This is a genomic window from Cellulosimicrobium sp. TH-20, from assembly GCF_002105775.1.
Taxonomy (GTDB): domain Bacteria; phylum Actinomycetota; class Actinomycetes; order Actinomycetales; family Cellulomonadaceae; genus Cellulosimicrobium; species Cellulosimicrobium funkei.
Genome location: NZ_CP020857.1, coordinates 852,375 through 910,045, shown reverse-complemented (window position 1 = coordinate 910,045; position 57,671 = coordinate 852,375). Strand labels below are relative to the sequence as shown.

Genomic DNA, 57,671 nt, shown 5'->3' with positions numbered 1-57,671 from the left:
GGACCTCGTCCAGGTCGGCGAGGTCGGCGTCGGTGAACGCCCGCACGACGGCCCACGTGTGCGGGCGCAGCGCGACGAGCCCCTCCCCCTCCAGGACCTTGAGAGCGTCGCGCACGGGGATGCGGCTCACGCCGAACCCGGCGGCGAGGTCGCGCTCGACGAGGCGTGAGCCGGGCTCGCGCACGCCGTCGAGGATCTCGTCCCGCAGCCGGGACGCGACCCGCGCGGACTCCAGCACTCGCTCCTCGGCTCCGGCCACGCGTCGATTCTCGCACCGGCCCGGGTGCCGTTGAGAGCCCGCGCGGACCGTGCGAGGGTGGACGGGACCGCGTCGAACGAGGGAGTTCCGATGACGAGCACCACCCGTACCCCCGCCCGCGCGACCCAGGGCAGGGTGCGCCGCGCCCGGCTCGCCGGGGCGACGGCCCTGGCCGCGGGGATCGCGCTCGCGGCGCCCGCCGCGGCGGTCGTGCCGACCGCAGTACCCGCCGACGACGGCTACGAGGTGATCCTCGACGGCACCCCGGAGTCGTTCGACGCGTGGGAGTACGCGGGCGACGGCGGGTTCGACCGTCTCGACGACGGCACGGTGCGCAGCCGCGCCGGCGCGGGCGGCGGGTTCGGGACCCTCTGGTACCCGGTGCGCCAGTACGGCGACTTCTCGATGGTGGTGGAGTACCGCGACGACGCACCCGGCGACGCGCGCGCGAACAGCGGGATCCAGGTGCGGTTCCCCGACCTGTCCGGTCCGGTCGAGGGCTGCCCGACGACGTTCAACGGCAACGAGACGGGCAACCTGTCGTGGATCGCGGTCAACTGCGGCCACGAGATCCAGGTCAACGACTCCCCCGAGGGCGGCTCGAACGACCCCCGCAAGACGGGCTCGGTCTACGGGTTCGCCGACCTCGGCCTCGACGAGGCCCGGCCCACCGCGAAGGGCACGTGGAACGAGCTGGAGGTGCGCGTCGTCGGGCAGCACTACACGGTGATCCGCGACGGCGTGGTCATCAACGAGTACGAGAACCTGCCGGGCGTGCCGTTCCCCGACCGTCCGCTCGACCCGGACTCGAGCTCGCGCGGGCTCGTCGGGTACGTCGGCCTCCAGGCGCACGGCTCCGCGCCGGACGTCGTGTCGTTCCGCGAGGTGCGGGTCCGCGAGCTGCCGCCCGTCCACGTCGAGGCCGACGCGCGGTGCCTCGGCGGGACGGCGCACGTCGCCGTCCGCGCCGAGAACGTCGGGAGCGACCCGCTCGACGTCACGCTCGGCACGCCGGCCGGCGAGCGCACGTTCGACGCCGTGGCGCCGGGGCGCAACGCGTACCGCGCCTTCAGCGCCCGTGCGGCGTCGGTCGACGCGGGGACCGCGACGCTCACGGTCCCCGGCGTCGACGGCCCCGTGGTCGTCGAGACGCCCTACGCGGGCGTCGACTGCACCTGACCGGCGGCCGGGCCTACGACCCGGCGGGCACCGTGACCTCGACGTACGCGGCGTCCCCGAGGTCGCGCGTCGCGACGACGACGCCACGCTGCCGGTAGTCGCCGGTGCGCGCGGTCGTCGGGACGGGCGCGAGCGCGTCCGGGCCGCTCCCGGCGCGCACCTGCACGCCGTCCCCGGTCGCCGTGACGCGGTAGGCCACGCGACGCGTGCGGCCGCCGAGGTCCAGGTCGACGGCGAGGCCGTCCGCCGCCGCGGGCAGCACCGGGTCGACGACGATCTCCCCGCCGCGCTCGGTCAGCCCGAGGACGCCCTGGACGAGCTGGCGCAGGTAGATGCCGGGGCCGCTGGAGTACACGCGCCACCCGCCGCGCACCCCGACGCTGCCGTCGCGGAGCCCGTCGAAGTCGCGCGCGAAGCTCTCGCGGTCGGGGAAGTCCGCGTCGCTCGACGAGAAGTAGGCGTTGCGCTGGCGCGGGGCGGCGTGCGCGAGGCGCCGGCCGAGGTCGACCGGGCTGATGCGCAGCAGCTCGTCGAGCGCGCGGCCGCGGCCCAGGGCCGCGAGCGCCTCGACGTAGCGGATGTGCGCGTGCACGTACATGAGCCCGATCTCGCGGCCGACGTTCGCGGCCTGCTCGGCGCGCAGGAACGTGTGCGGCACGCCCTCGTCGAACGCGGCCGGGTGGTCCATGAGGCGCACGCCGTCGGGGAAGTGCAGGTGCTCCAGCACGAGGCGCTCGTGGTCCGCGGCCTCCTCGGGCGTGAGGATGCCCGCGATGATCGACTGCGTCATGGGGATGAGGCGGTACCGCATCCCGGAGACGGTGTCCGACGGGTGGATGACGAGCTCGTCGCCGTCGGCGCCGTGGCGCACGTACCCGGCGAGGACGCCGTCCACGAGGGCGCGCTCGCGCAGGTCCGCGCGGACCTCCGCCGCGAGCGTGCTCGCGCGCCCGGAGAGCGCGGCGAGGTCGTCGCGGCCGGCGGTCGTGCGGGCGAGCAGCTCCGCGGCCTGCACGAGCAGCGCGGAGGTCCACGTCGACGCCAGGTCGGTGCGCATCCGCGGGTCGGCGGGCTGCAGCGTGTCGTCCCAGTCGCCCTCACCGTAGGCGGGCAGCGCCGTGCCGGGCAGGCGGTCGCGGTCGAGGTGGTCGAGCAGGCGGGCCACGTGGTCGCGGACCGTCGCCGCGGCGTCGGGCCCCGAGGCGGCCGGGCGGCGCTGCTCGTGGTCCCAGAACGGGACGTGCTCGTCGAGCACGGCGAGGTCGCCGCTCGCCTCGAGGTACTGGGCGAGCGCGAACAGCGGCCACACCACGACGTCGCCGTGCGAGGAGTCGTTGTACCGCTCCGCGTAGGCGTCGAACATGAACCACTGCGGGAACTCGCCCCACGTGTGCTGGTGGGCCAGGACGCGCAGCACGATCTCGCGCGCGACGTCGTGGCGCCCGCCCGCGAGCGCGAGCTCGAACGGGCCCTGGCACACGTCGCGCGTGCCCCAGGCCGCGCCCGAGTACTGCTCCAGGCCGTGCGGCACGAGGAAGTGGATCAGCGCGTCGTGCGCGTACCAGGGCACGAGGAGGTCGAGCTCCTGCGTCTCGACCGTCGCGTGCGGCGCGAACCGCAGCCCGCGCACGACGCCGCGGACGGTCTCGACGTGGCGCGCGAGGGTCGCGTCGACGTCCGCCAGCGGATCGAGAGCGCCCGCGAGGAGCCCGAGCGCGGCGTCGGTCCCGCGCAGCGAGCCGGTGAGGGCGAGCGTGAGCGACCCGCTGCCGGTCGTGCTCGTGAGGCGGCGGGTCGTGCCGGACGCGGCGGCCTCGGCGCCGGTCTCCGCCACAGCCTCCTCCTCGACGACCAGCCGCGCGGACGACGCCAGGGCGTACCGCAGGTCCGGGTAGTGCGCGTCGACGTCGCCGCCCGGCACGGGCCGCACCACGACGGCGTCGCCCGGGGCCGCGGGGACGTGCTCGGCGAGCCAACCGCCGGCCTCGTCCTCGAGCTCGAGGGTCGCGGTGACGTGCAGCGGGCGCTCGCAGCGCACGGCGACGTCGATGCGGTTCTCGCGGTCGTGCGCGACGGTCCGCACGTCGACCCGCCCGAGCGGCGTCTCGTAGAGCCAGCGGACGCCGCCGACGTCGAGCACGAGCGCGGACGGCAGGCCGAGGAGCCGGGGCCCGCGGCCGTCGTCGACGAGCACGCGCAGGCCGCTGCTGCGCACGAGGTTGAGGTGGTGGCGGTGCACGGTCGCGAGGCGGTTCGCCGTGGTGTTGCCGAGCACGACGTGCGACGCGAAGACGCCGGGCGCGAACGCCGTCGTGGAGAGGACGTCGTCCGTGGGCAGCACGTCGTCGCCCGCCTTGAGCACGTGCCCGTGCGAGCGCTCGGTCACGGTGTCCTTGCGCGCGTCGACGACGTGCGTCCCCGTCGCGGTGAAGAACGACAGGAGCGTGCCGTCGGCGTCGCGCTCGGGCAGGAGCACGTCGTCGGCGGAGAGGCCGACGGCGGCGAGCAGCCCGGCCTCGTCGAGCTCGTCGCCCGCGAGGAGCGGTGCGTCGCGCAGCGCGGAGGCGGAGGGCGTGAAGCGCGCGGTCGGGCGCTCGGCGGCCGCGGCGGCGACCGCGGCGGCGGCCCAGCCGGACACCTCGACGAGGTGGGCCGCGAGCGGCCCGGGCGCGTCGGCGTCGACCACGGTCACGGCGTGCACGACCGCGGTCCCGGTCGAGAGGTCGAGCGGGCGCGAGACGAGCGTCGGCATCGCGTACTCGTACTGGAGCACGCCCGGCTGCACGGGGCCGAGCAGGCCGTGCGGCAGCCCGTCGCGCCGCGAGCGCGCGGTGAAGACCTGGAGCGAGTCGGTGAGGTGCGCGACGGCGCCCTCGACGAGGAACGCGACCGCGAGCGGGAGGCGCGGCTGCGCGGACATGGTCTGCCGGCTGACGAGCACGGTCCCGGCGTCGGGGTGCTCGAGCGCGCGGTGCAGCAGGTACTGGCACACGTACGGCTCGCTCGACAGCGCCGCGGCGGGCGGCGCGAGCGCCAGGTCCTGCGCGTGCACGACGTCGTAGCGCGTCCCGGCGTCCGTCGCGGGGCCGGCCGTGAGGTCGACGCGCCAGACGAGCGTGCGCCCGTCGAGCGTGAGCGCGACGCGCGTGGCGAGCCCGAGCGCGGCGCCCGACCACACGACGCGGTCGGCGCCGACCTCGACCGCCGTCACGGCGGGTGCGGAGCCGGTGAGGCGCGCGACCTCGACCGTGCCGTCCGGGCGCGCGGCGCGCAGCAGGATCCCGCCGGGCATGCGGTCGTGCTCGCCCGGCAGGTACTGGTTCACGAGCAGGCCGTCCGTGCTGACGGCGCGCACGTCGCCGCCGCCGGTGAGCTCGACGGTCAGGCCGCCCGAGGTGAGCGTGGCGCGGGCGGGGGTCTCGGTCGCGGTGAGGGTCACGCGGTCTCCTGCTCGGTGGTGCGGGGCTCGGGTGCTGCGGGCGACGTGCCGTCGGGGCGCAGCAGCGCGAGGAACTGGTCGAAGAGGGCGACCATGTCGACGTTGTCGGGGTCGAGCAGCCACTGGAGCTGCAGGCCGTCCATGACGGCGGAGAAGAGCTGGCCGATCGCGGCCGGGTCGACCTCGGGGCGCAGCTCGCCCCGGGCGACGGCGTCCTGGAAGCGGGTGTCGTCCTGGTGGCGCAGCGCGCGGTAGCGGTCGCGGACGACGTCGTGCGCGGGGTGGGTCGCGTCGGTCGCCTCGGCGGCGACCACCACGTGGAGGGACACGAGGCCGGGCGTCTCGGCGTTGCGGCGCACCTGGTCGCGGATGGTCGTCAGCAGGTCGGCGCCCGCGGCCTCGTCCTCGCCGCGGCGCACCCGGTCGCGCCGGTCGCGCTCCTCCAGGGTCGCCGTGAGGAGGCCGGCCTTGCTGCCGAAGTGGTGCAGCAGCCCGGCCTCGGAGATGCCCACGCGGGCCGCGATCTCGCGCAGCGAGCTCCCGCGGAAGCCCTGCTCGCCGAACACCTCGACCGCCGTGCGGAGGATCTCGCGGCGGCGCTGCTCGCCGCGGACGATGCGACGGTCGGGGAGGCCGGCCGCCGTCGTGCCGCGAGCGCCCGTCGCGGTCGTCGTCCTCGGGCCCCCGGCCGTCCCCGTCGTGGCGCCGCCACCTGCGGGGTCGCTCTCGTTCATCACCGTCTCCTTCGGCAGGTCTGTCGGCGCCAACGGTACGGCCTGGACGCCCCGGTTGAAAATACTAACCGAGCGCACGCTAAGGTAGTTTCCACAGCGGCTCACACGGACGAGCCGACTGCTCGATGAGGAGGATTGCTCATGAAGCTCGGACGCAAGGCGGTCGCCATCGGCGTCGTCGGACTCCTGGCCCTGACCGCGTGCGGTCGCGCGGACGACGACTCCACGGGTGGTGAGACCAGCGCCGGCTCCACCACGACGGTGGACGACGCGCCCGCAGAGGGTGACATCACGATCTGGGCGATGGGTGAGGAGGGCGAGAAGCTGCCCGACTTCGTCCAGGGCTTCACGGAGGAGAACCCCGACGCGAACGTCGAGGTCACCACGATCCCGTGGGCCGACGTCATGACGAAGTTCCAGACCGCCGTCGCCGCGGGCACCGTGCCCGACGCGATCATGATCGGCTCGTCCTTCATGCCGACGATGGTCGCGACCGGCGGCCTCGCCCCCGTCCCCGAGGGCCTCGTCGACAACGACGACTTCGTCGAGGGCGCCGCCGCCTCGACCGTCGCCGACGGCGTCGCGTACGGCGTGCCGTGGTACGTCGAGACGCGCGTCCTGTACTACCGCTCCGACCTCGCCCAGGCCGCGGGCGTCGAGGCTCCCACCAGCTGGGAGGAGCTCACCGCGTTCGCGGAGGCCATGAAGGCCAACGGCTCGACCTACGGCCTCCAGCTCCCGATGGGCGACGCCGAGGACTCGACGCAGGTCATCCTGCCGTTCTACTCGCAGGCCGGCGGCTCCGTCCTCAACGAGGCCGGCGACGGGTTCGACCTCGACAACCAGGCGATGGTCGACGCGCTCGACTACTACGCGTCCTTCTTCACCGAGGGCCTGTCGCCGCTGTCCGGCTACGGCGACTCGCAGAACAGCGCGTTCGTCGACGGCTCCGACCCGGCGTTCATCTCCGGCCCGTGGATGGTCAACGTGCTCGCCGACCTCCAGGGCGAGGACTGGGTCGAGCAGAACGTGGCCACCGTGCCCGTGCCCGCCGGCTCCGCCAACAACGACTCCTACATCGGCGGCGCGCACCTCGGCGTCTTCGCCGAGGCCAAGAACGCCGACGGCGCCTGGAAGCTGATCCGCTGGCTCTCCGAGCCCGAGACGCAGCAGGCGTGGTTCGACGCGACGAGCGACCTGCCCGCGCTGAACAGCGCGTGGGACTACGAGGCGCTCACCTCGAACCCCCGCACCCAGGTGCTCCAGGAGCAGCTCGAGAACACGATCGCCCCGCCGACCGTCCCGAGCTGGGACGAGCTCTCGGCCACCATCGAGACCGAGGCCGAGAAGGTCGCGAACGGTCAGGTGTCCTCCGAGGACGCGGCGAAGGCCATCCAGGCCAAGGCCGACACGCTCGGGCTCGGCTGGTAACAGGGCCCGTCAGTCATGACCACCACCACCGAGGGACGGCGCCGGCGTACGGCCGGCGCCGTCCACCGGCGACGGCAAGCGCTCGTCGCCTGGCTGTTCGCGCTCCCGTTCGTCGCGGTCTTCACGGTCTTCATGCTGGGGCCGCTGCTCGCGTCGTTCGGGATGTCGTTCTCGGACCTCACGATCCGTGACATCAAGACCCCGTTCGCGGTGAACTTCGTCGGGATCGAGAACTTCACCGGCGTCTTCCAGGACGAGCTGTTCCGCAAGGCGCTGGTCAACACCTTCTACTTCGTCCTCGTCGGCATCCCGCTGACGATGGTGCTCGGCCTCGCCCTGGCCGTCGCGCTCAACTCGGGCATCGAGAAGTTCCGCAGCGTCTTCCGCGTCGGCTTCTACACGCCTGTCGTGACGTCGATCGTCGCCGTGGCGGTCGTCTGGCGGTTCATCCTCCAGGACTCGGGCCTCGTCAACACCGTGCTCGGCTGGGTCGGGATCGACGGTCCCGACTGGCTCAACGACAGCACGTGGGCGATGCCGTCGATCATCCTCATGGCCGCGTGGCGCAACATGGGCACGCTCATGATCATCTTCCTGGCCGGCCTGCAGGCGATCCCGCGCGACGTCTACGAGGCGGCCGAGGTCGACGGCGCCGGCTCGTGGCGGCGCTTCCGCTCCATCACGGTCCCGCTGATGCGCCCGACGCTGCTGCTCGGCGCGGTGCTGCTGTCGGTCGGCTTCCTCCAGGTGTTCGAGGAGCCCTTCGTCATGACCAAGGGCGGCCCGGTCAACTCGACGCTGACCATCAGCTACTACGTCTACAACCAGTTCGGGTACGGCAACTACGCGTTCGCCTCCGCAGCCGCGTACGTGCTCTTCGCGCTGATCGCCGCCCTCGCCGCCGTCCAGTTCCGCCTGCTGCGGTCGAAGGAGGATTGATTGACATGACCGTCACGTCCTCGCGGACCCCCTCCGCGACGTCGGCCCCCCAGGACGCGCCGCGCCGTCGGCCGCGACGCCCGGTCCGCTGGTCGCGCGGCGCCACGTACACCGCGCTCGTCGTCGGGCTGCTCCTGACGCTCATGCCGTTCATCTGGATGGCGCTCGGCAGCTTCAAGACGCAGGGCGAGCTCCTGCAGCGGCCCATCACCTGGTGGCCCGAGAACCCGACGCTCGACAACTACGAGCGGTGGCTGTCCCAGCTCAACTACGGGCAGTACTTCACCAACTCGATCGTCGTCGCCGTCGTCGTGGTGCTCGGCAACATCATCTTCTGCTCGATGGTCGGCTACGCCCTCGCGAAGATGCAGTTCCCCGGCAAGAAGGTGCTGTTCGCGCTCGTCATGCTCACGCTCATGGTCCCGGGCGTCGTCACGCTCGTGCCGATGTTCGTGCTCGTGTCCAACATGGGGCTCGTCAACACCTACCCGGCGCTCATCCTGCCGTTCCTCGCCGGCCCGCTCGGCGTGTTCCTCATGCGGCAGTTCGTGCTCGGCATCCCGGACGCGCTCATCGAGGCCGCCCGGATCGACGGCGCGGGCGAGTTCCGGGTCTTCTTCCGGATCGTGCTCCCCCAGTGCGGGCCGCCGCTCGCGACGCTGAGCATCCTCACGTTCCTCGGGTCGTGGAACAACTTCCTGTGGCCCCTGGTCGTCGCGCAGACGGAGAACATGTACACCCTCCCCGTCGCGCTCTCGCTGTACTCGGTCGGCTCGAACGGCACCTACTACGGCCTGCTCATGGCCGGGTCCGTGCTCGTCGTGACGCCGATCCTCATCCTGTTCCTGTTCCTGCAGCGCTACTTCGTGCAGGGCATCGCCATGACCGGCATCAAGTGACCGGCGACCGACGAGGAGAGCCTGTGTCGATCACCTTCCCCGAGTCCTTCGTCTGGGGCGCCGCCACGGCGGCCCACCAGATCGAGGGCAACAACGTCAACAGCGACTGGTGGGCGCGCGAGGTCGACCCGGCCTCGACCCTCGCCGAGCCGTCGGGCGACGCCGCCGACTCCTACCACCGGTACGCCGACGACATCCGGCTGCTGGCCGAGTCCGGGCTCACCTCGTACCGGTTCTCGATCGAGTGGGCGCGCATCGAGCCGGCCGAGGGCCGCTTCTCGCGGGCCGAGGTCGACCACTACCGCCGCATGATCGACTGCTGCCTCGAGCACGGGGTCACGCCGCTCGTCACGCTGCACCACTTCACGTCGCCGCGCTGGTTCGCGGAGGACGGCGGCTGGACCGACCCGCGGTCCGTCGAGCGGTTCGCGCGGTACGTCGAGCACGTGCTGCCGCTGCTCGACCGCGCGTCGCACGTGTTCACCATCAACGAGCCGAACATCCTCGCGATGATGATCACGGCCGCCAAGGGCACCGAGCAGCTCCAGGCCGGCACGATGCACGCGCCCGACCCGGTCGCGACCGAGCACCTCATCGCCGCGCACCGCCGGGCCGTGGAGCTCGTGCGGACCGTCGGGGTGCCCGTCGGGTGGCCCGTCGCGCCGCAGCAGTTCTTCGCCGACCCCGGCGCCGAGGAGGTCCTGCGCGAGTACGCCTACCCGCGCGAGACCGTCTTCCTCGAGGCCTCGCGCGGCGACGACTTCGTCGCCGTCCAGGCCTACACGCGCACGCGCATCACCGTGGACGGGCCGCTGCCCGCCCCGGAGGACTCCGAGAAGACGCTCACCGGGTGGGAGTACTACCCGGCCGCCATCGCGGAGGCCGCGCGCCTCGGGCACGAGATCACCGGCCTGCCGGTCCTCGTCTCGGAGAACGGCATCGCGACGGCGGACGACGCGCGCCGCATCGACTACACGCGCGACGCCCTGCGCGCGCTGCACGCCGAGATGGAGGCGGGCCTCCCGCTGCTCGGCTACCTGCACTGGTCGCTGCTCGACAACTACGAGTGGGGCTCGTACGCCCCGACGTTCGGGCTCGTCGCGTGGGACCCGGAGACCTTCGAGCGCACGCCCAAGCCCAGCCTCGGCTGGCTCGGCGGCGTCGCCCGCGGGACCGTCTCGCTCGACGACTGACCGCACGCACGGCGGCCCGGTCCGGACCTCGCGGTCCCGGCCGGGCCGTCGTCGTCCGTGCCAGGCCCGGTCGCGACCCGGGGCCTCGCTACGATCCGGAGTCGGGGCACGCTCCCCCGGCCGGACCGGCCGCGGGTCGCACGACGGACGGAGGGCTCGGATGGCAGCGTCGCAGCCGGGTCGGCAGGGCGTCCCCCTCGCCCGGGTCGCGGCCGACGCCGGGGTGTCCGTCCCCACGGTGTCGAAGGTGCTCAACGCGCGCCCGGACGTCTCGGCGGCGACGCGCGAACGGGTCGCGGAGGTCCTGCGGCGGCACGGCTACGAGATCCGGCCCCCCACGTCCCGGCGGACGGGGCTCGTCGACGTCCGGATCGTCGACTTCGAGGGCCCGTGGTCCGAGGCGGTCGTGCGCGGGGCGGTGGCCGAGGCGCGGCGCCTCGGGCTCGACGTCGTCCTGTCCGTCGAGCTGGACCCCGACGACTGCGGGGCGTGGGTCCTGCACGCGCTCGCCCGGGGCACGGACGGTCTCGTGAGCGTCGTCGCCGTGCCCCACGCCGAGGCGCGCGCCGCGCTCGCCACGGCCGGGGTGCCGCTCGTCGTCGTCGACCCGCGCCGCCGTCCGCCCGAGGACGTGCTCAGCGTCGGCGCGGCCAACTTCCAGGGCGCGCTCGAGGCGACGGCGCACCTGCTCGCCCTGGGGCACCGACGGATCGCGACGATCACGGGCGTCCCCGAGCAGGACAACGCGCTCGCCCGCCTCGCGGGCTACCGCGCCGCGCTCATCCAGGCGGACGTGCCCGTCGACGACGACCTCGTGCGCCTGAGCACCTACGGGGTCGCCGCGGGCTACGAGGAGACGCAGCGGCTGCTCGCCCTCGACGACGCCCCGACGGCGATCTTCGCGTGCAGCGACGACACCGCGCTCGGCGCGCTGCGGGCGCTGCGCGAGGCGGGTCGCTCCGTGCCGGACGACGTCTCGCTCGTCGGGTTCGACGACCTGCCGGTCGCGCCCTGGACCGACCCCCCGCTCACCACGGTGCGCCAGCCGCTCGTCGAGATGGGCGCCTCGGCCGTCGCGCTCGTGCACCGGGCGCGCAGCGCGAGCGGCCGCACCCTGCGCACGGAGCTCGCGACGAGCCTCGTCGTGCGCGCGTCGACCGCCGCGCCGCGCGCCTGACGCGCGCGGCACGGCGGTCGGCCGCGGTGCGTGGGGTCAGCCGCAGGAGACGCCCGCGTAGCGGTACGGCAGCTCCTGGACGGTCGCGCCGTCGTCGGACGTCACCGTCACGGTCGCGGTGCCCGACGGGATCTCCGCCGTGCGCGCCGAGAACGCCCGGTAGGTGCTGCGGTGCGGGGCGACGTCGTCGTACGACCGCGTCCCGTACGGGGTGGCGAGCTCGACGGTCGTGCGGCCGTCGGACGTGCTGGTGGCGCGCACCGCGACGGCCGCCCGGTTGCCGAGGCAGCGCGCCTCGACCTCGACGTCGGCGCCCACGCCGGGCGTGAGGTCGGCGACGGCCGAGAACGTCTCCGCCTCCATGAGCGGGCGCAGCGCCTGCTCGAGCCGGTCGTCGACGAAGTAGTCCTTGAGGCGCGAGTCGTCGAGGACGTTGCCGATCGCGGCGACGATCATCGCCTGGTCGAGCGACAGGTAGCGCTCGGCGACCGTGCCCGAGCGGACCGCGACCGAGTCGTAGAACCCGCCCGGCCCGTACGCGTCGAGGTCGTCCGCGAGGTGGGCCAGGTTGTCGAGCACGCCCTCGGTGTCGTACGCGAGCCCGAGGAACGACGCGTGCGGCGTCACGACGCCGTCACCGAACTCCGGCGCCGGGTTCGTGGCCTCGCGGCAGCCCTCGAAGCCGAGGTCGACGTCGGTCTCGCCGTCGGACAGGTAGCCGTCGGAGCGCAGGCCGATCGCGTCGACGCCGTACTCCGCGTACCCGCCGAAGGGTTTGCTCGCGGGCGAGAAGCCCCAGGCCCCGTACCCGGCCTCGTCGAGGCCGTGCTCCTTGTGCGCGCGCACCACGAGCGGGTGGTTGACGCCCCACGACGTCGGGCCCCACTCCGCCTCGGGGACGAGCATGTCCGGCATGAGCGCCTCGAACATCGAGCCGCCCCAGCCCGGCACGACCGCGAGGTCGCGGTAGCGGTACGCCCCCTCGAACACCGGGACGCCGAGGTGCTCGCGCGTCTCGCCGATCGGCTTCTGCTCCTGCCACGACCAGTCGCACGTGTCCGGGAACGTCCGGTAGCTCGCGTAGTAGGCCTCCGGCGGCACCTCGCCCTCGGCGATGCCGAGGTAGGTCGCGATGCGCGTCTCCGAGACCGTCGTGTCGTAGTTGTGGCACGTGTAGTAGACGTCGGTCCCCGTGCCGAGGTAGTCCCCGGCGACCGAGCACCCGGGCGGCTCCTCGTCCCAGAACCCGCCGCGCAGCAGCCCGACGCCGAGGTCCGGCCGCGCCTCCGCGTTGTAGAACGCACCGAAGTGCATGCCGTCGTAGACGGCCAGCGCCTCCTCCGCGAGGCTCGGCTCCGCCTCCGCGACGACGCGCAGGCCCGCGGCGAGCCAGCCGTTGTCCACCGAGCTGAGGAACTGGTGCACCGGGTTGCCGTCGTCCGGCCACGTCTCGACCCGGTCGCCCGTCGCCGGGTCGTACCAGTTGTAGAACATGCCGCTCGCGTCGTGCCGGTCGAGGGACGCGACCGTGTCGATCGTCGTCGCGAGGCGCTCGCGCGCCTCGGCCTCGTCGACCAGGCCCAGGTCGCGCGCCACGACGGTGGACCACAGCCAGCCGCCGATGTTCGTCGGCGACGTGTACGCGCTGCTCGACGCCGGGTCCAGGTCGCCCTCGATGTTGTCCGCGGGCAGGCCGGTCTCCTCGTCGGTCATGGCCTCCAGCGAGGTGTACGTGTCCTCCAGGTACGTCTCCAGCGTCGCGCGCTGCGCACCCGTCAGGGCGGGCTGCCCGACGGCGGGCGTCACCGTCGCCGGGACGCTCGCCGTGCGCGGGGCGCTCTCGGCCGCGGCCGGGACGGCGAGTCCCGCTGCGAGCGCCAGCCCGCCGACGAGCCCACCGGCGACGAGGCCCGTCGCCCTGCGTCGGCGCCGCGTCGTCTCGCACGCGCGGTCGGTCGATCCATTCATCAGGCACTCCTTCGTGTCGCGGCCCCGAAATTTCGGCCGAACTTTCCGAATGGGGGCGGAGAGAGTAGCCCTCGGTCGAGCAGGGGTCAACGGCTCGCCCGGAGCCGGCGCACGACGGCGGAGGCGTGGCGGGCGGCGGCCCGCGCGGAGCGGGTACACGAACGTATAACGCGGGGTATACACACCGGAAACGCGGGCGCGACAGGATCGCCGCCATGCACCTGACGCCCGCCGACACCGAGAAGCTGCTGCTCGCCGTCGCGGGCATGGTCGCCCGCGACCGGCGCGAGCGCGGCGTCCTGCTCAACTACCCGGAGACGGTCGCCCTCCTGACGACGTGGGTGATCGAGCGGGCCCGCGAGGGGGCCGCCGTGGAGGAGCTCATGGTCTCCGGGCGCGCCGTGCTGGGCCGCGACGAGGTGATGGAGGGCGTCGCGGAGATGCTGCCCGACGTCCAGGTCGAGGCGACGTTCCCCGACGGGCGCAAGCTCGTCACCATCCACCAGCCCATCGCCTGAGCCGGTCCCGGCGACGCGACGCACGACGAGAGGACGGCGAGGCATGGCAGGCATCAGCACCTCGGGACCGGGCGCGATCCGGCTCCGGGAGGGCGCGGAGGACGTGCCGCTCGTCCTCAACGCCGACCGCTCGGACGACGAGCGCGTGACCCTCGTCGTGACGAACACGGGCGACCGGCCCGTGCAGATCGGCTCCCACCTCCACCTGCCCGACGCCAACGCGGCGCTCGACCTCGACCGCGCGGCGGCGCACGGCTTCCGGCTGGACGTGCCGTCCGGCACGTCGCGGCGGTTCGAGCCCGGCGCGTCCGCCGAGGTCCACGCCGTCGCGCTGCGCGGCCGACGACGCGTCCCCGGTCTCCAGCGCGGCAAGCCCGACGGCGGCGCCCTGGACCCCACCGCACCCGAGGAGGACTGACGCATGGTCGCGATCTCCCGCGAGCGCTACGTCGCGCTCTACGGCCCGACGACGGGCGACCAGGTGCGCCTCGGCGACACGGACCTGTGGATCGAGGTCGAGGAGGACCGCACCTTCGGGGGCGAGGAGGTCGTGTTCGGCGGCGGGAAGTCGATCCGCGAGTCGATGGCCCAGGGCACGACGACCCGCGCCGAGGGCGCGCTCGACACGGTGATCACCAACGCCGTCGTGCTGGACTGGTGGGGCGTCGTCAAGACGGACGTCGGCGTCCGCGACGGGCGGATCGTCGCGCTCGGCCGCGCGGGCAACCCCGACATCGCGGACGGCGTGCACCCCGACCTGCACATCGGCCCGAGCACGGACGTCGTGAGCGGCGAGGGCCGGATCCTCACCGCGGGCGGCATCGACTCGCACGTGCACCTCATCTCGCCGTCGCAGGTCGTCGAGGCGCTCGCCACGGGCATCACGACGGTCGCGGGCGGCGGCACCGGCCCGAGCGAGGGCACGAAGGCCACGACGGTCACGCCCGGCGCCTGGCACCTAGAGGCGATCCACCGCTCGCTCGACCGGCTCCCCGTGAACGTGCTGCTGCTCGGCAAGGGGAACACCGTGAGCGCCGAGGGTCTGCGCGAGCAGGCGATGGCCGGCGCGGGCGGCTACAAGGTGCACGAGGACTGGGGGTCCACGCCCGCGGCGATCGACGCCGCGCTCCGGGCCGCCGACGACTGGGGCCTGCAGGTCGCGCTCCACTCCGACTCGCTCAACGAGGCGGGGTTCGTCGAGTCGACCCTCCGGGCGATCGGCGGCCGCTCGATCCACGCGTTCCACGCCGAGGGCGCGGGCGGCGGGCACGCGCCCGACATCCTCACCGTCGCGAGCCACCCGAACGTCATCCCCGGCTCGACGAACCCCACCCTCCCGCACACGGTGAACACCGTCGCCGAGCACCTGGACATGCTCATGGTGTGCCACCACCTCAACCCGCAGGTGGCGGAGGACCTCGCGTTCGCCGAGTCGCGCATCCGCGGGACCACGATCGCCGCCGAGGACGTGCTGCACGACCTCGGCGCCATCTCGATCACGTCGTCCGACGCTCAGGCCATGGGGCGCATCGGCGAGGTCGTGACGCGGACGTGGCAGGTGGCGCACGTCATGAAGGCGCGGCGCGGCCCGATCCCCGGCGGCGCCCCCGGTCCTGTCCTGCCGGCCGACAACCTGCGCGCCCGGCGCTACGTCGCGAAGTACACGATCAACCCGGCCGTCGCGCACGGGATCGACGCGCACGTCGGGTCCGTCGAGCCCGGCAAGCTCGCCGACCTGGTGCTGTGGGAGCCGAAGCTGTTCGGCGTGCGGCCGAGCGTCGTCATGAAGGGCGGGGCGCTCGTGTGGGGCGCGCTGGGCGACCCCAACGCGTCCATCCCGTCGCCGCAGCCCGTGCTCATGCGGCCCGCGCTCGCCGACGCGATCGGGGCCGACGTGTCCGTGTCGTTCGTGTCGCCCGCCGCGCTCGACGACGGCCTCGCGGAGCGGCTCGGCCTGGCCCGGACGCTCCTGCCCGTGGCCGGGACGCGCGACGTCGGGAAGGCCCAGATGCGGAACAACGACTACCTGCCCCGGATCGACATCGACCCCGAGTCGTTCGCGATCGAGGTCGACGGCGAGCTCGTCGTGCCCGCCCCCGCCGACCGGCTGCCCCTCGCGCAGCTCTACTCGCTGTTCTGACATGGACGCCCTCCCCCGCCACGACGCCGACGGGCGCGCCGAGCTCATGCTCGCGCTCCTCGCCGACGCGCGGCTGCCGACCGGCGGCCACACGCAGTCCGCGGGCCTCGAGCCCGCGCTGCGCGCCGGGATGCCTGCCGCGCACGTCCCCGACTACGTGCGCGCCCGCCTGGCCACCGTCACGCGCACCGAGGCCGCGACCGCCGTCGTCGCGCGGCACGCGGCGCTCGCGCCCGACGACGGCCCCCCGCCCGTCGCGGTCGCCCTCGCCGACACCTGGGTCGCGTGGGCGGCGCGGACGCCGTCGCCCGCGCTCCGCGAGACGTCGCAGCGGCTCGGCCGGGGCTACCTCCGGCTCCTGCGCCGCCTGTGGGCGGGGCACCCCGCGGTCGCCGCGCTCGACGCGGCGGCGGCGCTCGTCGCCGCCGCGCGCCCAGCGGACGAGGGACGCGGTGGTCCGGGCGACCGACCGCCGTCGGGCCGCCGGGCGCCGCAGCCCCCGCGCCCCCTGGTGCTCGGGGTGACGGCCGCCTGCGCGGGGCTGTCCGCGCTGCAGGTCGCGCGCCTCGTCGGGTACGAGGACGTGCAGACCGTCGCCGCGGCCACGCTCAAGCTCGAGCCCGTCGACCCGGTCGTCGCGACGGGCTGGGTCGTCGCGTCCCAGGCCGCGATCGACGCGCTCGCCCACGACGTCGCCCCCCTGACCGACCCCCGCGCGATCCCCGCGCACGGCGCACCGCTCGTCGAGCAGTGGGCCGAGACCCACGCCCGCACCACCGAGAGGCTGTTCAGTGCCTGAGAACCTGCCCGACGCCCCGACCGCCACGACCCCCACGACCCGCTCGCTGCGCCTCGGCGTCGCCGGCCCCGTCGGCACCGGCAAGAGCTCGCTCATCGCGCTCCTGTGCCGCGAGCTGTCCGAGGTGCTGCGGCTCGGGGTCATCACCAACGACATCTACACGGACGAGGACGCGCGGTTCCTGCGCTCCGCGGGCGTGCTCGACCCCGAGCGCATCCGCGCGGTCGAGACCGGCGCGTGCCCGCACACCGCGATCCGCGACGACGTCACCGCCAACCTCCTCGCCGTCGAGGACCTCGAGGAGGACTTTGCGCCGCTCGACGTCGTGCTCGTCGAGTCCGGCGGCGACAACCTCACCGCCACCTTCTCGCCCGCGCTCGTCGACGCGCAGATCTTCGTGCTCGACGTCGCCGGGGGCGGCGACGTCGCGCGCAAGGGCGGACCGGGGATCGCCCGGGCTGACCTGCTCGTCGTCAACAAGACCGACCTCGCCCCGTACGTGGGGGTGGACGTCCCGCGCATGGTCCTCGACGCGACGGCCGCGCGCGACGGCGCCCCCGTGCTCGCGCTCTCGCGCCTCGACCGCGAGTCGATCGACACGCTCACGACGTGGGTGCAGACGCTCCTCGCGGCGCACCGGGCCGGTGCGCACGTGCCGCAGGACCCGGGCCCGATGGCGCCCCACTTCCACGCCGACGAGGACGGCGGCGGGTTCCTCCACACCCACGGTGAGGGCGACGCCCCGCACGACCACGCGCCCGCCCACGACGGCCACTCCCCCGCCTACGAGCACGACGCCGCAGCCGCGGAGCCGGTGACCGCGCCCGGGCGCGGCTGACCCCGGGCGACGGGCCGCACGTGGACGACGTGACGCGCGTCGGGGCGTACCGCGAGGGCGGCCGCGTGCGCTGCGACCTGCGCCCCGGCGCGCTGAGCCCGCGCGTGCTGTCCGCGAGCCCCACGACGGTGCGCATCGCGCTCGTCGCGACGCGCGCGCTGCTCCTGGGCGGCGACCGCGTCCGGGTCGAGGTGCACGTCGGGCGCGGCGTCGAGGTCGAGCTCGTCGAGGTGTCGGGCACCGTCGCGTACGCCGGGCGCGGCCGGTCCGCGTCCTGGGACGTCGCGGTCCGGGTGGACGACGACGGCCTCCTCGTCTGGGACGCGCTGCCGTTCGTCGTCGCGGACGGGGCCGACGTCGACCGGCGCACCGACGTGCGCCTCGGCAGGAGCGCCGTCGCGCTGCTCCGCGAGACGCTCGTGCTCGGCCGGACCGGCGAGCGGGGCGGGCGCCTGCGCTCGCGCACCCGGGCCACCGACGAGACCGGGGCCCCGCGAGAGTCACCAGATGCAGGGGGCACGCCCCGGCAGGCGCGCGAGCTCTTCGTCGAGGACCTCGACCTCGGCGACGACCGGGCGCTGCCCGGGATCCTCGGTGACGCCCGCGTCGTCGACTCGGTGCTGTGCCTGGGCGCCCGGCCGCCCGCGGCGCACGCCGCCGCCCCGTCCGGCCCCCTGTGGCTCGACCTCGACGGCCCGGGCGCCGTCGTCCGCCACCTGGGGGCGAGCACCCACGACGCCGGCACCGACGGCGTCGTCACCGCCTGGGCGGCGGCCGCGCGCGCCACGCGCGGCCTCCCTGACCTCGGCCTCCCCGACCACCGCACCGCACTGCTGACGACAGGAGCCTGACATGCACGTCCCCGACCACTTCCTCGACGACCCCACGTCGGCGACCACCGCCGTCGTGTCCCTCGCCGCCGTCGGGTACGCCGCGTACCGGGCACGCGAGGACCTCACGCCCCGGCGCGTCGCGCTCACGGCCGCGACGACCGGGTTCGTCTTCGCCGTGCAGATGCTCAACTACCCCGTCGCCGCCGGCACGAGCGGGCACCTCATGGGCGGGGCGCTCGCGGCGGCGCTCGTCGGGCCGTGGCTCGGCGTCCTGTCCGTGACCGCCGTGCTGCTCGTGCAGGCGCTCGTGTTCGCCGACGGCGGGCTCACCGCCCTGGGCACGAACGTGCTCCTCATGGCCGTCGTCGGGACGCTCGTCGGCTGGGCGGTGACGCGCGGGGTGCTCCGCGCGACGCGCGGCCGGGGCGCCGCGGCCGCCGCCGGCGCCGGCGCGCTCGTGAGCGTCCCGGTGTCCGCCGCGGTGTTCGCAGGCCTCTTCGCCGTCGGCGGGACCGTGCCGGTCCCGGTCGGCGAGCTCGTCGGCCAGATGCTCGGCGTGCACCTCCTCGTCGGGCTCGGCGAGGCGCTCATCACGGCCGGCGTCGTCGGCCTCGTGCTCGCCGTCGCGCCGGGCGCCGCGGCCGTCGAGGGCCGCCGGGCCCCGGCGCTCGCGCCGTCCGCCCCCCTCGCCGCGGTGCGGCGCGCCGTCCTCGCCCTCGGCACCGGGGCGCTGCTCGCCGCCGTCGTCGTGTCGTCGTTTGCCGCGGCGACGCCCGACGGGCTCGAGGCGACCGCCGAGTCGGTCGGGTTCGCCGACGCAGCGCGCGACCACGCGTTCGCGGGCGCACCCCTCGCGGACTACGGCGAGGTCGGCGGGATCTTCGTCGGCGTCGCAGGGCTCGTCGGCGTCGTGCTCGTCGTCGCGCTGACCGTCGGCGTGCTGGGCGCGGGCCTGCGCGCCGCCGGCCGTCGCACCGCCCGGGTCGGCGTGACCGGATCGTGACTGCCTGACACGCCCCGTTAACAACCCGGGCAGAACACCCGAAACACGCCGTCACTAGCGTCGACGACCGTGGGCACCGCGCAGGGCGCACGGCCGTATACGCGCCCGTACCCGGAGCCCGCGAGGAGCGGCCGCCCGTCCGGCAGCCGTCGGCACCCGCCGAGAACCCCGCTGTGAGAACCCGCTGAAAGGACCCTCGTGACACCTTCACGCGCCACGACCCGTCTCGCCCCGGCCGCCGCCCTCGTCGCGCTCGCGCTCACGCTCACCGCGTGCGGCGCGAGGACGGAGGCCGGCGAGGGCGGGGGCTCCACGACCAGCGCCGCCGAGAGCTGCGTCGACACCTCCGGCGACACCGTCAAGATCGGCTTCCTCAACTCGCTCTCCGGCACGATGGCGATCTCCGAGCAGACCGTCGCCGACTCGCTCGCCCTCGCGGCGGAGGAGATCAACGCCGACGGCGGCGTGCTCGGCAAGCAGCTCGAGATCGTCCAGGAGGACGGGCAGTCCGAGCCCACCGTCTTCGCGGAGAAGGCGGAGAAGCTCATCACGAGCGACTGCGTCGCCGCGGTGTTCGGCGGCTGGACCTCCGCGTCGCGCAAGGCGATGCTCCCCGTCTTCGAGGCGCAGGACTCCCTGCTGTTCTACCCCGTCCAGTACGAGGGCCTCGAGTCGTCGCCCAACATCTTCTACACCGGCGCGACGACGAACCAGCAGATCGTCCCCGCGCTCGACTACCTCGAGGAGCAGGGCGTCACGTCGATCTTCCTCGTCGGCTCCGACTACGTCTTCCCCCGCACCGCGAACAAGATCATCAACGCCTACGCGGAGGCCCACGGCATCGAGGTCCTCGGCGAGGAGTACGCGCCCCTCGGCCACACCGACTTCTCCACGATCGTCAACAAGGTGAGGTCCGCCGGAGCGGACGCCGTGTTCAACACGCTCAACGGCGACTCCAACGTCGCGTTCTTCAAGGAGTACAAGAACGCCGGGCTCGGCCCGGACACGATGCCCGTCGTGTCGGTGTCGATCGCCGAGGAGGAGGTCGGCGGCGTCGGCATCGAGAACGTCGAGGGCCAGCTCACGGCCTGGAACTACTACCAGACCATCGACAGCCCGGAGAACACCACGTTCGTCGAGGCGTTCCAGGCGAAGTACGGCGCCGACCGCGTGACGTCGGACCCGATGGAGGCCGCGTACACGTCGCTCTACCTGTGGAAGGGCATGGTCGAGAAGGCCGAGTCGTTCGACGTCGCCGACGTCCAGGAGGCCGCCGACGGCGTCACCTTCGACGCGCCGGAGGGCTCCGTCACCGTGGACGGGGACAACCACCACGTCGCCAAGACCGCGCTCATCGGCAAGATCGGCCCCGACGGCCTCATCTACACCGAGTGGAGCTCGGGCGAGCCGATCGAGCCCGACCCGTACCTCGAGGGCTACGACTGGGCCGAGGGCCTCTCCTGACGACCTCGTCGCTCCCGACCCGCTGAGTCCGGTGGGGACCGGGGGTGCGCGTGCCGGGTCTACCATCCGCCCGCTCGTTCCTCGCGGGCTCCCGTGTTCTCGGTCGGGATCCTCCTCCGTTCGCAAGCTCACTACGGAGTCTCCCTCGGCCAGACCCGCCACGACCCGGCACGCGCACCCCCGCCCCCCACCTCGGCGGTCACGTCACCCGTCCTCCTCCGCACCCACCGGAAGGCACGAACGCCCATGGACGTGCTGTTCTCGCAGCTCTTCGCGGGCCTGAGCCTCGGCTCGGTCCTGCTCCTCGCCGCCCTCGGGCTGGCGCTCACGTTCGGTCAGATGGGCGTCATCAACATGGCGCACGGCGAGTTCATGATGGCGGGCGCCTACACGGCGTTCGTCGTGCAGGGGGTCGTCGGGAACGCCGGGCTCTCGCTCCTCGTGTCGCTGCCGCTCGGGTTCCTCGTCGGCGGGCTGCTGGGCCTGCTGCTCGAGGCGACGCTCATCCACCGCATGTACAAGCGGCCGCTCGACACCCTGCTCGTGACCTGGGGCGTCGCGCTCGTGCTCCAGCAGGTCGCGCGCGACGTGTTCGGCGCCCCGAACGTCGACGTGCGTGCCCCCGCCTGGCTGAGCGGCGCCGTCGACCTGTTCGGCCTCGCCGTCCCGAGGACGCGCGTGTTCATCCTGGCGCTCGCCGTCGTCGCGGTCGTCGCGCTGGCCGTCGTGCTCAAGGTGACGCCGCTCGGGCGGCGGATCCGCGCCGTCGTGCAGAACCGCGACCTCGCCGAGGCGAGCGGGGTCTCCACCCGCGCGACGGACCGCCTCACGTTCTTCGTCGGCTCGGGTCTCGCGGGGATCGCGGGCGTCGCGCTCACCCTGCTCGGGTCCATCGGGCCCACGCTCGGGACGAGCTACGTCGTCGACGCGTTCCTCGTCGTCGTGGCCGGCGGCATCGGGCAGATCAAGGGCACGGTCGTCGCCGCGTTCGCGCTCGGGCTGCTCCAGGCCACCTTCGAGTACTCGACGACGGCGAGCATCGCCAAGGTGCTCGTGTTCGTCGTCATCGTCGTCTTCCTCCAGGTGCGACCCCAGGGCCTCGTGTCGGTCCGGACGAGGAGCCTCGCATGACCGCCGTCACGACCGGGAGCCCGTCGCGGCTCGCCGCCCTGTACCGCTCGTCGCGCGCCCGCGTCGTCGTCGGGTTCGCCGTCGCCGCGGTCCTGCTGTTCGCCGTCGCGCCCGCGACGCTGTCCACGTTCCGGCTCGGCCTGCTCGGGAAGTTCCTGTGCCTCGCCATGGTCGCCGTCGGCATCGGGCTCGCGTGGGGCCGCGGCGGGATGCTCACGCTCGGCCAGGGCGTGTTCTTCGGCCTCGGCGCGTACCTCATGGCGATGCACCTCAAGCTCGCGGACGCCGGGCCGGACGGCGTCCCGGACTTCATGATGCTCTACGGCTCGGGCGAGGTCCCGGGCTGGTGGGAGCCGTTCCGGTCGCCCGTCGTGACGCTCCTCGCCATCGCGGTCGTGCCCGCGGGCCTCGCCGCGCTGCTCGGGTTCGCCGTCTTCACGCGACGCGTCCGGGGCGCGTACTTCGCGATCCTCTCGCAGGCGCTCGCCGCCGCGTTCGCGATCCTCCTCGTCGGCCAGCAGGCGACGACGGGCGGCACCAACGGCCTCAACGGGTTCCGCTCGTTCTTCGGGTACGACCTCGCCGACCCCGTGAACAAGCGGATGCTCTTCTTCCTCGCCGCAGGGGCCCTCCTCGTCATGGTCGCGGTCGCGCGCCAGCTCATGGTGTCGCGGTTCGGCGAGCTGCTCGTCGCCGTGCGCGACCAGGAGAACCGCGTGCGGTTCCTCGGCTACGACCCCGCGAAGGTCAAGGTCGTCGCGTACGCCGTCGCCGCCTTCATGGCCGCCGTGGGCGGTGCGCTGTTCGTGCCGATCGTCGGGATCGTCTCGCCCGCCGACGTGGGGGTCGTGCCCTCGATCGGCTTCCTCATCGGGGTCGCGATCGGCGGCCGGGCCACCCTGCTCGGGCCGGTGCTCGGGTCCGTCGCCGTGAGCTGGGCGCAGACGAGCCTGTCCGAGACGTTCCCGTCCGGCTGGATCTACGCGCAGGGCGCGCTGTTCATCCTCGTCGTCGCGTTCCTGCCCGGCGGCCTCGCCGAGCTGTTCACGCGATGGCGCCGGTCGCGCGCCACCCCCGTGCCCGACGGCGGCCCCACCCCGGCAGGCGACGCCGCCTCGGAGGACGCTCGCCCGGGCGGCGGCACCACCGCGGGCGGGTCGGCCACCGCGGGGACGACCGCCGTCGACCACGACCCCGCGACCACCGGGAGGACCGCATGACCACCCGACCCACCGAGCCCGCCGCGGACGCGGCGGCCACGGCGACCGACCTGAAGGCGCTCGGCGCTGCCGTCCTCGAGACCGGCGTCGCGGGCGACGGCCTCGACCTGGAGGCCGCGCAGGCCGTCCTCGGCGTCGACGACTCGCGCTTCCGCCACGACTACCTCCAGGTCCGGGGGCTGCGCGTCGAGTTCGACGGGTTCGTCGCCGTCCAGGGCGTCGACCTCACCGTCACCGCGGGCGACCTGCGCTTCCTCATCGGGCCCAACGGCGCGGGCAAGACGACGATCGTCGACGCGATCACCGGTCTCGCCACGGCGTCCGGCTCGGTGCAGTTCGGGGGCGTCGAGCTCCTCGGGAAGAAGACGCACCGCATCGCGCGGGCGGGCGTCGGGCGCACGTTCCAGACCGCGAGCGTCTTCGAGGAGCTGAGCGTGCTGCAGAACCTCGACATCGCGGCCGGCGCCGGCCGGGGCCCGCTCACGCTGCTGCGCCGCCGGTCCTCGACCCCCGCGGCCGTCGAGCAGGCGCTGGAGACCGTCGGGCTCGCCCACCTGCGCGACGTCCAGGCGGGGATCCTCGCGCACGGGCAGAAGCAGTGGCTCGAGATCGGCATGCTGCTCGTCCAGGACGCGCGGCTGCTGCTCCTCGACGAGCCCGTCGCCGGCATGAGCCAGGCCGAGCGCGAGCAGACGGGAGAGCTGCTGCGACGCATCGGCGCCCAGCGGACCGTCGTGGTCGTCGAGCACGACATGGAGTTCCTGCGGGCGTTCGCATCCTCGGTGACCGTGCTGCACCTCGGGCAGGTGCTCGCCGAGGGCACGTACGCCGAGGTCCAGGCCGACCCGCGCGTGCAGGAGGTCTACCTCGGCAGCGCGGGCGCGACCCGCGGCGCCCGACGACGGGGCGCTGCGCCGACGTCGTCGGCCACGACGACCGACGAGAAGGAGGCGTGATGCTCGAGCTCACGGGCCTGCACGCCGGCTACGGCCGGACCATGGTGCTCCACGGCGTCGACGTCACCGTGCCCACCGGCGGCGTCGCCGCCGTGCTCGGGCACAACGGCGCCGGCAAGACGACGCTCCTGCGCACCGCGCTCGGGCTGCTCAAGGCCCGGTCGGGGAGCGTCGTGCTCGACGGCGAGGACCTCACCCGCCTCCCGACCCACCAGCGCGTGCGGCGCGGTCTCGCGTACGTGCCGCAGGGGCAGCAGTCGTTCGGCGACCTCACGGCGCGGGAGAACCTCCAGCTCGTCGCCGACACGTCGCGCGAGGGGCCGCGCCGCCTCGACGAGGCGCTCGACCTGTTCCCCGCCCTGCGCGGGCTGCTCGGCCGGCGGGCGGGGCTCCTGTCCGGCGGGCAGCGCCAGCAGCTCGCCATCGCGCGCGCCCTCCTCACCGGCCCGCGCGTGCTCGTGCTCGACGAGCCCACCGAGGGCATCCAGCCGTCCGTCGTCACGGAGATCGAGGACGCGATCCTCACGCTCACCGACGCGGGCGGGCTGTCCGTGCTGCTCGTCGAGCAGCACGTCGGGTTCGCGCTCGGCGCGGCACGCGACTACGTCGTCCTGCAGTCCGGGCGCGTGACGAGCCGCGGCGCGGGCGGCGAGGCCGCCGAGCACAGCGTGCGCGCGGCGATGGCGGTGTAGGCACCGTGCTCGCGGGGCGGTGGGTGGCCACCGGCGGCGACCGACGGCACGGCGCGTGCGGACGGTGAGAGCACGGGCCGGGGCCCGGGCCGACGACCCGGGCGCCCGCACGGACGTCGTCACCGCGTCGGAACGAGCCACCACCTCGCTGCGCGACGCCGTGTACGCACGCCTGCGGGGCGAGATCCTCGACGGGCGCGTCGACCCCCGCGAACGGCTCACCGAGCCCAAGCTCGGCCGACGGTTCGGCGTCTCACGCACCCCCGTGCGCGAGGCGCTGTCCCGCCTGCTGTCCGACGGACTCGTCGAGCGCACCGACTTCGGGTACGCCGTCGTCGTGCCGAGCCTGGCCGAGCTGCGCGACCTCGACGAGCTGCGCGCGACCCTCGAGCTCCGAGGGATCGACCGCGTCATCGAGAACCCGGGGCTGCGCCACGACACGGACGTGCTGCGCGCCGAGCTCGCGCGGTGGGTCGAGCTCCGCGCCGCACCTCCCCGACCGGACCCCGGCTTCGTGCTGCTCGACGAGCAATTCCACACGGCGCTGTCCCGCGCGGCCGGGAACGAGCGGATCACCGAGGCGCTCGTGGAGGTCAACGAGAAGGTGCGCGCCGTGCGGCGGTACGACTTCGTCGAGGACGAGCGCGTCCGCAGCACCGTCGACGAGCACGTCCGGATCCTCGAGCTCGTGCTCGCCGACCGGCTCCCCGAGGCCCGCACCGCCCTGCACCACCACGTCGGCGCGTCGCTCGCGGTCGTCACGGAGCGCGCCGTCCAGGCGCTCGCGCGCATGGCGGTCGCGGGCTGACGGCGGACGACGACCCGCCGTCCCGACCGCACCTCGTCCGCAGCAGCGACCGGACGACCGTGCCCACCGACGACGTGCGGCTGAAGTCCGGGCCCCTCGCGCCCACGTCGTGCCGCGCTCCTGGACGAGCGGCGTCCGCCTTCGGTGCCGGCCCTATCGTTGCGGGGTGACGGACGCACGGATCGCTCGCCAGTTCGTGACGCTCACGTTCCTGATCGCCTACGGGCTCTCCGGCGGTCTGATCGTGGCGGCCCGCTTCGGCTACGAGGTGAACAACGTCGTCACCACGGTTCCCGAGCTCCTGGCGAACGTGCCGTTCGCGCTCTACATCCTCTCGCCGGCGATCGCCTCCTACGTCGTCCTGCGAGCGAACCGCAGGGTCTCAGGCCTCCGGGAGTGGTTGTGGCTCGTCTTCGCCGTCCGTGGCCGTCCCGCGGGGTTTCTGCTCGCCCTCTCCGCGCTCGCCCTGTACTTCGCGCTCCACCTGCTGGTCTCCGGCCCCTCCGCGCACGCGCTCCCGTGGTTCATGTTCTTCCTGTCCCTGCCGGGCAACCTCGTCATCGGCGGCATGGAGGAGGCCGGCTGGATGACCGCGCTGCAACCCGGGCTCGATCGGCGGTGGGGGTTCGTCCCGTCCTCGCTGGTGGTCGGGATCGTCTGGCTCCTCTGGCACGTGCCGCTCTTCTTCATCCCCGGCACGAACCACGAGTCCGGTCAGATCGATTTCTGGATGTTCGCGGTCCAGGTCATGGCGTTCCGCTTCCTCTACGGCGCGATCTTCCGGGTGGCGGGCACGAACGGGGTGCTCCTGTGCATCCTCACCCACACGGTGTTCAACGCCGCCAGCTTCACCCTCGGCATCCCGCCGACGACCTGGGCGGGCACCCTCGCCGCCAACACGGGGGTGGTGATCCTTGCCCTCGTGTCGGTGATGCTCTCCCAGCGGGCTCAGACGGCTCGTCGATGGCGCGTCGCGCCCTGAGCAGCATGGTGGAAAGGCAGCCTGGCGACGGCATGCCACGGCCGCGGATCGCCGATCTCTCTCTCGGACCACCGGCTTGAGCCCGCAGGTGTGCGTCGAGAGGCGCCCTCGTTGTCGATAGCTCCCGGCGGTGTTCTCCCGAACGAGGCGGAGCGGTCTTGCCACACGTTCCAGGGCGTTTCGATCACGGAGAGCCGTCGGAGCGGCTTACGAGTTCATCAGGCATGTGATGGCCACTGAGCCGGAATCTCGACAGACGCGAAACACCCAAGCGGCTACATCTGCATGTCCGCGAAGCGTTGGTAATGACCTTGGAACGCGACGGTAATCGTGTCGGTCGGACCATTTCTGTGCTTAGCGACGATCAGGTCCGCCTCGCCCGCTCGGGGCGATTCTTTTTCATAGGCGTCTTCGCGGTGCAAAAGGATCACGACGTCAGCATCCTGCTCGATAGACCCACTTTCACGAAGATCGCTCATCTGCGGCTTCTTGTCGCCACGCTGCTCCGGACCACGGTTCAGCTGCGAGATCGCGATGACAGGAACCTCGAGCTCCTTCGCGAGCAACTTGAGCGCACGCGAGAACTCCGAGACCTCCTGCTGGCGCGACTCGACGCGCTTGCCGGAGCTCATGAGCTGGAGATAGTCGATGACGACGAGCTTCAGGTCGTGCCGCTGCTTGAGCCGTCGACACTTGGCCCGGATCTCCATGAGCGACATGTTCGGCGAGTCGTCGATGAACAGCGGGGCCTCGGCGACCTTGCCCATCGTCGAGGCCAGCTTCTGCCAGTCCTGCTCGTCCATCTTCCCGGAACGCATCCGCGTGAGCGGCACCTTCGCCTCGGCGGCGAGCAGACGCATCGTGATCTCGTTGCGGCTCATCTCCAGGGAGAAGATGACGGCCGCCATTTGGTGGTGCACCGCGGCGTGCGTCGCAACATTGATTCCTAGAACGGATTTTCCAATGGCCGGGCGCGCCGCGACGACGATCATCTGGCCCGGGTGCAGGCCGTTGGTGAGCCGGTCGAAGTCGGAGTAGCCGGTAGGGACGCCGGTCATGCCCTCGCCGCGCCCCTGGGCGGCCTCGATCTCGTCGAACGTGGGCCCGAGGATCTCGGCGAGGGGGAGGTAGTCCTCCGTCGTGCGCCGCTCCGTGACGGCGTACACCTCGGCCTGGGCGTTGTTGACGATCTCGTCGACGTCGCCGCCGTCGGTCGCGTAGCCGAGCTGCACGATGCGCGTGCCCGCCTCGACGAGACGGCGGAGGACCGCACGCTCGCGGACGATGCGCGCGTAGTACCCGGCGTTGGCGGCGGTCGGCACGCCGGCCATGAGGTCGTGGATGTAGGGCGCGCCGCCGATGCGCTGGAGCTCGCCGCGCTTGGTCAGCTCCGCGACGACGGTGATGGCGTCGGCGGGCTCGCCCCGACCGTAGAGGTCGATGATCGACTCGTAGACGATCTCGTGCGCCGGGCGGTAGAAGTCGGAGCCGCGGATCTGCTCGATGACGTCCGCGATGGCGTCCTTCGACAGCAGCATGCCGCCGAGCACGCTCATCTCGGCGGCGACGTCCTGGGGCGGCGTCCGGTCGAACCCCGACGGCCCCGGTCCCCCGTAGCTCTCCTCGAGCTCCTCGATCGACATGCGCCCCTCGCTCCCCCGGGACTGGAACGGCCCTTGCGGGACCGCACGACCGGGACCACTCTTCGTCGTACACGTGTTCTACCGCGGGCCACCCACACGACTGTCCCGGTGGCCGCGCCCCCCGCCTCCGACGGGCACGACCCCGCGACACTAGATCGCCACCGGACGCCCTGCAAACGGCCCTGTGCACGCCCGGTGGACAGGGACCCCCGTTCCTGTGGACACAGTCCCCCACACTGTGCACACCCGGTGGAAAACGGTGTGGACAACCTCACGATCTTCCTGTGTACATCGCCGTGAGCGGCCTCTGACCAGCCTCATCACTACCCTCAGGGGTGTGGAAGAAAGAAAGTCGGGCGACACGCCGACGACACGCCGGACACCGTCCGGCCACCCCGACGACATCGGGCCGCCGTCCGGCCCCGGTGCGTCGTCCACAGGTCGCCGCGCCCGGTCCCGGCTCGACCGGGAGATCCTGGCCCTCGCCGTCCCCGCGCTCGGCGCGCTCGTGGCCGAGCCGCTGTTCGTGCTCGTCGACAGCGCCGTCGTCGGCCACCTCGGCACCGCGCAGCTCGCGGGCCTCTCCCTCGCGTCGACCCTCCTCGTGACCCTCGTCGGCCTGTGCGTCTTCCTCGCCTACGCGACCACGGCCGCCGTCGCGCGCCGCATCGGTGCGGGCCACACGCGGGAGGCCCTCCAGTCCGGGATCGACGGCCTCTGGCTCGCCGTCGGGCTGGGCGCGCTCCTCGCGGCCGTCCTGTGGACGACGGCCCCGTGGGCCGTCGGCGCGATGGGCGGCACGGGTGAGGTCGCCGAGCACGCCGTGGTCTACCTCCGCTGGTCCGCGCTCGGGCTCCCCGGGATGCTCCTCGTCCTCGCGTCCACCGGCGTGCTGCGCGGCATGCAGGACACCCGGACGCCCCTGTGGGTCGCCGCGGGCGGCGCGACCTTCAACGCGGTCCTCAACGTCGTCCTCGTCTACGGGGCAGGGCTCGGGATCGCCGGGTCCGGCATCGGGACGGCCGTCGCCCAACTCACCATGGGCGCGGTACTCGTCGTGGTCGTGGTGCGCGGCGCCCGGCGGCACGGCGCGTCGCTGCGGCCCGCCGCGGGCGGGATCTGGGCCAACGCGCGCGCCGGCGCTCCGCTCTTCGTCCGCACGCTCTCGCTCCGCCTCGCGATCCTCCTCACCGTGTTCGTCGCGACCGGGCTCGGGGAGGTCACGCTCGCGGGCTACCAGGTCGTGAACTCCGTCTGGGGTCTCGCGGCCTTCGCTCTCGACGCGCTCGCCATCGCGGCGCAGGCGCTCGTCGGGCACGGGCTGGGGGCCGACGACGTCCCGCGCGTCCGCGCCGTCCTGCGCCGCACCCTCCAGTGGGGAGTGGCCGCCGGGGCAGGGCTGGGCGTCGTCATGGCCGCGGGTGGCTGGTGGTTCGCGCTCCTCTTCACGTCCGACCCCGAGGTGCGCACCGCCGTCGCCGTCGGCATGGCGGTGTGCGGCGTCCTCCTGCCGATGGCGGGGTGGGTGTTCGTGCTCGACGGCGTCCTCATCGGCGCCGGGGACGGCCGCTTCCTCGCCTGGGCGGGCATGCTCACGCTCGTGGTCTACGCGCCGTTCGCGCTCGCCGTCCGGCACTGGGCGCCCGACGGCGCGGCGGGCCTCGCGTGGCTCTGGCTCGCCTTCGCGGGGGTCTTCATGGCGGCACGCGCCGTCACCACCGGGCTCCGTGCGCGCGGGAGCGCCTGGATGGTCACCGGCACCGCCTGAGGGCTCGACGCGCGCAGCCGGCGACTGGGCCGGACGCGACGAAGGCCCGGCCCCTCCGAGGAGGGGCCGGGCCTTCGTGGACTGCTCAGCAGCAGATCAGGCAGCGACGACCTTCACCGCGAGGGTCGCGGAGACCTCCGGGTGGAGGCGGACGGAGACCGTGTAGTCCCCCGTCGCCTTGATCGGCTGACCGATCTCGATCTTGCGCTTGTCGACCGACGCACCGGCGGCCGTCACGGCGGACGCGATGTCCGCCGTCGTGACGGCGCCGAAGAGGCGACCGGCAGCGCCGGCCTTCGCCTCGACGACGACCGGCTTCGCCTGCAGCGAGTCGCGGATCGCCTTCGCGTCGTCGAGCGACGCGATCTCGCGGGCCTTGCGCGCCTTGCGGATCGCAGTCACCTGCGACTCGGCGCCCTTGGACCACGGCGTGGCGAGCTTGCGCGGGACGAGGAAGTTACGGGCGTACCCGTCCTTCACCTCGACGACGTCGCCGGGCTCACCGAGACCGGTGACCTCGTGGGTCAGGATCAGCTTGGCCATGAGTTCTCTCCCTTCCCGCTCAGCGAGCCGTCGACGTGTACGGCAGCAGCGCCATCTCGCGCGCGTTCTTCACCGCACGGGCGATCTGGCGCTGCTCCTGGACGGAGACGCCGGTCACGCGACGCGCGCGGATCTTGCCGCGGTCGGAGATGAACTTGCGCAGCAGCGCGGTGTCCTTGTAGTCGACCGACTCGATCTTGGCCGACTTCAGCGGGTTGGACTTCTTCTTGGGCTTGCGCACCACAGGCTTCGCCATGGTGTTGCTCCTCTACAAGGTGCGATCCCCGCGTGCGGACTGCGCCGACGAGCGGCGCAGCACCCGCGGGGACGGGTGTGTGTTCTGGGAGTGGCGGACGATCAGAACGGGGGCTCGTCGGAGAACGAGCCACCGGACGACGCGGGACCAGCCGTGGCCCACGGGTCGTCGCTCTGCTGCTGACCGCCGCCGGAGCTGAATCCGCCGCCGGAGGCGCCGCCGGAGTTGGCGCCACCTCCGTAGCCGCCACCGCCGCCGAAGCCGCCGCCACCGCCACCCGAGCGCTGAGCGCGGGTGACCTTGGCAGAGGCGTAGCGCAGGGAGGGACCGATCTCGTCCACCTGCAGCTCGACGACGGTGCGCTTCTCCCCCTCGCGGGTCTCGTACGAGCGCTGGACGAGGCGGCCCTGCACGATGACGCGCATGCCCTTCGTCAGCGACTCCGCGACGTTCTCCGCAGCCTCGCGCCAGATCGAGCAGCGCATGAACAGGGTGTCCCCGTCCTTCCACTCGTTCGACTGGCGGTCGAAGGTCCGCGGCGTGGACGCCACCGTGAAGTTGGCCACCGCCGCACCCGAGGGGGTGAAACGCAGCTCCGGGTCTCCCGTGAGGTTCCCGATCACCGTGATGACGGTGTCACCTGCCATGGCCAGCTCCTTCGTGTGTCGTCTGTGTCGTCGACGGCGCCGTGCGCCTCGCTCGTAACGTTCTCGCGTCGCTCATCCCACCACGCGGCGCCCACACGCGCTACGGCGTGCAGCATCCCGGTGCAGGACGGTCGAACGGGGGAAGCGGGGAGGATCAGCGAGCGTCCGTGCGCAGGATCTTGGTCCGCAGGACGACCTCGTTGAGGCCGAGCTGACGGTCCAGCTCCTTGGCGGTGTCGGAGGTCGACGTGAAGTCGACGACCGCGTAGATGCCCTCGGACTTCTTGTTGATGTCGTACGCCAGGCGGCGACGACCCCAGATGTCCACCTTGTCGACGGAGCCGCCGTCGGTCTTGATGACCGACAGGTACTTGTCGAGCGACGGGGCGACGGTGCGCTCCTCGATCTCGGGGTCGAGGATGATCATCAGTTCGTACTGACGCATGCGGATAACCCACCTCCTCTGGTCTTCGCGGTCACGGTCTCTCCGTGACAGGAGGGTTCATGCTTCATGCTGCTGCCGTCCGACGGGCGGACGGCAGCTCCCCAGGGTACCCGCTCGGCGCGGGCGCCCGGAAATCTGCGGCCGACGGGCAGGTCAGCCCCGGCCCGGGATGATGCCGCCGACGTTGCCGTTGCCCCCGCCGGGGTTGCCTCCACCACCCGGGTTCCCGGTCTCGGTGGGCGACGGGTCCGGATCCTCCGGATCCGGCGTCTCCGGCGGCGGTTGCTGGCCCGGGTCGGTCCCCTTGGAGACCACGAGCGCGATGGTCGACCCCGGCGGCACCTGGTCCATCGAGGACTGGCTGATGACGTAGCCCCGCGGCTGCTGGTCGGAGAACTCCTCGGTGATCCGCACCTTGAGGCCGGCGGCCTCGATCTGGGCGCGCGCGGCGCGGGCCTCCATGCCGACGACGGACGGCACGGCCACGTTCTCCGGCTGCTGCGGCTCCTCCGTCTCCTCCGGCGTCGGCTCCTCGGTCGGGGTCTCCGTCGGGGTCTCGGTGGGCGTCTCCGTCGGCTTCGGCTTGGGCGGGGTGTAGTCCGGGAACTCGCCAGCCGGCAGGTTCGCCGCGGCGGTCTGCATGTACGACGTCCAGGCCTCGACCGGCCACGACCCACCGGTGATCTCGCTGTTGACCCACTTGCCGAACGGCGTGATCTGCTCCTGCTCGCCGTTGGGGCCGGACTGGTAGAGACCGACGACCGTCGCGAGACCGGGGGTGAAGCCGGCGAACCACGCGGACTTGTTGTCCGTCGACGTACCGGTCTTGCCTGCCGCGGGACGACCGATCGCCTGCGCGGGCTTGCCCGAACCCGTCTCGACGACCTGGGAGAGCGCGTACGTCGCCGCTGCCATCACCTCGGGGTCGAACTCCTGCGTCCGCTTGTCGGCCCCCGGCGCCTCATAGACGAGGTTGCCGCGGGAGTCGGTCACGGAGGCCACGATGTGCGGCGTCGCCTTCATGCCCTGGGCCGCGATGGTCGCGTAGGCGTTGGTCAGCTCGAGCGGCGTCACCGTCGCGTCACCGAGCACGTTCGCCAGGTTCGACCCGACGTCGGCCTTGATGCCCAGGCGCGCCGCGACGTCCGCGGTCTTCTCCGGCCCGACCTCGAGGTTGAGCTCCGCGTACGCGGTGTTCACCGACTGCGCGGTCGCCTCGGTGAGGTCGACGTTCCCCCAGTCGTGGTCGCCGAAGTTGCGGACCTTCCAGTCCTCGCCGTTGTTGGCGCCGGGGAAGGTCTTGGGCGAGTTGCCGTCGAAGCGCTCGTCGAGCGTGTGCCCGTTCTCCAGTCCCGCGATGAGCGTGAACGGCTTGAACGTCGAGCCGCCCTGCGCCGCGCCGGGGGTCGCGCTGTTGTACTGGTTCTCGAGGAAGTTCTTGCCGCCGTACAGGGCGCGGATCGACCCGTCGTTCGGGTCGACGGAGACGATCGCGGTCCGGAGGTTCGGGGAGACCGGGTTCTCGTCGCGGCCCTCCTGGGGGAGCGAGTCCGCCGTCGTGACGGCGGCCTGCTGCATCGCCGGGTCGATCGTCGTCGTGACCTTGTAGCCCTTGCTCGTGAGGGCGTCCTCGCTGATGCCGATCCCCTCGCCGGCCAGCTCCTTCTCCACCATGGCGAGGAGGTAGCCGGTGGGACCCTCGTACTTCTGGGACTTCACGTACGCCTCGGCCTTGGGGAAGCCCGCGTCCACCGCCGCCTGGTGCTCCTCGGCGGTGATGTGGCCGTCCTCCTCCATGTTCCGCAGCGTCCGCTTCCACCGCTCCTCGGCCTGCGCGGGGTTGACGGCCGGGTCCCAGTTGGTGGGGCTGGGGATGATGCCGGCGATCATCGCGGCCTGCGACACCGTAAGGTCGGCGGCGTTCACGTTGTAGTACTTCTTGGCGGCCGCCTGGATGCCGTAGGCACCACGACCGAAGTAGATGGTGTTGAGGTAGTTGCCGAGGATCTCGGGCTTGTCCTGCTTCTGGGTGATCTTGACGGCGAGGATCGCCTCGCGCGCCTTGCCCGCGTAGTCGGTCACGGTGTTCGTGTAGTACCGCTCGACGTACTGCTGCGTCAGCGTGGACGCGCCCTGACGGCCGCCGCCCTTGATGTTGTTGTAAAAGGCCCGCGCGATGCCCTTGACGTCGACGCCGGAGTTCGTCCAGAACGTGCGGTCCTCGGACGCGACGACCGCGTTGCCGACGTACTCCGGCAGCGTCGCGTAGTCGACGATCTCGCGGTCCTCGACCGCGTACTTGCCCATCTCGGTGGTGCCGTCGCCCCAGTAGACGGTCGACGTCTGGGCGCCGACGCTGGGCAGCTTCGTCGGCACGTCGGTCGTGTACCACGCGGCGACGGCGACGCCCGCGACGAGCGCGATGCCCGTCAGCATGGTCCCGACGACCACGCGCCACGACGGCAGCCAGCGGCGGACGCCCTTGACGTGCGAGCGTGGGTAGTTGAAGAACCGACGGCGCCCGCGCGGGGTCGTCCGTCCGTTCGTCCTCGTGGATCGCGCCACGGTCTACCTTCCTCTGGGGGGCATCGAGGAGCCGGCCCGCGTCGACCGCGGGCCCGCCCGTGGGCCGCAGTGCGGAGACCACCTGACCGACGGGACGGGCCCCGCCTCGGGGGCGGGCCGCCGTCGGGCACGAGGTCGGCGCACGCCGGACCACCCTGAACAATAGGGCGTCCCCCTGTCCCGACAAGGGTTCAGCGCACCGTGAGCGGGATCGTCCGCCATTGATTCGCCCGGGCGTCCCGCCGCCTCCGCGGGTTCTTCACATGCCCGGCGACGCGTGTCACAGTCCGGTCAGGATTGCACGACACATCGGGACGACCTAACCTGTCGATGTATCGACTCGATACATCGGGTCGAACAAGATCCCAGCGGGTCCCTCCGGGGCACGCCGAGGAGCGTCAGGAGGTGGGATCGTGCGGAGCAAGACACCTGTGCTCGAGACCGCGATCCTGGGGCTCCTCAAGGAGGCACCGCTGCACGGGTACGAGCTGCGCAAGCGGCTCAACATCATGCTCGGCTCCTTCCGCGTGCTGTCCTACGGCTCGCTGTACCCCGCCCTCAAGTCGCTGGTGGCCCGCGGGCTCATCACCGGCACGGAGCAGTCGGCCGCGCAGTCGACCCTCGCGCCCGCCCTCTCGGGCAAGCGCGCGCGGATCGTCTACGAGCTGACGGCCGAGGGCAAGGAGCACCTCCAGACCGTCCTGGCCTCCTCCGGGCCGGCGGCGTGGGAGGACGAGAGCTTCGACGTCCGGTTCGCGTTCTTCGCGCAGACCGACGCCGAGACCCGCATCCGCATCCTCGAGGGCCGGCGCACCCGGCTCACCGAGAGGCTGGAGGCGGTCAGGGAGTCCGCGGCTCGCACGCGCGAGCGGCTCGACGAGTACACGCTCGAGCTGCAACGCCACGGACTCGAGCAGGTCGAGCGCGAGGTGCGCTGGCTCGACGGTCTCATCACCACCGAGCGCGACAGGAGCTCCGGGCACGCCCGGGGCGCCGCCCGTGCGCGGTCCAGCAGCACCCCGCATCCTGCGGAACCATCCGAGCAGGAGCCCGACGGCGCGAGGCGTCCCGAGGACCCTGGAACAACGAACACCAAGGAGCGAGGATGACCTCCATCCGCGTCGCCATCGTCGGCGTAGGCAACTGCGCATCGTCCCTCGTCCAGGGCGTGCACTTCTACCGTGACGCCGACCCGAGCAGCACCGTCCCGGGCCTCATGCACGTCCAGTTCGGCGACTACCACGTGTCGAGCCTGGAGTTCGTGGCGGCGTTCGACGTCGACGCGAAGAAGGTCGGCTTCGACCTCTCCGAGGCCATCAACGCCTCCGAGAACAACACGATCAAGATCGCCGACGTCCCGCCGCTCGGCGTGACCGTCCAACGCGGCCCGACCCTCGACGGCGTCGGCAAGTACTACGCGCAGACGATCGAGGAGTCGGACGCGGAGCCGGTCGACGTCGTCGCCGCGCTGCGCGAGGCGCAGGTCGACGTGCTCGTCTGCTACCTCCCCGTGGGCTCGGAGCAGGCCGCGAAGTTCTACGCGCAGGCCGCGATCGACGCCGGCGTGGCGTTCGTCAACGCGCTCCCCGTCTTCATCGCGTCCGACCCGGAGTGGGCCGCGAAGTTCGAGGAGGCCGGCGTCCCGATCGTCGGCGACGACATCAAGTCGCAGGTCGGCGCGACGATCACGCACCGCGTGCTCGCGAAGCTCTTCGAGGACCGCGGCGTCGTGCTGGACCGCACGTACCAGCTCAACGTCGGCGGCAACATGGACTTCAAGAACATGCTCGAGCGCGAGCGCCTGGAGTCCAAGAAGATCTCCAAGACGCAGGCCGTGACCTCGAACCTCGAGGGCCCGCTCGGCGGCAAGAAGGAGGACCGCAACGTCCACATCGGCCCGTCGGACTACGTCGCGTGGCTCGACGACCGCAAGTGGGCGTACGTGCGCCTCGAGGGCCGCGCGTTCGGCGAGGTCCCGCTGAACCTGGAGTACAAGCTCGAGGTGTGGGACTCCCCCAACTCCGCCGGCATCATCATCGACGCCGTCCGCGCCGCGAAGATCGCCAAGGACCGCGGCGTCGGCGGCCCGATCCTCTCGGCCTCGACGTACTTCATGAAGTCCCCGCCGGTCCAGATGGAGGACACGAAGGGCCGTGCGCAGCTGGAGGCCTTCATCGCCGGTGAGGTCGAGCGCTGATCCGGAGTGCAGCGAAGGTCGAGAGCCCGGCACGCTTTTCGCCGGGCTCCCGGCCGTAGCGGAGCGCAGGACCAGCGCGACCGAAGAGTCGAGCGCTGACCTGGAGCCCTGAAAGCTGAGCGCTCCGCCGAGGTAGAGCCCTGGTCGTCCGGCAGGAGGACCAGGGCTCTACCTCGCTCGGCCGGGTTCGCCGTCGGCCGCGGGCACGCCCGAGGTGAGACGGCACCGGCAGGGCGGGGAGGCGCGCCGCGTCGTGGCGGGCCTGGCGGGAGCCGCGAGGGACGAGCGGCGGATGGTAGACGCGGCGCGCCTCCCCGCCCGACCTCCCAGGGCGATCCGCGCCGTCGGCCCCCGACCCGCGCCGTCGGCCCCCGATCCGTCGCACGACGCCCCACGGGGGACAACCGCATGTCCGACCGCACGACGACGAACGTAGGGTGACCGCGTGGGTGTGATCTCCGAGCTGCGGGCGCTGCTGCGTCTGGACGGCTTCCGCAAGCTGTTCGCCGTCCGGCTCGTGTCGCAGGCCGGGGACGGCATGTTCCAGGTCGGCCTGGCGTCGCTCCTGTTCTTCTCCCCCGAGTCGCAGGGCACGGCGGCGGCCATCGCGGGCGCGTTCGCGGTGATGCTCGCGCCGTTCACGATCGTCGGCCCGTTCGCCGGGGTGTTCCTCGACCGCTGGCAGCGGCGTCAGGTCCTCGCGTGGGGCAACGCGGTGCGCGTCGTCATCACGCTCGGCATGGCGGTGCTCATGCTGACGGGCGGGGTGAGCGGCTGGATCTACGCGCTGGGCCTGGCCGCGCTGTCCGTGAACCGCTTCCTGCTCGCCGGGCTCTCGGCGGGCCTGCCGCGGGTCGTCGACGGCCCGCTGCTCCTCACGGCGAACTCCCTCACGCCGACGCTCGGCGCGGGTGCGGCGTTCGTCGGGGGCGGGATCGGCGTGGTGCTCGGGCTGGCGTTCGAGCCGGGCCGGGTCAAGGACTCGTCGGCGCTCGTGTGCGCGGCGCTGGTCTTCGGCGTCGCGTCGCTCCTGGCGCTGCGCCTCGGGCGCACGCAGCTCGGCCCGGAGCGCCCCGCGGAGTCCGCGATCCGCTCGGAGATCGCGCGGGTCGCGCGCGGTCTGGCCGACGGCGCCCGGTACCTCGTCGCGCGCCGCACGCCGGGGCAGGCGCTGCTCGCGATGGCGACGCACCGCTTCCTCTACGGCGTGGTGTTCATCGCGTCGATCCTCATCGCGCGCAACCTCCTGAGCCCCGGCGACCAGGACGCGGGCTTCGTGACGTTCGGGCTGGTCGTGGGGCTCACCGGCGTGGGGGGTGCCGCGGCGGCGGTCATCACCCCGTTCCTGTCGCGCCGGACCGGTCCGCAGGTGTGGATCGCGATCATGCTGCTGCTCGCGGCGGCGAGCCAGCTCCTGCTCGTCACGACGCCGTCGCGCGCGGTGGTGTTCACGGGCGCGACGCTGCTGGGCCTGGCCGCCCAGGGCACGAAGATCGCGGTGGACACGATCGTCCAGCGCGACACGGACGACGAGTTCCGCGGTCGCGCGTTCGCCTTCTACGACGTGCTGTACAACGCGGCGTTCGTGGGCGCGGCGGCCCTCGCCGCCTTCACGCTCCCCGACACGGGCTGGTCGCGCGGTGTCTTCGTCGCGCTGGCGGTGGCGTACTGCGTCGCCGCGCTGGTCCTGTGGACGCGGGGCGCGCGCACGCCGTCCGGGCCGGGCGACGCCGTCGTGCCCGACGCCGGGGCCTCCCCCCGCACGTCGCCCGCCTGAGGCGGCCCTCCCCTCGACCGCCTGCGCGACGCGCGCGGGGCCCGCCTTCTGCCCTCGGCGTACCGATGAGTCCGGGGCGGAAAAGAGGTCGTCACCGTCGGCGGGAATAACGCAGGATGGTGAATGGTCGTACAGGGTACGGATCTCGCGGCGAGCGCCGCGCGGGCCGTCCCGGGTCGCGTCACCCTGCTCGTGGCCCCGCCGACCGAACCGACACCGTCGTCGCGTGCCCCCGCACGCGACCGTCGCGCTGCCCTGCAGCGCACCCTGCCCCCCGACCGGGTCCGACCCTGCGCCCGGGCCGCCACCGACGCGAGCGGAGACACACCGTGACAGCCTCCCCCACCCACGACACCTCGGCCGCCGTCGACCGCCTCCCCCGGGCGGACTTCCTCGTCATCGCGCTGCTGCTCGGCTCGGCGTTCGTCGTGATCCTCAACGAGACCACGATGAGCGTGGCGCTCGCGCCGCTCATGGCGGACCTCGGGATCACCGCGAGCACGGGCCAGTGGCTCACGACGGCGTTCATGCTGACCATGGCCGTCGTCATCCCGGCGACCGGGTTCCTGCTCCAGCGGCTCGGGACGCGCGGCGCCTACCTGCTCGCGATGTCGCTGTTCAGCGCGGGCACGCTGCTCGCCGCGCTCTCCCCCGGCTTCGCGTGGCTGCTCGTCGGGCGCGTCGTCCAGGCGTCGGGCACGGCCATCATGATGCCGCTGCTCATGACGACGATCATGACGCTCGTGCCGCCGGCCATCCGCGGCAAGGTCATGGGCAACATCTCGATCGTCATGGCCGCCGCGCCCGCGCTCGGTCCGTCGCTCTCGGGTCTCATCCTCAACTCCCTGAGCTGGCGGTGGGTCTTCGGCATCGTGCTGCCCATCGGCCTCGTCGCGCTCCTCCTCGGCTTCCTGTACATCCGGGACGTCGCAGACCGTACGCACTCGCGCCTCGACCCGTTCTCCCTCGTCCTCGCGGCGTTCGCGTTCGGCGGGCTCGTCTACGGGCTCTCGAGCATCGGGGAGGCCGCGCGCCACACGCCCGTCGTCCCGCCGGCCGTGCCGCTCGCTCTCGGCGTCCTCGCGCTCGCCGCGTTCGCGTGGCGGCAGATCGTCCTCCAGCGCGAGGACCGCGCCCTGCTCGACCTGCGCGTGTTCACGCACCGCGGGTTCAGCGTGCCGCTCGGCATCATGGCCGTCGGCATGGTCGCGATGTTCGGCTCGCTCATCCTCCTGCCGCTGTTCCTCCAGGACGCGATGGGCCTCGAGCCGCTCGCGACCGGGCTCATCGTGCTCCCGGGCGGGCTCCTCATGGGTCTGCTCGGCCCGACCGTCGGCCGGCTCTACGACCGGGTGGGACCGCGTCCGCTCGTCATCCCGGGCGTGAGCGTCGTCGCGGTGGCCCTCGCGGCCTTCACGACGATCCACGCCGACTCGTCGCCGTGGTTCGTCCTGGCGCTGCACGTCACGCTGAGCCTGGGCCTCGCGTTCATGTTCACGCCGCTGTTCACGTCGGCGCTCTCGTCGCTCGAGCCGCACCAGTACTCGCACGGCTCCGCGTCGATCGGCACGGTGCAGCAGCTCGCGGGTGCCGCCGGGACCGCGATGTTCGTCGCCGTCATGACGTCGCGCTCGATCGCGTACGGCGAGGCGGGCGCGTCGCCCCGGGTGGCGCTGGCCGAGGGCGTCGGCGACGCGTTCGTCTGGGGCACGGCGGTCATGCTGGTCGCCGTCGGCCTGTCGTTCCTCCTGCGCCGCAGCGCGCCGCCGGCGCACGGGCACGGCCCGGCGCAGCCCGGCACGCAGGACGCCCCGGTCGAGGACGCCCGCACCGGGGACTCCCGCGCCACGGACGCCCGCACCGCGGACGTGAAGGTCGAGGCCGCCCTGGCCACCGACGACGTCTGAGGCGACCGGCACGACGTCGCACCCGCGAGCACGGCGAGGGGTGCCGCTCTCATCAGCCCGAGAGCGGCACCCCTTCGGTGTCTTCGCTCCTTCTCACCCCCGAGGGCTCACCCGCGCGCCCGGGGGTACGCCACGCTCAGGACGCCGACGACTCCGGCTGCTCGGCCCACCACCGCAGGAGGTCCGCGCGCGCCGTCTCCTCGTCGACGGGGCCCCGGTCGAGGCGCAGCTCCAGCAGGTGCTTGTACGCCTTCCCCACCACGGGCCCGGGGCGGATCCCGAGGATCTCCATGATCTGCTGCCCGTCGAGGTCGGGGCGGACGGCGTCGAGCTCCTCCTTCGCCTGGAGGTCGGCGATGCGGCGCTCCAGGTCGTCGTACGACTCGCGCAGCCGCTGGGCCTTGCGCCGGTTGCGGGTCGTGCAGTCGGCGCGCGTGAGGCGGTGCAGGCGCTCGAGCAGCGGGCCGGCGTCGGTCACGTAGCGGCGCACGGCCGAGTCGGTCCACGCGCCGTCGCCGTAGCCGTGGAACCGCAGGTGCAGCTCGACGAGGCGCGCGACGTCCTTGACCACCTGCTTGTCGTACCGCAGCGCCTTGAGCCGCTTGGCGACCATCTTGGCGCCGACGACCTCGTGGTGGTGGAAGCTGACGCCGCCCCCGTCCTCGAACCGGCGCGTGGGCGGCTTGCCGACGTCGTGCAGGAGCGCCGCGAGGCGGAGCACGAGGTCGGGCGCGGGGACGGCGCCGTCGGGCCCGGTCTCCTGCGCGATCGCCTGGTCGAGGACCGTCAGCGAGTGCTCGTACACGTCCTTGTGCCGGTGGTGCTCGTCGATCTCGAGCTTGAGCGCCGGCAGCTCGGGCAGCACGTGGTCGGCGAGGCCCGTGTCCACGAGGACCTCGAGCCCGCGCCGCGGCGCGGCGCCGCACAGCAGCTTCGACAGCTCGTCGCGCACGCGCTCGGCCGAGACGATCTCGATGCGCTCGGTCATGAGGACGAGCGCGGCGAGCGTCCCGCCGTCGACGTCGAACTCGAGCTGCGCGGCGAACCGCGCCGCGCGCATCATGCGCAGCGGGTCGTCGTCGAACGACCGCTCGGGGGCGATCGGGGTGCGCAGGACGCGGCGGGCGAGGTCGCCCAGGCCGTCGAACGGGTCGACGAACGTCATGTCGGGCACCCGCACGGCCATCGCGTTGACGGTGAAGTCGCGGCGCGACAGGTCGCCCTCCAGCGTGTCGCCGAACGCGACGACGGGCTTGCGCGACGTCGGGTCGTACTCGTCCGTCCGGTACGTCGTCACCTCGACGACGAGGTCGTCACCGGGCCCGCCGCGCCCGAAGCGCTTCGCGCCGATCGTGCCGAACTCCTTGCCGATGTCCCAGTGCGCGTCGCCCCACCGCGCGAGGATCGCCTCGGTCTCGTCGGGCGACGCGGAGGTGGCGAGGTCGAGGTCGTTGCTCGCCCGCCCGAGGAAGGCGTCACGGACCGGTCCCCCGACGAGCGCGAGCTCGTGGCCCGCGGCGCGGAACGCCTCGCCGAGCTCGATCGCCGCGGGCGCCATCTCGGTGAGCACCGCGAGGGCGCGGCGCTGCAGCTCGAGCGCGTGCGGTGTCGCGGGCGGTGTCGGCTGGGGCGACGGCGAGGGGGACGAAGGCTGGGGCACGACACCCAAGCCTGCCAGATGCGGCGCCCCCGCCGGGGAGCCGGTCCCGGGGAGGTGGGTGCCCACTCGGTAAAGTTGAACCCATGTCCACCCCCGCGCACGCCGACGACCCCCGGAGGGATCCGGCGGGCGGGCGTGGCGACGGCCGCGGGCAGCCCGCCCCCGTCCCGGCCCCGCCGGGGGGCCACGCCCTCCGCATCGACCCGCGCTCGCGACCGGGCCCCGCGCCGGCGCCGCTCCCGGTGGTCGACGAGGTCTCCGCGGGCGGGCTCGTCATCACGGTCGACGGTGGTCACCCGTGCGCGGCGATCATCGCGCGGCGCAACCGCGGGGGCCGCCTGGAGTGGTGCCTGCCGAAGGGCCACCTCGAGGGCGATGAGACGCCGGAGCAGGCGGCCGTCCGCGAGATCGCGGAGGAGACGGGCATCCGCGGCGCGGTGCAGGAGCCCCTCGGCGTCATCGACTACTGGTTCACCGGCGACGACCGGCGCGTGCACAAGGTCGTCCACCACTTCCTGCTCCGCGCGACGGGCGGGTACCTCACGGTCGAGGGCGACCCGGACGGCGAGGCCGAGGACGTCGCCTGGATCCCGGTCGCGGACCTCCCCGCACGGCTGGCGTACCCGAACGAGCGGCGCATCGCCGTCGTCGCGCAGGGCGTCCTCGAGGGCCGTCGCACGCGGTTCCACGGGGTGGTCGAGAGTAGGGTGACCCGGACGATCGTCCGCCCGCACGGCCACCCGCACGACGGCCGCGGCGGCCCGGCACCGCCCGCCCCACGGAGCTCGACCGACCACTCATGACGCCCTCCTCCCGCAGCGGTGCGCGCCCTCCCGGCGCCGCGCCGGTCTCGCTCCGCGGTCCGTCCGCACGGCTGCTCGTCGCCCTGCTCCTGGTGCTGGTCGTCGCGGCCGGCGTCCTGCTCGGCGGCACGACGGCGGCCCCGCCCGCCGCGGCCGACACGGTCCCGGAGGGCGAGGACGCGGTGACGCTCGAGCTCACGTCGTTCGCACCGACCGTCCTCGCGCCGGACAGCACCCTCACCGTCACCGCGCGCGTGACGAACGGGACGGAGCAGACGCTCGGCTCGCCCGCGGTGACCCTCGGCGTCGACCGCCGCGCGCTGCGCACGCGGTCCGCGCTCGAGAGCTGGACGACGACCGGTCTCGACGGGCGTGTCGGCGCCACCGTCGCCACCGAGGACGTCGGGCGGCCGCTCGCGCCCGGGGAGAGCGCCGACGTGACGCTCTCCGCGTCGGCCGCCGAGCTCGGCCTCGGCACGGGCAACGACCCGGGCCCGCGCGGCCTGGCGGTCGCCGTGTCCGACGGCGGTACGCGCCTCGCCGTGCAGCGCACGTTCGCGCTCCGGGCCCCGGCGGACGACGTGTCTCCCGTGCGGCTCAGCGTGGTCGCGGCGGTGACGGGCCCCCCGGTCGACCCCGACCCGGTCGCGTACGACGACGCGCTCTCGGCCGCGGTCGCGAGCGAGGGACGGCTCGGCCGCCTGCTCGCCGCGACGGGCGGGACGTCCGACGTGGGCTGGGTCGCCGACCCGGCGCTGCTCGCGGCCGCCGCCGTCGCCGCCGACCCGGCGGTGAACGCCTGGGCGGACGCCGTGAGCGGGGCGACCGCCGGGCGCTCCACGTTCGCGCTGCGCGCCTACGACCCGGACGTCGCGGCGTTCGCGCACGCGGGCCTCGCGCTGCCCGAGGGGACGCCGCTGCCGTCGTCGGGCACCTCGTCCGACCCGGCGTCGGGCACGGCGGCCGACGGCACGACCGACGGCGACGACGACGCCGCGGACACGGGCACCCCCGCTCCCCCGGACCCGACGAACGGGTGGCGCACCGACCTCGCCTGGCCGGCCGACGCCGTCCCCGACCTCGCGACCACGACGCTCGCCGTCGCGTCGGGAGCGACCGCGACGGTCGTCGGCCCGGGCGGCCTCGCGCCGGACGAGTCGCTCACGTACACGCCCTCGGGCGTCGCGACGGTGACGACGTCCGCGGGACCGGTCACGGCGCTCGTCGCCGACCCGGTGCTCACCGCGCTGCTCTCCGCCGGCGACGGCTCCGGCGTCTCCGCCACGCAGCGCCTGCTCGCCGAGACGGCCGTGATCGCGCGCGAGCGCCCCGCCGACCAGCGGCACGTGCTCGCCGCCCTGCCCCGGTCGTGGGAGCCCCAGCCCGGCCTGTTCACGGCGCGGCTCGACGCGCTCCGCGACTCCGGCTGGGTCGACCTCGCACCCGTGGACCAGCTCCTCGCGGTCGAGCCGCCCGCCGTCGACCGCGCGTCGCTGCCCGAGGACGCCCCCGCGGACGGCGAGATCGGTGCCGCCGAGCTCCGGTCCCTCGACCGGTCGCGCGCGGAGCTCGCCGCGTTCGCGACGGTCGCGGCGGACCCGACGGCGCTCACGCGCCCGCTCGAGCCGGCGTTCGTCACGCCGACGGCCGTCGCCTACCGCGCGGCACCGCCGTCGCGCACGCTCGCCGTCCAGCAGGCCGAGCAGCGGTCCGCCGCGGTGCGGGGCGGGCTCTCGGTGGAGACGCGCTCGTCGTTCTTCTTCGTCGCCGAGCAGGAGGACCTGCCGGTCCGGGTGCGCAGCACCCTCACGCAGGACGCGACGGTCCAGGTCGTGCTCCGGCCGGACGACCCCCGGCTGCGGGCCCCGGAGCGCACGACGGTGACCATCCCGGCAGCGACGCGCGACGCGGACGGCGACCTCGTCCCGACCGAGGCGAGCGTCGGGGTGCCGGTCGAGGGCTTCGGGAGCGGCAACGTCACGGTCGAGGTCGAGCTCGTCAGCGCCGCGCAGCCCCAGGTCCGGGTCGCGGAGCCGCAGCAGTTCGTCGTGCGGGTGCGGGCCGACTGGGAGTCCGTCGGCACGGTCGTCGTCGCCGTCCTGCTCGTCATCGCCCTGTTCGCCGGCATCTGGCGCACCGTGCGTCGTGGCCGCTCGCCCCGTCGTCTGGCCGGCGCCACGCTCGACCAGCCGTCGCCGCAGGACCCGCCGGCCGCGGCGCCGAGCGGGCCCGACGGACCGCCCCGGCGTGACGAGGAGCGCGTCGAGTGAGCCCCGGACAGCCGCGGCACGTCCGTCCCGCGGGTGCCGGGCGAGGTTCTCGCCCGGGGACGACGCGCGACGCCGTCCCCAGGGTCGAAGGCGCGCTCCCGGGCGACCCCGCGGCGTCGGGCACCCCCGACGAGACCGCGGAGGCGGGCGCCACCGAGGCCCCGGCGCCCCGCACGGGGAGTCTCGGCCGGTCGTCGGCGCTCATGGCGTCCGGCACCTTCGTCTCGCGCGGCCTGGGCCTCGTGCGCAACGTGCTGCTGGTCGCCGCGATCGGCACGACGGGCCTCGTGGCGGACGCGTTCGACGTCGCGAACAAGATCCCCAACGTCCTCTTCGCGATCCTCGCGGGCGGCGTGCTCAACGCCGTCCTCGTCCCGCAGATCGTGCGCGCCTACCGCGCGCGCAACACGCAGGAACGGCTCGACAAGCTGCTCACGCTCTCGGGCGTGATCCTGCTGGCGCTGTCCGCGCTGCTCACGGCCGGTTCGAGCATCCTCGTCGCGGTGTACACGGGACCGGGCTGGACGGCACCGCAGACGTCGCTCGCCGTCGTGTTCGCGTTCTGGTGCACGCCCCAGCTCTTCTTCTACGGCCTGTACACGCTGCTCGGGCAGGTCCTCAACGCGCGGGGGCAGTTCGGCCCGTTCATGTGGGCGCCCGTGCTCAACAACGTCGTGTCGATCGCCGGGTTCGCGGCGTTCATCGCGCTGTACGGCCCGGCGGCGACCGGGAACGTCGACGACCTCACGCAGTGGGACGGGACCAAGATCGCGCTCCTCGCGGGCACCGCGACGCTCGGCGTCGCCGCCCAGGCGCTCATCCTCGTCGTCCCGCTGTGGCGCGCGGGCTTCCGCTGGCACCTGCGGTTCGGCCTCCACGGCATCGGCCTGCGGTCCGCGGGCCAGGTGGCCCTGTGGACGTTCGCCGCCGTCCTCCTCGAGCAGGTCGGTGTCCTGTTCACGACGCGCTTCGCGAGCGAGGCACCCCGTGCGGCGCTCGCGCAGACGTTCGGGGCCTACCGAGACGACCCCGGGACCCTGGGCGCCGTCACCGGGCTCGTGACGGGCGCCCCGGGCGCCTTCTCGGACGCGCTGGCCGTCGCGGGCAACGCGGCCTACACGCAGGCGCTGATGATCTACCTCCTGCCGCACTCCCTCGTCACCGTCTCCATCGCGACGGCGCTGTTCACGGGCATGAGCGCGGCCGCCCACGCCGGCGACCTCGCGCGCGTGCGGCACGACCTCTCGCGCGGCGTGCGCACCGTCGGCGTGTTCACGGTGTTCGCGACGGCGGTCCTCGTCGTCCTCGCCCTGCCCGTCACCAAGCTGCTCGTGCCCTCGGTGGACGCCGCCTCGGGCGAGGCCGTGTCCATGGTGCTGCGCGCGATGGCGCTCGGGCTCGTGCCGCTCGGCGGCATGGTCCTCATGAAGTGGGTCTACTACGCGTTCGAGGACGGGCGCACGGTCTTCTGGATCCAGGTGCCGGGCACGCTCGTGCTCGTCGGCGTGTCGTGGCTCGGCACGCAGGTCCTCCCTCCTCAGCTGTGGGTCGTGGGCATCGGCCTCGCGATGAGCCTGTCCAACCTCGTGGCGGTCGGGCTCCGCACCGTCGGCCTGCGCCGCACCCTCCACGGGCTCGACGGCGCGCGGATCCTCCGCCTGCACGTCAAGGCCGGCCTCGCCGCGCTCGTGAGCGCCGTCGCCGGGTGGGGCGTGCTGCGGGCCTTCGTCGTGCTCTCGGGTGACCCCGCCGACGGGATCTACGGGCTCTCGTGGTGGCAGTCGGTCGTCGTCGTGGCGGTCGGCGGCACCGTGATGGGCCTCGTCTACGCGGGCGGCCTCAAGCTCATGCGCGTGCGGGAGCTCGACCAGCTCGCGGGACCGCTCGTGGGCCGCGTCAGACGCCTCGTCCGCCGGTGACGCGACACGTCTGACGTGCGGGTATCCGGTGATACGGGGGCAATCCGGGCCCGCGTACCATGGGGTCTCGACCACGAGTCCCACACGGAGGAGGTCCGGTGAACGGCGTGGCCCCAGGAACGTTGCTCGTCGCGCGCTACCGGCTCGACGAGCAGCTCGCGTCCGACCTGTCGGACGTCACGGCATGGTCGGCCCACGACCAGATCCTCGACCGACCGGTGCGGCTCTCGGTCGTCACCGGCGCGCACGTCGCCGAGGCGCTCGACTCCGCACGACGCGCGGCGCTCGTCGTCGACCCGCGCCTCACGCGGGTGCTCGACGTCGGGTCCGAGGACGGCGTGGCGTACGTCGTGACCGAGCGCTACACGGGCATCACGCTGAGCGAGGTCGTCGCCGGCGGGATCGTCGACCCGCAGCAGGCCCGCGCCATCGTCGGCGAGGCTGCCGCGGCGCTCGAGGTCGCCCGGCGCCGCGGTGTCCACCATCTCGCGCTGCGCCCGGACGCGGTGCGCGTCGACGGCAGCCGCGTGCTCGTCACGGGCCTCGGGCTCGACGCGGGCGTGGCGGGCCACGACCAGCACGACGCCGAGCAGACCTCGCGCGCGGACGCCGTCGGGCTCGTCGCGCTCCTCTACTACGCGATGACGGCCCGCTGGGCCGGGCCGTCCCTCGACGTCCCCTGGATCGCCGCGGACTCCATCCACCCGCTGCCCGCGCAGCGCGCGGGCGACAGCGTGCTCGCCCTCTCGGACGTCCGTCCCGACGTCCCCGCCGAGCTCGACGAGCTGTGCGCCGAGACCTTCGCCGGCACCCACGGCACCGCCGCGGAGTGGACCGCGACGCCCCGGGGAGAGGGCCCGCGCTCGCCCGCCGACGTCGTGGGTGCGGTCGAGCCCTGGGGCGAGGTCTCCGTCGTCGCGGCGCTGCCCGCGTTCGTGCAGCCCGCCGCCGGTGTGAGCCGCCAGTCGGTGCGGACGGCGTTCGACGGCGCAGCGAGCGCGCCGCCCGGGACGCCGCCGCCCGCGCCGCCCGTCCGCCGTCCGACGACCGGACGCATCCACCGCGTCGGCGCGGTGCCGGGGTCGGCCGGTGCGGGCGCGGGGGCTGCGTACGCCGCCGGGGCGGCGACCGGGGCCACCGCCGCCGTGCCGCCGCCCACCGCCGAGGCGTACTCGGTCCCGCCGCCGCCCGTCGGCTACGACGCGGGCACCGTTCCCCTGCCGTACGACCCGGCGTCCCCGCCGCCCCCGCCCGCAGGTCCCGACGCCGCGCAAGCGTGGAGCGAGCCCGTCCCGTCGCGGCGCGGGCCGCGACGGTTCAACGCGACCCCCATCGTCCTCGTGCTCGTGCTGGCCCTCGTCGTCGGCGGTGTCGTCTGGGCCGTCAACACGGCGTTCGACGGCTTCGGCCCCGCCGTGCAGACCAACGAGCCCACCGCGGGCGGGTCGGAGGCACCGGCCGAGCGCGGTGAAGGCACCGGCTCCGCGGGCGAGGAGGCACCCCCCGCGCCCGAGGTCCGCCCGATGATCGCGTCCGGCACCGCGCTCGACCCCGAGGGCGACGCCGCCGGCAACAACGACGGCGAGCACCCCGAGCTGGCGTCGCTGGCCTACGACCAGCAGCCGGACACGACGTGGATCTCGCGGCGCTACAACGCGGCGGACTTCGCCGGGCTGCGCTCGGGGATCGGTTTCGCCGTCACCCTCGAGGAGAAGGCGCCCGTCTCGTCGATCGTCATCGACACCGCGACGAACGGTGGCAACGTCGAGATCCGCGCGACGAGCCCGGACACCCCCACCGAGGGCACGGTGCTCGCCTCCGGGCCGCTCTCCCCCGGTGCGACGTTCACGTTCGAGCAGCCGGTCGAGGCCGAGTCCATCGTCCTGTGGTTCACCGAGCTGCCGCAGAACCCGGCCGGCGAGTACCGCGCGGAGATCAACGAGATCCTCGTCTCCTGACGTCGTGGGGGGCCCGACGCCGGGTCCCCCACGGTCCGCGGCGTCGCCTGCCGCTGCGCTCGTGCCCGTGGTGCGGTGCTCGTCGCGGGCACGTGCGACGTCGCCGACCGCCCCTCGCTCCGGCGCCACGGTGCCGTGGAGCGCCCGCCCACGGCACCGTGTCGGCCGGCACGGCCGCGGGCCGGCGCCGGGACCATCGCCGCGGCGAGCCGGGTGCCGGTCGGTTCGCACCCACGGTGAGCCGAGCACCCGCCGACCCGCGAACCCCCGTACCGTGGAACAGAAGCCGCCCCGGCGGCGTTCACACTCTCGCGTGGTCGGCCGCCACGCACCGAGCATCCGAGGAGCAGCACGTGACCGAGCAGTCAGCCGTCCAGAACCTGATCATCGTCGGGTCCGGTCCCGCCGGGTACACCGCGGCGATCTACGCGGCGCGCGCGGGCCTGTCCCCGCTGGTGCTCGCGGGGTCGGTCACCGCCGGCGGTGCGCTGATGAACACGACCGAGGTCGAGAACTTCCCCGGGTTCCCCGACGGGATCATGGGCCCCGAGCTCATGGACCACATGCAGAAGCAGGCCGAGCGGTTCGGCGCGCGCATCGAGTGGGACGACGCCACGCTGCTCGACCTCCAGGGGCCGGTCAAGACCGTCGTGACGGGCAACGGTGACACCTACCGCGCCCGCGCCGTCATCCTCGCGACCGGGTCCGCGTACCGCGAGCTCGGCCTGGACGACGAGAAGCGCCTGTCCGGCCGCGGCGTGTCCTGGTGCGCGACGTGCGACGGCTTCTTCTTCCGCGACCAGCACATCGCGGTCGTCGGCGGCGGCGACTCGGCGATGGAGGAGGCCACGTTCCTCACCCGCTTCGCCGAGAAGGTGACGCTGGTGCACCGTCGTGACGAGCTGCGCGCGTCGAAGATCATGGCCGACCGCGCGCTCAACGACCCGAAGATCGAGTTCGCCTGGAACAGCGAGGTCGCCGGGATCGAGGGCGACAAGAAGGTCGAGGGCGTGACGCTGCGCGACACCGTGACCGGCGAGGAGCGCGAGCTCCCCGCGACGGGACTGTTCGTCGCGATCGGCCACGAGCCCCGCACCGAGCTCGTCAAGGGTCAGATCGACCTGGACGACGAGGGCTACATCCAGGTCGTCGGGCGCACCACCGCGACCAACCTCGAGGGCGTGTTCGCGTGCGGCGACGCCGTCGACCACACCTACCGCCAGGCCATCACCGCCGCCGGCTCGGGGTGCTCCGCCGCGCTCGACGCGCAGCGCTACCTCACCGAGCTCGCCGACGCGGCGGGCCTCGCGGACCTCGCCGGCACCCCGCAGACGCCGAACCCCGACGAGCTGCCCGAGGCGCTCGCCGAGCTCCAGGCCTGACCCCGCACCGCAGCCACCGACGTCCCCAGGAGGTTCACCATGTCGACCGTCCCCGTCACCGACGCCACCTTCCGCGCGGAGGTCCTCGAGTCCGACGTCCCCGTCCTCGTCGACTTCTGGGCAACCTGGTGCGGCCCGTGCCGCCAGGTGGCGCCGATCCTCGAGGAGCTCGCCGAGGAGTACGACGGCAAGATCAAGATCGCCAAGCTCGACACCGACGCGAACCCCGAGACGACCGCCGCCTACGGCATCGTGTCGATCCCGACGCTCAACGTCTACGTCGGCGGCGAGCTGCAGAAGTCGATCATCGGTGCGCGCCCCAAGCGCGCGCTCACGGAGGAGATCGACGCCGTGCTCGCCACGACCGTCTGAGCCGTCGCCTCCCGCGACCGCACGGTCCGCGAGCGACCTCGCACCACGCACGCCGGAGGGCGGGCCACCAGCACGGTGGTCCGCCCTCCGGCGTCTTCACGCGATCCCCCGATCCTCCGTGCCACACTGGGGATCGTGACTGGACCGACGACTCCCTCGCAGCAGCCCGCTCCCAGCGGCACCCGCCTCGACCCGTGGTTCGGTGCCTACGCAGAGCGAGCGCACGGGATGCGAGCGTCGGAGATCCGAGCGCTGTTCTCGGTCGCGAACCGGCCGGAGGTCGTGTCGCTCGCCGGCGGCATGCCGTACCTCGAAGGCCTCCCCCTCGACCAGATCGCCGACACCATGCAGCGCCTCGTCGCGACGCGCGGTGCCACGGCGCTGCAGTACGGCTCCGGCCAGGGCGACGAGACCCTGCGTGAGCGGATCCTCGACGTGGTGCGGATGGAAGGCATCGAGTGCCACCCCGACGACGTCGTCGTGACGACCGGCTCGCAGCAGGCGCTCGACCTCGTCACGCGGATCTTCGTCGACCCGGGCGACGTGGTCGTCGCGGAGGCGCCGAGCTACGTCGGGGCGCTGGGCGTGTTCCGGTCGTACCAGGCCGACGTCGTGCACGTGCCCCTCGACGAGCACGGGCTCGTCCCGGAGGCGCTGGAGGAGACGCTCGCGCGCCTCGCCGCCGACGGGCGTCGTGTCAAGCTGCTCTACACCGTCCCGAACTTCCACAACCCCGCCGGCGTGACCCTCACCGCCGAGCGCCGCCCGCGCATCCTCGAGATCGCGCAGCGATACGGCGTCCTCGTCATCGAGGACAACCCCTACGGGCTGCTCGGCTTCGACGGCCAGACGCTCCCCGCGCTGCGATCCCTCGACGAGGACGGCGTCCTCTACCTCGGCTCGTTCTCGAAGACCTTCGCCCCGGGCTACCGCGTCGGCTGGGTCGTCGCGCCGCACGCCGTCCGCGAGAAGCTCGTGCTCGCCAGCGAGTCCGCGATCCTGTGCCCGTCGAACGCGTCGCAGCTCGCCATCGCCGCCTACCTGGACACGTGCGACTGGAAGGGCCAGATCAAGCAGTTCCGTGAGCTCTACCGCGAGCGTCGCGACGCCATGATCGGCGCCCTCGCCGAGCACCTCCCCTCGGCGCGCTGGACGGTGCCCGACGGCGGCTTCTACACCTGGGTCCAGCTCCCCGACGGGCTCGACGCGCGATCCATGCTCCCCCGCGCGGTCACCGCGCGCGTCGCCTACGTCCCCGGGACCGCGTTCTACGCCGACGGCACGGGCGCGAGCCACGTGCGCCTCTCCTACTGCTTCCCGACCCCGGAGCGGATCCGCGAGGGCGTCCGTCGCCTCGCGGGCGTCGTGAACGCCGAGCAGGAGCTCGTCGAGATCTTCGGCACCAACGCCGAGCTCGACCCCGACGTCACGGACGTCGAGAACCCCTCGCCGAACCTGGCCTGAAGCCCCTCACCACACGACGCCGCGGCCGCCCCACCGGGCGCCCGCGGCACCGAACAGGAGTCCGTCACCAGTGGACACGACCACGGGCAGCCCCACGACGAGCGGCGTACCCGACAGCACGACCTCGACGGACGCGCAGCGCCCTGACCAGCACCTTCACCTTCTCCGGCCCGACGACGACGTCCCCCCGGGCGGGCACGTCGCCATCCTCGCCGGCGGTCTCTCGCACGAGCGCGACGTCTCGCTCCGCTCCGGGCGCCGTGTCGCGGAGAGCCTCCGCGCCGCCGGTCTCGAGGTGACCGTGCACGACGTCGACGCCGACCTCCTCCCCTTCCTCGAGTCCGCACGACCCGACGTCGTCTGGCCGCTCCTCCACGGTGCCAGCGGAGAGGACGGTTCCATCCGCGACGTCCTCGAGCTCGTCGGCGTGCCCTACGTCGGCACCGGTCCGCGCGAGAGCCGTGCGGCCTGGAGCAAGCCCGTGGCGAAGAACGTCGTCCTCGGGGCCGGCTTGTGCACCCCGGAGTACGTCACCCTCCCCCAGAGCCTGTTCCGCGAGCTCGGCGCCCAGCCCGTGCTCGACGCGGTCGTCGCACGCCTCGGGCTGCCGCTCGTCGTGAAGCCGACGCACGGCGGGTCCGCGCTCGGCGTCACGCTCGTCGAGCGAGCCGACCAGCTTCCTCGCGCCATGGTCGACTGCTTCGCGTACGGCGAGGTCGCACTCATCGAGCAGGCCGTCCGCGGTGTCGAGCTGGCCGTGAGCGTCGTCGACCTGGGCCGCGGTCCGGAGGCCCTGCCGCCGGTCGAGATCGTGACGACGGGTCCGTACGACTTCGACGCACGCTACAACCCCGGCCGCACCGAGTACTTCGCACCGGCGCGACTCGACGACGACGTCCTCGGCGTCGTCCGCGAGGTCGCCGTTCGAGCCCACTCCGCGCTCGGTCTCCGCGACCTCTCCCGGACGGACGTCATCCTCGACGCTGACGGGGTCGTGCAGTTCCTCGAGGTCAACGTCGCGCCGGGGATGACCGAGACGTCCCTCCTCCCCCAGGCGGCACGCGCTGCCGGACTCGATCTCGGGCACCTCTACCGGTCTCTCGTCAACGCGCACGTGCGGCACTGATCCCTCCTCCGCCTGGCTGACCGGCGTCGCTGTTTCACGTGAAACGGCGGCGCCGTTCGTTTTCGGCCCACTCCGCGGGGTTCGTTTTCGGCCCACTCCGGTGGCACTGGTGAGCGAGAGACACGGCGATGCCACGACCTGCCGCGACGGAGTTCGCGGTGTGGTGGCCCGACGGGATAGCACCGACTGATGCGACCCATCACGACCGTGGCGCGGATGCTCGTTCCCGGCCCGACCCACGTTCCCGTCATGATCTCGAACGGTGCACCCTCGCGCCCCACCGACAGGTCGGCTCGGGGTCGCCGACAGGAGCGTCGTTTCACGTGAAACACGCCTGATGGGACCGGCCGACTTCGCGCGGGGCCACTCTCCGGGCGAACCGCCCCGCGTCGCGAACGCGCCGTCCCCGGACGGCGTCCCGGGTCCGCGCCCATGGACTGGGCGACGCACGGCGTCGCGCTCGCGAAGCGCGTAGACGTCTGGTTCGTGTGGACGCACCCGTGCTGACTCATTCTCCGAAGGCGGAGAGCTTTCCCACCCACGGCGACGCGCACGGTGCAGCAGAGCCACTGTGGCGATGGTCTCGGGTGGGCGGGGGGTTCGCCCGTACCGATGCCTGACGCCGCTGACCGTCCACGGCTGCCGCGGAATCGGGATGGTCGAGAGCGAAAAGAGCGAGCCTCACGCGGCGAGCTTCCCGACCGCGGCACTTCTGACCTCCCCTGCATCCAGGTCCACCCCTGGTGACCCTGGCGGCGCATCACGGGAGCCCCTCCCCTGCATCCAGGTCCACCCCTGGTGACCCTGGCGGCGCATCACGGGAGCCCCTCCCCTCCCCCGGTGCCGGGCTGTGGCCTCCAGCCCCGCCGATGCGTCGCGCGCCCTGGCGCTTCACCTGCGGAGTCGGACGACGCGGTGCGGGTAGGTGCGCGGTGTCTAGCCCAGCCGCATCGGACGGTGCCACGACCTTCCGATGTTCCACGTGAAACAGCCGGTCACGGCGCGTGAGCGAAAGGCGCCGCGTTGTCCGGCCCGTCCGCGTACCGACCAGCCGCGACGCCCCTGTGTTCTCACGAGAGGACTCCGGCGGACCGTCGACCGGCGCCCGAGGTCGGCCGTGGTGCATGGCAGCGGCATCGAGCGGCGTCGGCCATTGAACCGCGAGCGACAGCTCTGCGGCCCATCGTCGAAGACCCGAGGGCCGCCCCGCTCACGGGCCATCCCGTTGGCAGAGCATCTGCGTGGTGTCGGGGGTCCTCGGCCTCTGCCGCAAAGAACAACGAGGCGCCGCCCCGCACATCGACCCGTTGGCAGGATGCCAGAGCGGCCACATCACGGAGCGCTTGATCTGCCCGACATCTCCGGGGCGGTTTGGCCTCGCCTCCGACGCGCGCGCCTCCGAGCGGAGAGCGCCGCGGGCCTACGCTGCCTCGACGATGGGCTGGCGCTGCAGCGTATGAGGAGCTCGGCGTCGACCTTCTGCTTGCTCGCCGTCGTGGAGCGGATCAGCAGCCACGTCGTCCCGGACATGTTGCACGTGAAACACGTCGCGACCACAGCCTGCTCCGTGATGCGCGTCTCGACTCTGCGCGAGGAGGAACGCTGTGAACGGCGACGGTGTCGGTCGAGGCGGGGCGCGACGACCTCGCACGCGTACGCAACGCGGGCGCTCCCAGAGAAGCGTTCGGCGAAGCTGGGTCTGCCGAGCCGCGAGCGCTCCACGGCGTATGCCCCGCGCGCGGCCGCTGGTCTGCCGTTTCACGTGGAACATCCGCCGTTGCCTTCGGGCGGGAACCATCACCTTCGCGTGTACACAGCGCTCGAAGGGTGTGAGCGAAGGCCGCCCATCGTGACACGGCCGTCCTCGTCAGCGAGGCGTTCCAGCACTCGCTGAATAGCCTTGTGCTCCACCCGGCAGTCTTCCTTCCGCCCGTCCCGAGGCGGGTCTGCGGTAGATACGCAATTCCCTCACCACGCGCCACGGGCACAGCGCGTTGTGGCGACCGGCCGACACAGGGGTTGCTGGTCATGCGACTCGGACGCGCGCCGGTGAGGCCGGATCACGCGTCTCACCGTAATGCTGAGGAGACGAGGTGCGGTCCGTCCTCCCGACAGGCCAGCGGGGCGGGTGCACTCGCCGTATGGCGTGCGCACCCGCCCCCTAGGTGATCCCGCGAGCCGACGCTGGTCGACGCAGATTCACCGACAACACCGGCGCGATCGTCGTCTACTTCCGCAACAGACCCGGGTCGTCGGGCGCCATGACATCGAGGATGCGGTTGAGGTCCTCGACGGACGCGAACTCCACGGTGAGACGGCCCTTGTTCTTGCCCAGGTCGACCTTGACGCGCGTCTCGAAGCGATCGGACAACCGATGCGCGAGCTCGTCGATCGCCGCGGACCGCTGTCCGGCGCGAGGAGTTCGCGGCGGGCGACGCTCCCCGTCCAGACCGCCCATCGCGACGATCTCCTCCGTCGCCCGCACGGAGAGGCCTTCGGCGACGATGCGCTGCGCCAGGCGCTCGATCTCCGCACCGTCCGTGAGCCCCAGGAGCGCCCGGGCGTGTCCTGCCGACAGCACTCCGGCAGCAACCCGACGCTGTACCAGCGGAGGCAGGCGCAGCAGACGCAGGGTGTTCGAGATCTGCGGACGGCTTCGCGAGATGCGGTCCGCCAGCTCCTCGTGAGTGCAGCCGAAGTCGTCCAGGAGCTGCCGGTACGCGGCTGCCTCTTCGAGGGGATTGAGAGCACTGCGGTGCAGGTTCTCGAGGAGCGCATCACGCAGCAGGTCGGCATCGTCGGTCTCCCGGACGATGGCCGGGATGACATCAAGACCCGCTGCCTGCGTCGCCCGCCAGCGGCGCTCGCCCATGATCAGCTCATACGCGCCGGACTCCCCCGGCACCGGGCGCACGACGATCGGCTGGAGCACGCCGATCTCTCGGATGGAACCGATGAGCTCGTCGAGCTCGCCCTCGTCGAAGACGGTGCGCGGCTGCCGCGGGTTGGGTCGGATGGACGAGGTCGGGAGCTCGGCGAACCGCGCGCCCGGAACGGGCACCAGGTCGTCGGCGGCCCCGCCTGCCCACTCCTCCACGCTGGTCGATCCCGCAGATGAAGAGGCACCAGGCTCCGTTGCGGTGATCTCCTCCTCGCCGGCCTTCAGGCTGGAGTCCGACGTCGTTTCACGTGAAACCGCGCCCGTCATTGCCGAGTCGACCGTCGCCTGGTCTGTCGTCGCCTGGTCTGTCGTCGACGAGTCGCGAGTCGGCGCCAGGCTCGCGCTCGAGTCGGCGGTGTCCCCCGCCGCCACAGCATCCAGCTCAGCGAGGTCCGCGTCCGAGAGCGAGGTAAGGGACGCGAGGTCAGCGGGCCCGGCGTCCGCGTCCGCGTCCGCGTCCGCCACCAGCGTCGTCACACTCGTGGTGGCTGCCGCCTCCTCGGCCTGCTGGTCGACAGAACTCTCTGCGGCGCCGGCCGTCTCGTGGTGCTTCGCCTCGTCCGTGGCAGGGCTCGGGAAGAAGACGTCGACGGGCCGCCTGCCCTCGGAGCTCGTCGGGATCAGGGCACCTAGTCCTCGACCGAGTCCTCGGCGCTTCTCGCTCATCGCTGTTCCTCCTGCCGCAGGCCGGGACCACCGATGGTGCCGGCGAACTCATGATCGTGGTGAGACGTGGAACCGGAATGTGCTGACCCCGGAGGGTCCTGGGGTGGCCGCAAGTCGGCGTTCCGTTGACGGTCCTCGCTCGTCCCCTCGTCGCTACGGTTCTCCGCTCGCTGCGTGAGCTCGCGGGCCGCTTCGAGGTACGCGAGGGCCCCCGTCGACCCCGGGTCATAGGTCATGACCGTCTGCCCATGGCTCGGGGCCTCCGAGATGCGCACGGAGCGCGGGACCGTCGTGCGCAGCGTCTGCTCCGGGAAGTGCTCGCGGACTTCGCTGGCGACCTGCTGCGCAAGGTTCGTCCTGCCGTCGTACATCGTGAGCAGGATCGTCGAGACATGGAGCCCCGGGTTGAGGTGCGCCTTGATCAGCTCGATCGTCTTGAGGAGCTGGCTCAGGCCTTCCAGGGCGTAGTACTCGCACTGGATCGGGATGAGCACTTCCCGACCGACCACGAAGGCGTTCACCGTCAAGAGGCCAAGGCTCGGCGGGCAGTCCACGAGGACGTAGTCGATGGGTTCGAGGCCGTCGCGCTCACGCTGGGCGAGATACTCATCGAGCGCACGACGAAGCCGTGTTTCACGTGAAACGAGCGACACGAGCTCGATCTCTGCACCCGAAAGATCGATGGTCGCCGGGACGCACCAGAGGGTGGGGATGTCGGGACACTGCTGCACCGCACTCGCCAACGGGTCGCCATCGACGA

45 protein-coding genes and 1 pseudogene (2 of these 46 cut by a window edge) are annotated in these 57,671 nt (G+C 73.1%); 33 read left to right on the top strand and 13 right to left on the bottom strand.

Annotated elements, in window-relative coordinates:
• Nucleotides 1-259, bottom strand: the beginning of a protein-coding gene (locus B8281_RS04105) for a GntR family transcriptional regulator (RefSeq protein ID WP_085386981.1). 401 nt of this gene lie to the left of the window's left edge; only the first 259 of its 660 coding nucleotides appear in the window; the start codon lies at nt 257-259; its stop codon lies beyond the left edge, outside the window.
• A 90-nt stretch (nt 260-349) separates the two neighbouring features.
• Between B8281_RS04105 and B8281_RS04100 the strand changes: the two genes are divergently transcribed.
• Nucleotides 350-1,438 carry a DUF1080 domain-containing protein gene (locus B8281_RS04100; protein WP_085386980.1) on the top strand — a complete coding sequence of 363 codons (1,089 nt, stop codon included), beginning with the start codon at nt 350-352 and terminating at the stop codon, nt 1,436-1,438.
• A 13-nt stretch (nt 1,439-1,451) separates the two neighbouring features.
• Here the strand turns inward: B8281_RS04100 and B8281_RS04095 are convergent, their stop codons facing one another.
• Complete coding sequence (locus B8281_RS04095) at nt 1,452-4,877, bottom strand: GH36-type glycosyl hydrolase domain-containing protein (RefSeq protein WP_085386979.1); 3,426 nt, start codon at nt 4,875-4,877, stop codon at nt 1,452-1,454.
• Nucleotides 4,874-5,611, bottom strand: a complete 738-nt coding sequence (locus tag B8281_RS04090; RefSeq protein ID WP_081895914.1) for a TetR/AcrR family transcriptional regulator — start codon at nt 5,609-5,611, stop codon at nt 4,874-4,876. The genes B8281_RS04095 and B8281_RS04090 overlap by 4 nt, the downstream gene beginning before the upstream one ends.
• 141 nt (nt 5,612-5,752) lie before the next feature.
• Here B8281_RS04090 and B8281_RS04085 point away from each other — a divergent pair, with 141 nt between their 5' ends.
• From B8281_RS04085 to B8281_RS04065, 5 genes are all read left to right on the top strand, one after another.
• Entirely contained in the window at nt 5,753-7,042 is a 1,290-nt protein-coding gene (locus B8281_RS04085) for an extracellular solute-binding protein (protein WP_085386978.1), read from the top strand.
• A 15-nt stretch (nt 7,043-7,057) separates the two neighbouring features.
• On the top strand, nt 7,058-7,981 hold the full coding sequence (locus B8281_RS04080; RefSeq protein WP_021481814.1) for a carbohydrate ABC transporter permease: 924 nt from the start codon (nt 7,058-7,060) through the stop codon (nt 7,979-7,981).
• Nucleotides 7,982-7,986: 5 nt separating this feature from the next.
• On the top strand, nt 7,987-8,880 hold the full coding sequence (locus B8281_RS04075; protein ID WP_085386977.1) for a carbohydrate ABC transporter permease: 894 nt from the start codon (nt 7,987-7,989) through the stop codon (nt 8,878-8,880).
• 23 nt (nt 8,881-8,903) lie between these two features.
• Nucleotides 8,904-10,073 (top strand): glycoside hydrolase family 1 protein, encoded by a 1,170-nt coding sequence (locus B8281_RS04070; RefSeq protein WP_034653879.1) that lies wholly within the window; start codon nt 8,904-8,906, stop codon nt 10,071-10,073.
• A gap of 160 nt (nt 10,074-10,233) precedes the next feature.
• A complete protein-coding gene (locus B8281_RS04065; RefSeq protein ID WP_085386976.1) occupies nt 10,234-11,250 on the top strand; it encodes a LacI family DNA-binding transcriptional regulator in 1,017 nt (338 codons plus the stop codon).
• A gap of 36 nt (nt 11,251-11,286) precedes the next feature.
• Here the strand turns inward: B8281_RS04065 and B8281_RS04060 are convergent, their stop codons facing one another.
• Complete coding sequence (locus tag B8281_RS04060; RefSeq protein WP_081599998.1) at nt 11,287-13,218, bottom strand: glucoamylase family protein; 1,932 nt, start codon at nt 13,216-13,218, stop codon at nt 11,287-11,289.
• 215 nt (nt 13,219-13,433) lie between these two features.
• Between B8281_RS04060 and B8281_RS04055 the strand changes: the two genes are divergently transcribed.
• From B8281_RS04055 to B8281_RS03990, 14 genes are all read left to right on the top strand, one after another.
• On the top strand, nt 13,434-13,736 hold the full coding sequence (locus tag B8281_RS04055) for an urease subunit gamma (protein WP_043654671.1): 303 nt from the start codon (nt 13,434-13,436) through the stop codon (nt 13,734-13,736).
• 43 nt (nt 13,737-13,779) lie between these two features.
• Entirely contained in the window at nt 13,780-14,154 is a 375-nt protein-coding gene (gene ureB, locus B8281_RS19705; RefSeq protein WP_043654668.1) for an urease subunit beta, read from the top strand.
• A 3-nt stretch (nt 14,155-14,157) separates the two neighbouring features.
• On the top strand, nt 14,158-15,876 hold the full coding sequence (locus tag B8281_RS04045; RefSeq protein WP_043654665.1) for an urease subunit alpha: 1,719 nt from the start codon (nt 14,158-14,160) through the stop codon (nt 15,874-15,876).
• A gap of 1 nt (nt 15,877) precedes the next feature.
• Nucleotides 15,878-16,675, top strand: a complete 798-nt coding sequence (locus tag B8281_RS04040) for an urease accessory protein UreF (protein ID WP_171468615.1) — start codon at nt 15,878-15,880, stop codon at nt 16,673-16,675.
• The gene (gene ureG / locus B8281_RS04035; protein WP_198163140.1) at nt 16,668-17,513 is read left to right on the top strand and encodes an urease accessory protein UreG; all 846 of its coding nucleotides are present in this window, start codon (nt 16,668-16,670) and stop codon (nt 17,511-17,513) included. The genes B8281_RS04040 and ureG overlap by 8 nt, the downstream gene beginning before the upstream one ends.
• A 20-nt stretch (nt 17,514-17,533) precedes the next feature.
• On the top strand, nt 17,534-18,364 hold the full coding sequence (locus tag B8281_RS04030) for an urease accessory protein UreD (protein ID WP_051028734.1): 831 nt from the start codon (nt 17,534-17,536) through the stop codon (nt 18,362-18,364).
• Between the two features lies 1 nt (nt 18,365).
• Nucleotides 18,366-19,349 carry an energy-coupling factor ABC transporter permease gene (locus B8281_RS04025; RefSeq protein ID WP_085386975.1) on the top strand — a complete coding sequence of 328 codons (984 nt, stop codon included), beginning with the start codon at nt 18,366-18,368 and terminating at the stop codon, nt 19,347-19,349.
• A 198-nt stretch (nt 19,350-19,547) separates the two neighbouring features.
• Nucleotides 19,548-20,813, top strand: a complete 1,266-nt coding sequence (urtA, locus tag B8281_RS04020) for an urea ABC transporter substrate-binding protein (protein ID WP_043653604.1) — start codon at nt 19,548-19,550, stop codon at nt 20,811-20,813.
• A gap of 246 nt (nt 20,814-21,059) precedes the next feature.
• Nucleotides 21,060-21,944 (top strand): urea ABC transporter permease subunit UrtB, encoded by an 885-nt coding sequence (gene urtB, locus B8281_RS04015; RefSeq protein ID WP_043653602.1) that lies wholly within the window; start codon nt 21,060-21,062, stop codon nt 21,942-21,944.
• Entirely contained in the window at nt 21,941-23,164 is a 1,224-nt protein-coding gene (urtC, locus tag B8281_RS04010; protein ID WP_085386974.1) for an urea ABC transporter permease subunit UrtC, read from the top strand. The genes urtB and urtC overlap by 4 nt, the downstream gene beginning before the upstream one ends.
• Nucleotides 23,161-24,120: an urea ABC transporter ATP-binding protein UrtD gene (gene urtD, locus B8281_RS04005; protein ID WP_081599913.1), complete on the top strand. Its 960-nt coding sequence runs from the start codon at nt 23,161-23,163 to the stop codon at nt 24,118-24,120. The genes urtC and urtD overlap by 4 nt, the downstream gene beginning before the upstream one ends.
• Nucleotides 24,120-24,812 carry an urea ABC transporter ATP-binding subunit UrtE gene (urtE, locus tag B8281_RS04000; protein ID WP_043653601.1) on the top strand — a complete coding sequence of 231 codons (693 nt, stop codon included), beginning with the start codon at nt 24,120-24,122 and terminating at the stop codon, nt 24,810-24,812. The genes urtD and urtE overlap by 1 nt, the downstream gene beginning before the upstream one ends.
• 64 nt (nt 24,813-24,876) lie before the next feature.
• The gene (locus B8281_RS03995; protein WP_081599916.1) at nt 24,877-25,620 is read left to right on the top strand and encodes a GntR family transcriptional regulator; all 744 of its coding nucleotides are present in this window, start codon (nt 24,877-24,879) and stop codon (nt 25,618-25,620) included.
• A gap of 166 nt (nt 25,621-25,786) precedes the next feature.
• On the top strand, nt 25,787-26,602 hold the full coding sequence (locus B8281_RS03990; RefSeq protein WP_043653599.1) for a CPBP family intramembrane glutamic endopeptidase: 816 nt from the start codon (nt 25,787-25,789) through the stop codon (nt 26,600-26,602).
• 275 nt (nt 26,603-26,877) lie between these two features.
• Here the strand turns inward: B8281_RS03990 and dnaB are convergent, their stop codons facing one another.
• Entirely contained in the window at nt 26,878-28,245 is a 1,368-nt protein-coding gene (gene dnaB, locus B8281_RS03985) for a replicative DNA helicase (protein WP_021479895.1), read from the bottom strand.
• Nucleotides 28,246-28,648: 403 nt separating this feature from the next.
• Between dnaB and B8281_RS03980 the strand changes: the two genes are divergently transcribed.
• On the top strand, nt 28,649-30,013 hold the full coding sequence (locus B8281_RS03980) for an MATE family efflux transporter (RefSeq protein WP_043653617.1): 1,365 nt from the start codon (nt 28,649-28,651) through the stop codon (nt 30,011-30,013).
• Nucleotides 30,014-30,109: 96 nt separating this feature from the next.
• Here B8281_RS03980 and rplI read toward each other — a convergent pair whose 3' ends face one another.
• The 5 genes from rplI to B8281_RS03955 all read right to left on the bottom strand — a co-directional run bounded on the left by rplI (nt 30,110) and on the right by B8281_RS03955 (nt 34,469).
• The gene (gene rplI, locus B8281_RS03975) at nt 30,110-30,556 is read right to left on the bottom strand and encodes a 50S ribosomal protein L9 (protein ID WP_021481585.1); all 447 of its coding nucleotides are present in this window, start codon (nt 30,554-30,556) and stop codon (nt 30,110-30,112) included.
• 19 nt (nt 30,557-30,575) lie between these two features.
• Nucleotides 30,576-30,812: a 30S ribosomal protein S18 gene (gene rpsR / locus B8281_RS03970; protein ID WP_021481584.1), complete on the bottom strand. Its 237-nt coding sequence runs from the start codon at nt 30,810-30,812 to the stop codon at nt 30,576-30,578.
• A 101-nt stretch (nt 30,813-30,913) separates the two neighbouring features.
• Complete coding sequence (locus tag B8281_RS03965; RefSeq protein ID WP_021481583.1) at nt 30,914-31,459, bottom strand: single-stranded DNA-binding protein; 546 nt, start codon at nt 31,457-31,459, stop codon at nt 30,914-30,916.
• A 154-nt stretch (nt 31,460-31,613) separates the two neighbouring features.
• Nucleotides 31,614-31,904, bottom strand: coding sequence for a 30S ribosomal protein S6 (gene rpsF / locus B8281_RS03960; RefSeq protein WP_009863694.1), 291 nt, complete (start codon nt 31,902-31,904; stop codon nt 31,614-31,616).
• A 153-nt stretch (nt 31,905-32,057) separates the two neighbouring features.
• Nucleotides 32,058-34,469 carry a penicillin-binding protein gene (locus tag B8281_RS03955; RefSeq protein WP_157446549.1) on the bottom strand — a complete coding sequence of 804 codons (2,412 nt, stop codon included), beginning with the start codon at nt 34,467-34,469 and terminating at the stop codon, nt 32,058-32,060.
• Between the two features lie 413 nt (nt 34,470-34,882).
• Between B8281_RS03955 and B8281_RS03950 the strand changes: the two genes are divergently transcribed.
• From B8281_RS03950 to B8281_RS03935, 4 genes are all read left to right on the top strand, one after another.
• Nucleotides 34,883-35,578: a PadR family transcriptional regulator gene (locus B8281_RS03950; RefSeq protein WP_021482833.1), complete on the top strand. Its 696-nt coding sequence runs from the start codon at nt 34,883-34,885 to the stop codon at nt 35,576-35,578.
• A complete protein-coding gene (locus B8281_RS03945) occupies nt 35,575-36,666 on the top strand; it encodes an inositol-3-phosphate synthase (RefSeq protein WP_021482832.1) in 1,092 nt (363 codons plus the stop codon). Before B8281_RS03950 ends, B8281_RS03945 begins: the two co-directional genes overlap by 4 nt.
• 445 nt (nt 36,667-37,111) lie before the next feature.
• Entirely contained in the window at nt 37,112-38,443 is a 1,332-nt protein-coding gene (locus B8281_RS03940; RefSeq protein WP_085386973.1) for an MFS transporter, read from the top strand.
• Between the two features lie 329 nt (nt 38,444-38,772).
• Nucleotides 38,773-40,350 (top strand): MDR family MFS transporter, encoded by a 1,578-nt coding sequence (locus B8281_RS03935; RefSeq protein WP_232322668.1) that lies wholly within the window; start codon nt 38,773-38,775, stop codon nt 40,348-40,350.
• Nucleotides 40,351-40,486: 136 nt separating this feature from the next.
• Here B8281_RS03935 and B8281_RS03930 read toward each other — a convergent pair whose 3' ends face one another.
• Complete coding sequence (locus tag B8281_RS03930) at nt 40,487-41,908, bottom strand: CCA tRNA nucleotidyltransferase (RefSeq protein WP_232322762.1); 1,422 nt, start codon at nt 41,906-41,908, stop codon at nt 40,487-40,489.
• Nucleotides 41,909-42,093: 185 nt separating this feature from the next.
• Between B8281_RS03930 and B8281_RS03925 the strand changes: the two are divergent.
• From B8281_RS03925 to B8281_RS03890, 8 genes and pseudogenes are all read left to right on the top strand, one after another.
• Nucleotides 42,094-42,681, top strand: a pseudogene (locus B8281_RS03925) (NUDIX hydrolase); the annotation flags it as partial.
• 128 nt (nt 42,682-42,809) lie between these two features.
• Entirely contained in the window at nt 42,810-45,083 is a 2,274-nt protein-coding gene (locus tag B8281_RS03920; RefSeq protein WP_085386970.1) for a DUF6049 family protein, read from the top strand.
• Nucleotides 45,084-45,286: 203 nt separating this feature from the next.
• A complete protein-coding gene (murJ, locus tag B8281_RS03915; protein ID WP_085388594.1) occupies nt 45,287-47,002 on the top strand; it encodes a murein biosynthesis integral membrane protein MurJ in 1,716 nt (571 codons plus the stop codon).
• 107 nt (nt 47,003-47,109) lie between these two features.
• On the top strand, nt 47,110-48,960 hold the full coding sequence (locus B8281_RS03910; protein WP_232322667.1) for a protein kinase family protein: 1,851 nt from the start codon (nt 47,110-47,112) through the stop codon (nt 48,958-48,960).
• 353 nt (nt 48,961-49,313) lie between these two features.
• Nucleotides 49,314-50,342 carry a thioredoxin-disulfide reductase gene (trxB, locus tag B8281_RS03905; RefSeq protein ID WP_021479913.1) on the top strand — a complete coding sequence of 343 codons (1,029 nt, stop codon included), beginning with the start codon at nt 49,314-49,316 and terminating at the stop codon, nt 50,340-50,342.
• A 39-nt stretch (nt 50,343-50,381) separates the two neighbouring features.
• A complete protein-coding gene (gene trxA / locus B8281_RS03900) occupies nt 50,382-50,714 on the top strand; it encodes a thioredoxin (protein ID WP_021479912.1) in 333 nt (110 codons plus the stop codon).
• A 135-nt stretch (nt 50,715-50,849) separates the two neighbouring features.
• Nucleotides 50,850-52,178 carry a PLP-dependent aminotransferase family protein gene (locus B8281_RS03895; RefSeq protein ID WP_061268283.1) on the top strand — a complete coding sequence of 443 codons (1,329 nt, stop codon included), beginning with the start codon at nt 50,850-50,852 and terminating at the stop codon, nt 52,176-52,178.
• A 205-nt stretch (nt 52,179-52,383) separates the two neighbouring features.
• On the top strand, nt 52,384-53,304 hold the full coding sequence (locus B8281_RS03890) for a D-alanine--D-alanine ligase (protein WP_076404571.1): 921 nt from the start codon (nt 52,384-52,386) through the stop codon (nt 53,302-53,304).
• Between the two features lie 2,227 nt (nt 53,305-55,531).
• Here B8281_RS03890 and B8281_RS03885 read toward each other — a convergent pair.
• Nucleotides 55,532-56,911, bottom strand: a complete 1,380-nt coding sequence (locus B8281_RS03885) for a ParB/RepB/Spo0J family partition protein (RefSeq protein WP_043651570.1) — start codon at nt 56,909-56,911, stop codon at nt 55,532-55,534.
• Nucleotides 56,908-57,671 carry the 3' portion of a ParA family protein gene (locus tag B8281_RS03880; protein ID WP_332306493.1) on the bottom strand. 409 nt of this gene lie beyond the right edge of the window, so the window shows 764 of its 1,173 coding nt (coding positions 410-1,173); its start codon lies beyond the right edge, outside the window — the gene reads right to left on this strand; the stop codon is at nt 56,908-56,910. The genes B8281_RS03885 and B8281_RS03880 overlap by 4 nt, the downstream gene beginning before the upstream one ends.

Bases quoted from the DNA above. Each gene is read 5' to 3' on its own strand.
- rplI (WP_021481585.1), bottom strand. From the start codon at position 30,556: ATGGCCAAGCTGATCCTGACCCACGAGGTCACCGGTCTCGGTGAGCCC.
- rpsR (WP_021481584.1), bottom strand. From the start codon at position 30,812: ATGGCGAAGCCTGTGGTGCGCAAGCCCAAGAAGAAGTCCAACCCGCTG.
- B8281_RS03945 (WP_021482832.1), top strand. From the start codon at position 35,575: ATGACCTCCATCCGCGTCGCCATCGTCGGCGTAGGCAACTGCGCATCG.
- B8281_RS04100 (WP_085386980.1), top strand. From the start codon at position 350: ATGACGAGCACCACCCGTACCCCCGCCCGCGCGACCCAGGGCAGGGTG.
- B8281_RS04060 (WP_081599998.1), bottom strand. From the start codon at position 13,218: ATGAATGGATCGACCGACCGCGCGTGCGAGACGACGCGGCGCCGACGC.
- dnaB (WP_021479895.1), bottom strand. From the start codon at position 28,245: ATGTCGATCGAGGAGCTCGAGGAGAGCTACGGGGGACCGGGGCCGTCG.
- rpsF (WP_009863694.1), bottom strand. From the start codon at position 31,904: ATGCGTCAGTACGAACTGATGATCATCCTCGACCCCGAGATCGAGGAG.
- B8281_RS03885 (WP_043651570.1), bottom strand. From the start codon at position 56,911: ATGAGCGAGAAGCGCCGAGGACTCGGTCGAGGACTAGGTGCCCTGATC.
- urtC (WP_085386974.1), top strand. From the start codon at position 21,941: ATGACCGCCGTCACGACCGGGAGCCCGTCGCGGCTCGCCGCCCTGTAC.
- B8281_RS04025 (WP_085386975.1), top strand. From the start codon at position 18,366: ATGCACGTCCCCGACCACTTCCTCGACGACCCCACGTCGGCGACCACC.
- urtD (WP_081599913.1), top strand. From the start codon at position 23,161: ATGACCACCCGACCCACCGAGCCCGCCGCGGACGCGGCGGCCACGGCG.
- trxA (WP_021479912.1), top strand. From the start codon at position 50,382: ATGTCGACCGTCCCCGTCACCGACGCCACCTTCCGCGCGGAGGTCCTC.
- B8281_RS03965 (WP_021481583.1), bottom strand. From the start codon at position 31,459: ATGGCAGGTGACACCGTCATCACGGTGATCGGGAACCTCACGGGAGAC.
- B8281_RS04065 (WP_085386976.1), top strand. From the start codon at position 10,234: ATGGCAGCGTCGCAGCCGGGTCGGCAGGGCGTCCCCCTCGCCCGGGTC.
- B8281_RS04075 (WP_085386977.1), top strand. From the start codon at position 7,987: ATGACCGTCACGTCCTCGCGGACCCCCTCCGCGACGTCGGCCCCCCAG.
- B8281_RS03920 (WP_085386970.1), top strand. From the start codon at position 42,810: ATGACGCCCTCCTCCCGCAGCGGTGCGCGCCCTCCCGGCGCCGCGCCG.
- urtE (WP_043653601.1), top strand. From the start codon at position 24,120: ATGCTCGAGCTCACGGGCCTGCACGCCGGCTACGGCCGGACCATGGTG.
- B8281_RS04085 (WP_085386978.1), top strand. From the start codon at position 5,753: ATGAAGCTCGGACGCAAGGCGGTCGCCATCGGCGTCGTCGGACTCCTG.
- B8281_RS04045 (WP_043654665.1), top strand. From the start codon at position 14,158: ATGGTCGCGATCTCCCGCGAGCGCTACGTCGCGCTCTACGGCCCGACG.
- B8281_RS04080 (WP_021481814.1), top strand. From the start codon at position 7,058: ATGACCACCACCACCGAGGGACGGCGCCGGCGTACGGCCGGCGCCGTC.
- urtB (WP_043653602.1), top strand. From the start codon at position 21,060: ATGGACGTGCTGTTCTCGCAGCTCTTCGCGGGCCTGAGCCTCGGCTCG.
- murJ (WP_085388594.1), top strand. From the start codon at position 45,287: ATGGCGTCCGGCACCTTCGTCTCGCGCGGCCTGGGCCTCGTGCGCAAC.
- B8281_RS03930 (WP_232322762.1), bottom strand. From the start codon at position 41,908: ATGGCGCCCGCGGCGATCGAGCTCGGCGAGGCGTTCCGCGCCGCGGGC.
- B8281_RS04055 (WP_043654671.1), top strand. From the start codon at position 13,434: ATGCACCTGACGCCCGCCGACACCGAGAAGCTGCTGCTCGCCGTCGCG.
- B8281_RS04090 (WP_081895914.1), bottom strand. From the start codon at position 5,611: ATGAACGAGAGCGACCCCGCAGGTGGCGGCGCCACGACGGGGACGGCC.
- B8281_RS04040 (WP_171468615.1), top strand. From the start codon at position 15,878: ATGGACGCCCTCCCCCGCCACGACGCCGACGGGCGCGCCGAGCTCATG.
- ureB (WP_043654668.1), top strand. From the start codon at position 13,780: ATGGCAGGCATCAGCACCTCGGGACCGGGCGCGATCCGGCTCCGGGAG.